65 protein-coding genes and 1 pseudogene (2 of these 66 cut by a window edge) are annotated in these 54,326 nt (G+C 61.3%); 13 read left to right on the top strand and 53 right to left on the bottom strand.

The features are described 5' to 3' along the window. The 4 genes from F506_RS03650 to petA form a co-directional block, all read right to left on the bottom strand. On the bottom strand, positions 1–609 hold the 5' portion of the coding sequence (locus F506_RS03650) for a glutathione S-transferase N-terminal domain-containing protein (RefSeq protein ID WP_053195382.1). It extends 3 nt beyond the left edge of the window; only the first 609 of its 612 coding nucleotides appear in the window; it begins with the start codon at positions 607–609; its stop codon lies off the left edge, out of view. Between the two features lie 249 nt (positions 610–858). After that, positions 859–1,623, bottom strand: coding sequence for a cytochrome c1 (locus F506_RS03645; RefSeq protein ID WP_053195381.1), 765 nt, complete (start codon positions 1,621–1,623; stop codon positions 859–861). 22 nt (positions 1,624–1,645) lie between these two features. After that, complete coding sequence (locus F506_RS03640; protein WP_053195380.1) at positions 1,646–3,052, bottom strand: cytochrome b; 1,407 nt, start codon at positions 3,050–3,052, stop codon at positions 1,646–1,648. A gap of 2 nt (positions 3,053–3,054) precedes the next feature. Further along, entirely contained in the window at positions 3,055–3,663 is a 609-nt protein-coding gene (petA, locus tag F506_RS03635; protein ID WP_053195379.1) for a ubiquinol-cytochrome c reductase iron-sulfur subunit, read from the bottom strand. A 255-nt stretch (positions 3,664–3,918) separates the two neighbouring features. Between petA and mscL the strand changes: the two genes are divergently transcribed. Continuing rightward, positions 3,919–4,350, top strand: a complete 432-nt coding sequence (mscL, locus tag F506_RS03630) for a large conductance mechanosensitive channel protein MscL (RefSeq protein ID WP_053195378.1) — start codon at positions 3,919–3,921, stop codon at positions 4,348–4,350. Between the two features lie 69 nt (positions 4,351–4,419). On the opposite strand, the gene F506_RS03625 is transcribed toward mscL, so the two are convergent. Next, positions 4,420–5,190, bottom strand: a complete 771-nt coding sequence (locus F506_RS03625; protein WP_053195377.1) for a Nif3-like dinuclear metal center hexameric protein — start codon at positions 5,188–5,190, stop codon at positions 4,420–4,422. A gap of 25 nt (positions 5,191–5,215) precedes the next feature. Here F506_RS03625 and F506_RS03620 point away from each other — a divergent pair, with 25 nt between their 5' ends. Beyond that, positions 5,216–6,388 (top strand): Do family serine endopeptidase, encoded by a 1,173-nt coding sequence (locus F506_RS03620; protein WP_053195376.1) that lies wholly within the window; start codon positions 5,216–5,218, stop codon positions 6,386–6,388. A gap of 14 nt (positions 6,389–6,402) precedes the next feature. Continuing rightward, positions 6,403–7,089: a DUF2461 domain-containing protein gene (locus F506_RS03615; protein WP_053195375.1), complete on the top strand. Its 687-nt coding sequence runs from the start codon at positions 6,403–6,405 to the stop codon at positions 7,087–7,089. A gap of 80 nt (positions 7,090–7,169) precedes the next feature. On the opposite strand, the gene tatC is transcribed toward F506_RS03615, so the two are convergent. The 24 genes from tatC to F506_RS03495 all read right to left on the bottom strand — a co-directional run bounded on the left by tatC (position 7,170) and on the right by F506_RS03495 (position 24,530). After that, positions 7,170–7,943 carry a twin-arginine translocase subunit TatC gene (tatC, locus tag F506_RS03610; protein WP_053195374.1) on the bottom strand — a complete coding sequence of 258 codons (774 nt, stop codon included), beginning with the start codon at positions 7,941–7,943 and terminating at the stop codon, positions 7,170–7,172. A 42-nt stretch (positions 7,944–7,985) separates the two neighbouring features. After that, on the bottom strand, positions 7,986–8,486 hold the full coding sequence (tatB, locus tag F506_RS03605) for a Sec-independent protein translocase protein TatB (RefSeq protein WP_053195373.1): 501 nt from the start codon (positions 8,484–8,486) through the stop codon (positions 7,986–7,988). Positions 8,487–8,625: 139 nt separating this feature from the next. Beyond that, the gene (gene tatA / locus F506_RS03600) at positions 8,626–8,847 is read right to left on the bottom strand and encodes a Sec-independent protein translocase subunit TatA (RefSeq protein WP_053195372.1); all 222 of its coding nucleotides are present in this window, start codon (positions 8,845–8,847) and stop codon (positions 8,626–8,628) included. A gap of 83 nt (positions 8,848–8,930) precedes the next feature. Beyond that, positions 8,931–9,314, bottom strand: coding sequence for a histidine triad nucleotide-binding protein (locus F506_RS03595; RefSeq protein ID WP_053195371.1), 384 nt, complete (start codon positions 9,312–9,314; stop codon positions 8,931–8,933). 78 nt (positions 9,315–9,392) lie between these two features. Next, complete coding sequence (locus F506_RS03590; RefSeq protein ID WP_053195370.1) at positions 9,393–9,737, bottom strand: phosphoribosyl-ATP diphosphatase; 345 nt, start codon at positions 9,735–9,737, stop codon at positions 9,393–9,395. Further along, positions 9,734–10,198, bottom strand: a complete 465-nt coding sequence (gene hisI / locus F506_RS03585) for a phosphoribosyl-AMP cyclohydrolase (protein ID WP_053195369.1) — start codon at positions 10,196–10,198, stop codon at positions 9,734–9,736. Before hisI ends, F506_RS03590 begins: the two co-directional genes overlap by 4 nt. Continuing rightward, positions 10,195–10,959, bottom strand: a complete 765-nt coding sequence (gene hisF, locus F506_RS03580; protein ID WP_053195368.1) for an imidazole glycerol phosphate synthase subunit HisF — start codon at positions 10,957–10,959, stop codon at positions 10,195–10,197. Before hisF ends, hisI begins: the two co-directional genes overlap by 4 nt. Beyond that, complete coding sequence (hisA, locus tag F506_RS03575; RefSeq protein WP_053195367.1) at positions 10,956–11,747, bottom strand: 1-(5-phosphoribosyl)-5-[(5-phosphoribosylamino)methylideneamino]imidazole-4-carboxamide isomerase; 792 nt, start codon at positions 11,745–11,747, stop codon at positions 10,956–10,958. The genes hisF and hisA overlap by 4 nt, the downstream gene beginning before the upstream one ends. 107 nt (positions 11,748–11,854) lie before the next feature. Continuing rightward, entirely contained in the window at positions 11,855–12,493 is a 639-nt protein-coding gene (gene hisH, locus F506_RS03570; RefSeq protein ID WP_083457561.1) for an imidazole glycerol phosphate synthase subunit HisH, read from the bottom strand. A 63-nt stretch (positions 12,494–12,556) separates the two neighbouring features. Continuing rightward, positions 12,557–13,153 carry an imidazoleglycerol-phosphate dehydratase HisB gene (hisB, locus tag F506_RS03565; RefSeq protein ID WP_053195365.1) on the bottom strand — a complete coding sequence of 199 codons (597 nt, stop codon included), beginning with the start codon at positions 13,151–13,153 and terminating at the stop codon, positions 12,557–12,559. Between the two features lie 34 nt (positions 13,154–13,187). Then, positions 13,188–14,276 (bottom strand): histidinol-phosphate transaminase, encoded by a 1,089-nt coding sequence (gene hisC / locus F506_RS03560; RefSeq protein WP_053195364.1) that lies wholly within the window; start codon positions 14,274–14,276, stop codon positions 13,188–13,190. After that, a complete protein-coding gene (locus F506_RS03555; RefSeq protein WP_407638210.1) occupies positions 14,257–15,147 on the bottom strand; it encodes a DNA-methyltransferase in 891 nt (296 codons plus the stop codon). Before F506_RS03555 ends, hisC begins: the two co-directional genes overlap by 20 nt. Beyond that, the gene (gene hisD / locus F506_RS03550; protein WP_053195362.1) at positions 15,095–16,408 is read right to left on the bottom strand and encodes a histidinol dehydrogenase; all 1,314 of its coding nucleotides are present in this window, start codon (positions 16,406–16,408) and stop codon (positions 15,095–15,097) included. Before hisD ends, F506_RS03555 begins: the two co-directional genes overlap by 53 nt. A gap of 20 nt (positions 16,409–16,428) precedes the next feature. After that, a complete protein-coding gene (gene hisG / locus F506_RS03545; protein ID WP_053195361.1) occupies positions 16,429–17,094 on the bottom strand; it encodes an ATP phosphoribosyltransferase in 666 nt (221 codons plus the stop codon). Between the two features lie 13 nt (positions 17,095–17,107). Beyond that, a complete protein-coding gene (gene murA / locus F506_RS03540; RefSeq protein ID WP_053195360.1) occupies positions 17,108–18,364 on the bottom strand; it encodes a UDP-N-acetylglucosamine 1-carboxyvinyltransferase in 1,257 nt (418 codons plus the stop codon). A 14-nt stretch (positions 18,365–18,378) separates the two neighbouring features. Next, positions 18,379–18,615 carry a BolA family protein gene (locus tag F506_RS03535; protein WP_029363541.1) on the bottom strand — a complete coding sequence of 79 codons (237 nt, stop codon included), beginning with the start codon at positions 18,613–18,615 and terminating at the stop codon, positions 18,379–18,381. Positions 18,616–18,669: 54 nt separating this feature from the next. Continuing rightward, positions 18,670–19,434, bottom strand: a complete 765-nt coding sequence (locus tag F506_RS03530; protein ID WP_053195359.1) for an ABC transporter permease — start codon at positions 19,432–19,434, stop codon at positions 18,670–18,672. After that, positions 19,431–20,342, bottom strand: a complete 912-nt coding sequence (locus tag F506_RS03525) for an ABC transporter ATP-binding protein (RefSeq protein WP_053195358.1) — start codon at positions 20,340–20,342, stop codon at positions 19,431–19,433. The genes F506_RS03530 and F506_RS03525 overlap by 4 nt, the downstream gene beginning before the upstream one ends. Before the next feature lie 177 nt (positions 20,343–20,519). Next, positions 20,520–20,804, bottom strand: a complete 285-nt coding sequence (locus F506_RS03520) for an STAS domain-containing protein (RefSeq protein ID WP_053195357.1) — start codon at positions 20,802–20,804, stop codon at positions 20,520–20,522. A 23-nt stretch (positions 20,805–20,827) separates the two neighbouring features. Continuing rightward, positions 20,828–21,460: an MlaC/ttg2D family ABC transporter substrate-binding protein gene (locus tag F506_RS03515; protein ID WP_053195356.1), complete on the bottom strand. Its 633-nt coding sequence runs from the start codon at positions 21,458–21,460 to the stop codon at positions 20,828–20,830. A 225-nt stretch (positions 21,461–21,685) separates the two neighbouring features. Next, the gene (locus F506_RS03510) at positions 21,686–22,396 is read right to left on the bottom strand and encodes an MlaA family lipoprotein (protein WP_053195355.1); all 711 of its coding nucleotides are present in this window, start codon (positions 22,394–22,396) and stop codon (positions 21,686–21,688) included. Further along, the gene (gene mlaD / locus F506_RS03505) at positions 22,393–22,869 is read right to left on the bottom strand and encodes an outer membrane lipid asymmetry maintenance protein MlaD (protein WP_053195354.1); all 477 of its coding nucleotides are present in this window, start codon (positions 22,867–22,869) and stop codon (positions 22,393–22,395) included. The genes F506_RS03510 and mlaD overlap by 4 nt, the downstream gene beginning before the upstream one ends. An 81-nt stretch (positions 22,870–22,950) precedes the next feature. Continuing rightward, complete coding sequence (gene mlaE, locus F506_RS03500) at positions 22,951–23,730, bottom strand: lipid asymmetry maintenance ABC transporter permease subunit MlaE (RefSeq protein WP_053195353.1); 780 nt, start codon at positions 23,728–23,730, stop codon at positions 22,951–22,953. Next, complete coding sequence (locus F506_RS03495; protein ID WP_083458206.1) at positions 23,727–24,530, bottom strand: ABC transporter ATP-binding protein; 804 nt, start codon at positions 24,528–24,530, stop codon at positions 23,727–23,729. The genes mlaE and F506_RS03495 overlap by 4 nt, the downstream gene beginning before the upstream one ends. A 290-nt stretch (positions 24,531–24,820) precedes the next feature. Here F506_RS03495 and ychF point away from each other — a divergent pair. From ychF to F506_RS03480, 3 genes and pseudogenes are all read left to right on the top strand, one after another. Next, positions 24,821–25,911 (top strand): annotated as a pseudogene (gene ychF / locus F506_RS03490) (redox-regulated ATPase YchF). A 15-nt stretch (positions 25,912–25,926) separates the two neighbouring features. After that, positions 25,927–26,820: a class I SAM-dependent methyltransferase gene (locus F506_RS03485; protein ID WP_053195352.1), complete on the top strand. Its 894-nt coding sequence runs from the start codon at positions 25,927–25,929 to the stop codon at positions 26,818–26,820. Between the two features lie 133 nt (positions 26,821–26,953). Further along, positions 26,954–28,048, top strand: a complete 1,095-nt coding sequence (locus tag F506_RS03480; protein WP_053195351.1) for a GGDEF domain-containing protein — start codon at positions 26,954–26,956, stop codon at positions 28,046–28,048. Positions 28,049–28,054: 6 nt separating this feature from the next. Here F506_RS03480 and F506_RS03475 read toward each other — a convergent pair whose 3' ends face one another. The 9 genes from F506_RS03475 to F506_RS03435 all read right to left on the bottom strand — a co-directional run bounded on the left by F506_RS03475 (position 28,055) and on the right by F506_RS03435 (position 36,473). Continuing rightward, positions 28,055–28,939, bottom strand: coding sequence for a DMT family transporter (locus F506_RS03475; protein WP_053195350.1), 885 nt, complete (start codon positions 28,937–28,939; stop codon positions 28,055–28,057). 77 nt (positions 28,940–29,016) lie between these two features. Further along, complete coding sequence (locus F506_RS03470; protein ID WP_053195349.1) at positions 29,017–30,645, bottom strand: rhodanese homology domain-containing protein; 1,629 nt, start codon at positions 30,643–30,645, stop codon at positions 29,017–29,019. After that, positions 30,642–31,259: a cysteine dioxygenase family protein gene (locus tag F506_RS03465; protein ID WP_053195348.1), complete on the bottom strand. Its 618-nt coding sequence runs from the start codon at positions 31,257–31,259 to the stop codon at positions 30,642–30,644. Before F506_RS03465 ends, F506_RS03470 begins: the two co-directional genes overlap by 4 nt. A 125-nt stretch (positions 31,260–31,384) precedes the next feature. Next, positions 31,385–31,642 carry a YfhL family 4Fe-4S dicluster ferredoxin gene (locus F506_RS03460; protein WP_016834711.1) on the bottom strand — a complete coding sequence of 86 codons (258 nt, stop codon included), beginning with the start codon at positions 31,640–31,642 and terminating at the stop codon, positions 31,385–31,387. 72 nt (positions 31,643–31,714) lie between these two features. Next, positions 31,715–32,203 carry a pantetheine-phosphate adenylyltransferase gene (gene coaD / locus F506_RS03455; RefSeq protein WP_029363547.1) on the bottom strand — a complete coding sequence of 163 codons (489 nt, stop codon included), beginning with the start codon at positions 32,201–32,203 and terminating at the stop codon, positions 31,715–31,717. Positions 32,204–32,253: 50 nt separating this feature from the next. Next, positions 32,254–32,922, bottom strand: coding sequence for a 16S rRNA (guanine(966)-N(2))-methyltransferase RsmD (rsmD, locus tag F506_RS03450; RefSeq protein ID WP_053195347.1), 669 nt, complete (start codon positions 32,920–32,922; stop codon positions 32,254–32,256). A gap of 4 nt (positions 32,923–32,926) precedes the next feature. After that, positions 32,927–34,243 (bottom strand): M16 family metallopeptidase, encoded by a 1,317-nt coding sequence (locus F506_RS03445; protein ID WP_053201223.1) that lies wholly within the window; start codon positions 34,241–34,243, stop codon positions 32,927–32,929. Positions 34,244–34,298: 55 nt separating this feature from the next. Then, on the bottom strand, positions 34,299–34,976 hold the full coding sequence (locus tag F506_RS03440; protein WP_053195346.1) for a ParA family protein: 678 nt from the start codon (positions 34,974–34,976) through the stop codon (positions 34,299–34,301). A gap of 84 nt (positions 34,977–35,060) precedes the next feature. Further along, complete coding sequence (locus tag F506_RS03435; RefSeq protein ID WP_053195345.1) at positions 35,061–36,473, bottom strand: M16 family metallopeptidase; 1,413 nt, start codon at positions 36,471–36,473, stop codon at positions 35,061–35,063. A gap of 173 nt (positions 36,474–36,646) precedes the next feature. Between F506_RS03435 and ftsY the strand changes: the two genes are divergently transcribed. The 4 genes from ftsY to rpoH all read left to right on the top strand — a co-directional run bounded on the left by ftsY (position 36,647) and on the right by rpoH (position 40,568). Further along, positions 36,647–37,702, top strand: coding sequence for a signal recognition particle-docking protein FtsY (gene ftsY / locus F506_RS03430; RefSeq protein WP_053195344.1), 1,056 nt, complete (start codon positions 36,647–36,649; stop codon positions 37,700–37,702). A 45-nt stretch (positions 37,703–37,747) separates the two neighbouring features. Then, positions 37,748–38,440: a cell division ATP-binding protein FtsE gene (locus F506_RS03425; protein WP_053195343.1), complete on the top strand. Its 693-nt coding sequence runs from the start codon at positions 37,748–37,750 to the stop codon at positions 38,438–38,440. Continuing rightward, the gene (ftsX, locus tag F506_RS03420) at positions 38,437–39,360 is read left to right on the top strand and encodes a permease-like cell division protein FtsX (protein WP_053195342.1); all 924 of its coding nucleotides are present in this window, start codon (positions 38,437–38,439) and stop codon (positions 39,358–39,360) included. Before F506_RS03425 ends, ftsX begins: the two co-directional genes overlap by 4 nt. Before the next feature lie 317 nt (positions 39,361–39,677). After that, positions 39,678–40,568 carry an RNA polymerase sigma factor RpoH gene (gene rpoH / locus F506_RS03415; RefSeq protein WP_053195341.1) on the top strand — a complete coding sequence of 297 codons (891 nt, stop codon included), beginning with the start codon at positions 39,678–39,680 and terminating at the stop codon, positions 40,566–40,568. Between the two features lie 102 nt (positions 40,569–40,670). Here rpoH and F506_RS03410 read toward each other — a convergent pair whose 3' ends face one another. The 5 genes from F506_RS03410 to F506_RS03390 all read right to left on the bottom strand — a co-directional run bounded on the left by F506_RS03410 (position 40,671) and on the right by F506_RS03390 (position 44,623). Further along, on the bottom strand, positions 40,671–41,267 hold the full coding sequence (locus tag F506_RS03410) for an SCO family protein (RefSeq protein ID WP_053195340.1): 597 nt from the start codon (positions 41,265–41,267) through the stop codon (positions 40,671–40,673). Next, on the bottom strand, positions 41,267–42,160 hold the full coding sequence (cyoE, locus tag F506_RS03405; RefSeq protein WP_053195339.1) for a heme o synthase: 894 nt from the start codon (positions 42,158–42,160) through the stop codon (positions 41,267–41,269). The genes F506_RS03410 and cyoE overlap by 1 nt, the downstream gene beginning before the upstream one ends. A 4-nt stretch (positions 42,161–42,164) precedes the next feature. Continuing rightward, positions 42,165–43,271, bottom strand: coding sequence for a COX15/CtaA family protein (locus F506_RS03400; RefSeq protein WP_053195338.1), 1,107 nt, complete (start codon positions 43,269–43,271; stop codon positions 42,165–42,167). 7 nt (positions 43,272–43,278) lie between these two features. After that, on the bottom strand, positions 43,279–43,809 hold the full coding sequence (locus F506_RS03395) for an SCO family protein (protein WP_407638237.1): 531 nt from the start codon (positions 43,807–43,809) through the stop codon (positions 43,279–43,281). Positions 43,810–43,885: 76 nt separating this feature from the next. After that, positions 43,886–44,623 (bottom strand): SURF1 family protein, encoded by a 738-nt coding sequence (locus F506_RS03390; RefSeq protein WP_053195336.1) that lies wholly within the window; start codon positions 44,621–44,623, stop codon positions 43,886–43,888. A 69-nt stretch (positions 44,624–44,692) separates the two neighbouring features. On the opposite strand from F506_RS03390, the gene F506_RS03385 reads away from it, so the two are divergent. Further along, on the top strand, positions 44,693–44,893 hold the full coding sequence (locus tag F506_RS03385; RefSeq protein ID WP_053195335.1) for a twin transmembrane helix small protein: 201 nt from the start codon (positions 44,693–44,695) through the stop codon (positions 44,891–44,893). A gap of 177 nt (positions 44,894–45,070) precedes the next feature. Here the strand turns inward: F506_RS03385 and F506_RS03380 are convergent, their stop codons facing one another. The 8 genes from F506_RS03380 to F506_RS03350 all read right to left on the bottom strand — a co-directional run bounded on the left by F506_RS03380 (position 45,071) and on the right by F506_RS03350 (position 51,557). Next, positions 45,071–45,931: a cytochrome c oxidase subunit 3 gene (locus F506_RS03380; protein WP_053201221.1), complete on the bottom strand. Its 861-nt coding sequence runs from the start codon at positions 45,929–45,931 to the stop codon at positions 45,071–45,073. Positions 45,932–46,028: 97 nt separating this feature from the next. Next, entirely contained in the window at positions 46,029–46,256 is a 228-nt protein-coding gene (locus F506_RS03375; RefSeq protein ID WP_053195334.1) for a DUF2970 domain-containing protein, read from the bottom strand. Between the two features lie 29 nt (positions 46,257–46,285). Next, positions 46,286–46,864 carry a cytochrome c oxidase assembly protein gene (locus tag F506_RS03370; protein ID WP_053195333.1) on the bottom strand — a complete coding sequence of 193 codons (579 nt, stop codon included), beginning with the start codon at positions 46,862–46,864 and terminating at the stop codon, positions 46,286–46,288. Then, positions 46,864–46,971, bottom strand: coding sequence for a cytochrome oxidase small assembly protein (locus tag F506_RS23605; protein ID WP_016834733.1), 108 nt, complete (start codon positions 46,969–46,971; stop codon positions 46,864–46,866). Before F506_RS23605 ends, F506_RS03370 begins: the two co-directional genes overlap by 1 nt. 33 nt (positions 46,972–47,004) lie before the next feature. Then, on the bottom strand, positions 47,005–48,633 hold the full coding sequence (ctaD, locus tag F506_RS03365; RefSeq protein ID WP_053195332.1) for a cytochrome c oxidase subunit I: 1,629 nt from the start codon (positions 48,631–48,633) through the stop codon (positions 47,005–47,007). 61 nt (positions 48,634–48,694) lie between these two features. Continuing rightward, positions 48,695–49,867: a cytochrome c oxidase subunit II gene (gene coxB / locus F506_RS03360; RefSeq protein WP_029363550.1), complete on the bottom strand. Its 1,173-nt coding sequence runs from the start codon at positions 49,865–49,867 to the stop codon at positions 48,695–48,697. A gap of 42 nt (positions 49,868–49,909) precedes the next feature. Continuing rightward, positions 49,910–50,368: a DUF2244 domain-containing protein gene (locus F506_RS03355; RefSeq protein WP_144423985.1), complete on the bottom strand. Its 459-nt coding sequence runs from the start codon at positions 50,366–50,368 to the stop codon at positions 49,910–49,912. Positions 50,369–50,621: 253 nt separating this feature from the next. Then, positions 50,622–51,557 carry a methyltransferase domain-containing protein gene (locus tag F506_RS03350; RefSeq protein ID WP_053195331.1) on the bottom strand — a complete coding sequence of 312 codons (936 nt, stop codon included), beginning with the start codon at positions 51,555–51,557 and terminating at the stop codon, positions 50,622–50,624. 155 nt (positions 51,558–51,712) lie between these two features. On the opposite strand from F506_RS03350, the gene F506_RS03345 reads away from it, so the two are divergent. After that, positions 51,713–52,456, top strand: coding sequence for a double zinc ribbon domain-containing protein (locus F506_RS03345; RefSeq protein ID WP_053195330.1), 744 nt, complete (start codon positions 51,713–51,715; stop codon positions 52,454–52,456). Positions 52,457–52,481: 25 nt separating this feature from the next. Further along, positions 52,482–52,964 (top strand): tRNA (uridine(34)/cytosine(34)/5-carboxymethylaminomethyluridine(34)-2'-O)-methyltransferase TrmL, encoded by a 483-nt coding sequence (gene trmL / locus F506_RS03340; RefSeq protein ID WP_053195329.1) that lies wholly within the window; start codon positions 52,482–52,484, stop codon positions 52,962–52,964. Between the two features lie 68 nt (positions 52,965–53,032). Here the strand turns inward: trmL and F506_RS03335 are convergent, their stop codons facing one another. Together F506_RS03335 and F506_RS03330 are read right to left on the bottom strand one after the other, a co-directional pair. Next, complete coding sequence (locus tag F506_RS03335) at positions 53,033–53,827, bottom strand: ABC transporter ATP-binding protein (RefSeq protein WP_053195328.1); 795 nt, start codon at positions 53,825–53,827, stop codon at positions 53,033–53,035. A gap of 1 nt (position 53,828) precedes the next feature. After that, positions 53,829–54,326 carry the 3' portion of an ABC transporter permease gene (locus F506_RS03330; RefSeq protein WP_053195327.1) on the bottom strand. The gene runs 396 nt beyond the window's last position, so only the last 498 of its 894 coding nucleotides appear in the window; the start codon falls outside the window, past its right edge; it ends in the stop codon at positions 53,829–53,831.

Below are 54,326 nucleotides of genomic sequence, written 5' to 3'. Positions count from 1 at the left end.
ACGACGCATGACCTTTTCGGAAGGCGTCAGCGCTTCGATGTAGGCCGGACGCGAGAAGATGCGTTCGGCGTACTTCATCAGCGGTGCTGCGGTCTTCGACAGTTCGATGCCGTAGTGGTCGAGACGCCAGAGCAACGGCGCCAGCGCGACGTCGAGCATGGAGAATTCGTCGCCGAGCATGTACTTGTTCTTCAGGAACAGCGGCGCCAGCGTGGTCAGGCGATCGCGGATTTCTGCGCGGGCCTTTTCGTGGGCTTTTTCTGCGCCCTTGGTCTTTTCGTTTTCCAGCGTGTGGACGTGGATGAACAATTCCTTTTCGAAATTGAACAGCATCAGGCGTGCACGCGCGCGCATCAGCGGATCGGCCGGCATCAGCTGCGGATGCGGGAAACGTTCGTCGATGTATTCGTTGATGATGTTGGATTCGTACAGCACCAAGTCGCGTTCGACCAGGATCGGCACTTGGCCGTAGGGGTTCATGACCGAAATATCTTCCGGCTTGTTGAACAGGTCGACGTCGCGAATTTCAAAGTCCATGCCCTTTTCGAACAGGACGAGGCGGCAACGTTGCGAGAATGGGCAAGTTGTGCCCGAGTAGAGAACCATCATTTTTGTAGTGCCTTAGAAACAAAGGGGTGAGACGCCGTACGCCTCACCCCGATACGTACACCCGCAGACTGCGCGGGCACGAAAAACTCTGCCTTGGAACCTGTTTACGATATGTAGCGAGAGGCCGTCAGCCGGTGTCGGACGGAGCGGAGCTCAGTTGGAACCCTTGGAATGTACTTGAGTACATGAGGATTCCGAGCACCGCCCGACGCCGGATCACGGCCTCGCAGTAAGATCGTGAACAGGTTCTTACTTGACTTCTTTCCAGAAGGAGGCGTTCAGACGCCATGCCAACACCAGGAACAAGCCCAGGAACAGCAAAACCCAGACGCCGAGGCGCTTACGCGTATTTTGCGCGGGTTCGCCCATCCATTGCAAGTAGCCGACCAGATCCCCCACCGCATTGTCGTATTCGACCGCGGATAACTTGCCTGGTTTCAACTGTTCAAAACCCACAAATTTATGGATGGTCTTGCCTTCATCATGCGGATCTTTCTCTTCTGCAAACTTCGGTGCCCGGATGCCTTGCAGTTCCCACAGGACGTGCGGCATGCCGACGTTCGGGAAAACCATGTTGTTCCAACCGGTCGGACGGGAGTCGTCCTTGTAGTAGGTGCGCAGGTAAGTGTAGATCCAGTCAGGGCCGGAACCGGCTTCGGAGGCCTTGGCGCGGGCGATCACGGACAAGTCCGGAGGAACTGCGCCGAACCATGCCTTGGCGTCTTGCGGCAGCATGGTGGTTTTCATCAGGTCGCCGACTTTTTCACCGGTGAACAACAGGTTGTTCTTGATCTGGTCTTCGGTCAGGCCGATATCGCGCAGGCGGTTGTAACGCATGGCCGATGCCGAGTGGCAGTTCAGGCAATAGTTGACGAACAGCTTGGCGCCGTTTTGCAGCGACGACACATCGGTGGTGCGATTCGGCGCCTTGTCCAGCGGATAGCCGCCTTCGTTGGCGTAAGCCAGCGCCGGCAGCAGCACGAGAGTCGCGATCAGTCTTTTCAGCAATGTCATTTTTATCCTCTTGGCGGCTGGCTTAGTGCGGATGATAGGTAACGCGGTCGGGAACCGGCTTGAACCGACCCAATGCGCTCCACCATGGCATCAACAGGAAGAAGCCGAAATAGATGAAGGTGCCGATCTGAGCGATCATGGTGCCGACGGCGGTCGGCGGTTGCACGCCGAGGTAGCCGAGAACCACGAAGGCGATACCGAAGACCAGGTAGACATATTTGTGCCAGCTTGGACGATAGCGGATCGACTTGACTTGCGAATGATCGAGCCACGGCAGGCCGCCGAGGATCATGACGGACACGCCCATCAGGACGACGCCCCAGAACTTGGCGTCGAAGATGGCCATGCCGGCAATCACGGCCACGCCGATGACGATCGCGGCGATCTTGAAGACGCCGCTGCGCTGGGAGCGGAACACCAGCAGCGCGACGTAAGCGGCGACACCGGCCATCAGGTAGGCCATGAAGTCGGAAGTCGTTGCACGCAGGATCGAGTAAAACGGCGTGAAATACCAGACCGGTGCGATGTGCGGTGGCGTCTTCAGCGAATCGGCCGGGACGAAGTTGTTGTATTCGAGGAAGTAGCCACCCATTTCCGGCGCGAAGAACACGACGGCGGTGAAGACGATCAGGAACACGGCAACCGCCATGACGTCATGCACGGAGTAGTAAGGATGGAACGGTACGCCGTCCAGCGGAACGCCGTTGGCGTCCAGCTTTTCCTTGATTTCAACGCCGTCCGGGTTGTTCGAGCCGACTTCGTGCAGCGCGATGATGTGCGCCACGACCAGGCCGATCAGCACCAGCGGAATGGCGATCACGTGGAACGAGAAGAAGCGGTTCAGCGTGGCGTCGGACACGACGTAGTCGCCGCGGATCCACAGCGACAGGTCAGGCCCGATGAAAGGAATCGCGCCGAACAGGTTGACGATCACCTGTGCGCCCCAGTACGACATCTGGCCCCATGGCAGCAGATAGCCCATGAAGGCTTCGCCCATCAGGCACAGGAAGATGGCGACGCCGAACAGCCAGACCAGTTCGCGCGGTTTGCGATAGGAACCGTACAGCAGTCCGCGCACCATGTGCAGGTAGACCACGATGAAGAACGCCGACGCGCCGGTCGAGTGCATGTAGCGCACCAGCCAGCCCCACGGGACGTCGCGCATGATGTATTCGACCGAAGCGAACGCCAGCGTGGCGTCGGGCTTGTAGTGCATCACCAGGAAAATCCCGGTCACGATCTGAATGACCAGCACCAGCAGCGCCAGCGAACCGAAGGCGTACCAGAAGTTGAAATTCTTGGGAGCGTAATACTCGGAAAGGTGTGCTTTCCAAGTGGAAGTCAGCGGGAAGCGGGAGTCAACCCAGTTCAATGCTTTGGCGGATACCGGAGCGTCTTTGGGCAATTGTTTTTCTTGGAATGCAGCCATGATTACGCCTCGCCTTTCTCATCTTTGCCGATGACCAGTTTGGTGTCACCTTCAAACATGTACCGTGGAACCTGGAGGTTGTCTGGGGACGGTTTGTTCTTGTAGACCCGGCCCGCCAGGTCGAACGTTGAACCGTGGCAAGGACACAGAAAACCGCCCTGCCAGTCGTCCGGCAGCGACGGTTGCGCGCCGGTCTGGAATTTGGAGCTGGGCGAGCAGCCGAGGTGCGGGCAGATGCCGACCACGACCAGCAGGTCCTTCTTGATTGAACGCCATTCGTTGAGGGCGTATTCGGGTGTGGTCGAGAATTCCGTGCGCTTGGATTCCGGGTCAGCCACCTGGGCATCGACCTTCTTGAGCGACTCGATCATTTCCGGCGTACGCTTGAGGATCCACACCGGCTTGCCGCGCCACTCCACGGTGCGCATTTCGCCCGGCGTCAACGTGGAAATATCTACTTCAACCGGTGCACCGGCGGCTTTGGCGCGCTCTGATGGTTGAAATGTGGAAACAAAAGCCCCCGCTGTAGCCAATCCAGCCACACCACCCGCCGCACAAGTCGCGACGAGCAATCCGCGTCGACTGGAGTCGACCTGTTTTTCGTTACTCATACCAACCCCAATTAGTGAAAATACGAAAACTGCACGGAACTTCCAGCAACCCTAGATTATAACTAACCTGGGATGCCTTTTAAAGCGAATAAAATTCGGGAAATGCAATTTATGGAACTTTTTTAATATTTCAAGTCTTCCATAGGGAAATGTCTCGTGCTTGGTATTGTGCAATAAATTGCCAGCAATTTACTTTTTAATCGAAGCACGATATAACCGACTGCATCGTTTTGCAACAATTTCTAGGAGAAAAAGATGAGCATGATGCAAGAATTCCGCACTTTCGCGCTAAAGGGAAACGTCGTCGACCTGGCAGTCGGTGTGATTATCGGCGGCGCGTTCGGCAAGATCGTCGAATCGCTGGTGCAGGACATCATCATGCCGGTGGTGGGCCGCATCTTCGGCGGACTGGATTTCGCCAACTATTACTTGCCGCTCAACGGCCAGGGTACGCAGCTGACGCTGGTGGAAGCGAAGAAAGCCGGCGCGGTCTTCGCCTACGGCAATTTCCTGACTATTCTGATCAATTTCCTGATCCTGGCCTTCATCATTTTTCAGATGGTGCGCATGATCAACAAGGCGCGCGACCTGGCCTCGCATGAAAAGGATGCAGAACCTGCTGCTCCCGCCGCGCCGCCGGAAGACATCGTGCTGCTGCGCGAAATCCGCGATTCGCTCAGGAAGTGAGCGCACGCTGATGCTGCTTCAACGAAAAAGCCCGCGCGATGCGGGCTTTTTTCATGGGTCGGGCGACAATCAGACCGGGTTGTCGACGTCGACGAACTGATGCCGGATGCCGAAACGGTCGGCCACGTGCGCACCCAGCGCCTGTACTCCGTAGCGCTCGGTCGCGTGATGGCCGGCGGCGATGTAGGCGACGCCGGTTTCGCGCGCCAGATGCACGGTCGGCTCGGAGATCTCGCCACTGATGTAGACCGAGGCGCCGGCGGCGATGGCGTCACCCAGGAAACCCTGCGCGGCGCCGGTGCACCAGGCGATCTTGCCGAGCGCCTGGCCGGGCTCGCCGATCAGCAACGGTGCGCGGCCGAGACGGCGCTCGATCAGGAGTGCCAGGTCGCCGACCGTCGCGATATTGGCGTCGGCTTCAGGCACCCCAAGCCAGCCCAGCTTCTCTTCGCCGAAACGATCGCTGCCGGCCAGACTCAACTGGCGCGCCAGTTGCGCGTTGTTGCCCAGTTCCGGATGGCCGTCCAAGGGCAAATGGTAGGCGAACAAGTTGACGTCGTTGGCCAGCAGCGCCTTGAGCCGCTTGTGCTTGGTGCCGATCACGCGCGCATCTTCACCACGCCAGAAATAGCCGTGATGCACCAGGATGGCGTCGGCCTTGAGATCAAGCGCCGCCTCGATCAGCGCCTGGCTGGCCGTGACGCCGCTGACGACCAGGCCGATTTCGGCGCGCCCTTCCACCTGTAGCCCATTTGGGCAATAATCGCGGTATTGTGCGATATTCAGCGTTTGCGCCAGGTAGTTGGCAAGTTCATCCCTAGTGACTGTGCGCAGGGTCATCTTTCATCCTCATCTTTATTTCAATATGCGACGTTTTTGGCTGTTGTTTGCGCAAACCGTGACTGTCGGTTTGGCGGTCTGGTTCATTGTAGCTACCTTGAAGCCCGATTGGGCGAGCGGTTCGCTCGGTTCCCGGGTCCGTTCCGCCTCCTCCACGGTGCAAATGCAGGAAGCCGCACCCGGTGCGCCGACGCCGAACTCCTATCGCGACGCCGCCCGCCAGGCCATGCCGTCGGTGGTCAACATTTTCACCACGACGGAAGCGCGGCCGCAAAAAAATCCGTTCATGGATGACCCGTTCTTCAAGAAATTCTTTGGCGATCAATTCGAAGACCAGCAGCAAGACGACAAGCAATCCAGCCTCGGCTCGGGCGTCATCGTCAGCCCGCAGGGCTATATCCTGACCAACAACCATGTGGTCGAAGCGGCCGATGAAATCGAAGTGGCGCTGGCCGACGGCCGCAAGGCGTCCGCCAAGGTTGTCGGCACCGATCCCGAGACCGATCTCGCCGTCATCAAGATCAATCTGCCGAACCTGCCGGCAATCACGCTGGCGCATGTCGAGCAGGCCACCGTCGGCGACATCGTGCTGGCCATCGGCAATCCCTTCGGCGTCGGCCAGACCGTGACCATGGGCATCATCTCGGCGCTGGGCCGCAATCACCTCGGCATCAACACCTTCGAGAATTTCATCCAGACCGATGCGGCCATCAATCCGGGCAACTCCGGCGGCGCGCTGGTCGATACCAACGGCAACCTGCTGGGCATCAACACGGCGATTTATTCGCGCACGGGCGGCAACCTCGGCATCGGCTTTGCCATTCCGGTGTCAACCGCGAAGACCGTGATGGAGGCCATCATCAATCACGGCCAGGTGGTGCGCGGCTGGATCGGCGTCGAGCCGCAGGACATCACGCCCGAGCTGGCCGAGAGCTTCGGCCTGACCAAGAAGACCGGCGCCATTATCGCCGGCGTGCTCAAGAACGGTCCTGCCGACAAGGCCGGCATGAAGCCGGGCGACATTCTCATCAGCGTGCAAGACAAGCCGGTCACCGACACCACCGAAATGCTGAACCTGATCGCCCAGCTGGTGCCGGGCCAGAAGGCGAAGATGACGGTATTGCGCAAGGCGCAGGAAACCACGCTGGAAATCGTCGTCGGCAAACGTCCGCCGCCAAAACGTGAAGAACGAGAGTAAGGAAAGAACGCAACATGCATATCCGTGACCTGACGCAATTTCTCGCCGAGCTGTCGGAGAACAACAACCGCGCGTGGTTCGTGATGAACAAGCCGCGCTACGACATCCTGCGCGCGGAGTTCCTCGAACTGGTGACGCAGCTGATCGCCGACATCAGCAAGTTCGATCCCATCATGGCCGGCTGCAATCCGAAGAAGGCGCTGTTCCGCATCAACCGCGACATGCGCTTCTCGCACGACAAGAGCCCCTACAAGACGCATTTCTCGGCATCGCTGACGGCAAGCGGATTGAAGAAGCCGAGTTCCGGCGGCGGTCCGGCTTACTACTTCCACATCGACGCCGACGGCCAGCTGCTGATCGCCGGCGGGGAATACATGCCGCCGTCGGACCGCCTGCGCGCGATTCGCCAGCGCGTGATCGAAGACGCCGCCGGCTTCAGCAAGGTGATCAGGAACAAGACCATCAAGGACAACTACGGCGGCTTGCAGGAAGAAGGCAAGCTGACGCGCCCGCCCAAGGGTTTCGACGCCGACAGCCCGCATCTCGAATACATCAAGCTCAAGAACTTCATTGTCTGGAAGGAATCGAGCCTGAAGAAAAAGATCCCGGCCGATATCGGCAAGGAAGTGCTGGCCGGATTCAAGGATGCCTATCCTCTGGTGAGCTGGCTGCGCCAGGTGCCACTGATCATTGCGGAGTGAGTCAACCCGCCGCAAGACAAAAAAAGGCCACTGCATGCAGTGGCCTTTTCAATTCTTTTCAATGCCGAGGTTGGCGCCGGTCAGCTGCCGACGGCGTCTTCGCGCTCTTCCGGCGCGCGCGTGGCCTTTTCGAAGATCGGCGCCACCAGCAGGCCGACTTCATACAGCAGGCACAGCGGCACGGCCAGCATCAGTTGGCTCATGATGTCCGGCGGCGTCACCACGGCGGCGATGACGAAGGCACCGACCACGACGTAGGGACGGATCTGCTTGAGTTTGGCCAGCGGCACCAGGCCCATGCGTACCAGCACGATGACGATGATCGGCACTTCGAAGGTGATGCCGAACGCCAGGAACATGGTCAGCACGAAATCGACATAGCTATCGATATCCGGCGCCACCGAGACCGACTTCGGCGCGAAGTTGTTGATGAACGGGAACACCACGCCGAACACGAAGAAGTAGCAGAACGCCACGCCCATGACGAACAGCAGCGAGGATGAAATCACCAGCGGCGCCACCAGGCGCTTCTCATGCGAATACAAACCCGGCGCGACGAAGGCCCACATCTGGTACAGCACCCACGGCAGCGCGATCATGAAGGCCATCAGCATGGTGACCTTCACCGGTATCAGGAACGGCGTGATGACGCCGGTGGCGATCATCTTGCTGCCGGCCGGCAGAGCGTGAATCATCGGCGCCGCCAGCAGATCGAAGATATGCGCGGACCACGGCATCATGCACAGGAAAATGATGAGCACCGCAGCCGACGCTTTCACCACGCGGCTGCGCAATTCGATCAGATGCGAAATGAAGGTATCTTCGCCACCTGACGTTTTCTGTTCTTCGGCCATGGAATTACTGCAGGAATAGGATGGAAAACAAGTCCATCGGGATTAGAAAAAACCGGCCGATTTGCCGGCGCCGATAGGACGATATTTGGCCACGCGCGCTGCGGCGGAAATCACGCGGGTGCGGCGGCCGCTCTGATTCTTGTACCAGGAAGGAACGCCCGAGGTGCGCGCCAGTTTCTTCTTGCGGAAATTCTTGGCCTTGATGACCAGCGCTTCCGGACTTGGCGTGGTGCTCCAACTGGTGCTGCTGCCGGAACTGCTCTCGCTCCAGGCGTCATGGATGGAATTCTCGGCGTCGGCGACGCTCTTGGAAATGCTGCTGTGGACGTCGCTGGCGGCGTCCTGCACATCCTTTTGCATCTTGCGCAGTTCTTCCAGCTCGATCTCGCGGCTGACTTCCGTCTTGACCTCGTTGATGTAGCGTTGTGCGCGTCCGAACAGCGAACCGGCCATGCGCGCCACCTTGGGCAGGCGCTCGGGACCGATCACGACCAGTGCGACGACACCGATGAGAGCCAGCTTGGAAAGACCAATATCAATCATTGCGAGGGTAACAATCGAAAGTGAATGCCGTAAAAAATCAGCGTGCGCGGGGGCGGCTGCAGGGCATCAGAAACAACGATAGCCCGCGCAACTTCACCAAGCCACAAGCAGCGAAGCAGTGCGGGCGTCGGCGGAAGACTCAGCTGCCGGATTTTTCTTTGTCTTTGGCTTGCACGTCGATGATGGTCTGATCCTTGGCGACGGGCTTTTCCTTGTCTTCTTCTTCGCCCTTGACGCCGTCCTTGAAACCCTTGACGGCTTTGCCGAGGTCGGAGCCCATGTTGCCCAGCTTCTTCGTGCCGAACACCACCATGACGATCACCAGAACAATCAACCAATGCCAGATACTGAACGAACCCATTTTTCTCTCCTAAGCGGACACGCGTGCCCTGTATTCAAATAAATCTTTGTTGCAATATTCCTGCCAGGCCGGATGCGCTGTCCTTATCCCTGCAGCACGGACTTGGTGCGCCATGGATGGGCGCCGCCAATGACATGCATGTGGAGATGGTACACCTCTTGGCCGCCGTCCGGGCCTGTATTGAAAAGCGTCTTGAAACCGCCGGTCTTGTTGCCGGTCGCGTCAAGCTGGTAGCCGCATCCCTGTTCCTGCGCCAGTTTCGGCGCAAGCAAGGCCATTTTACCCAATAGCGCCGCATGTTTCTCGCCGCAATCGGCCAAGGTGGCGACGTGCAGCTTGGGAATGATCAGGAAATGCACCGGCGCGGCCGGATTGATGTCGTGGAACGCCAGCACGTCTTCGTCTTCATAGACCTTCTTCGACGGGATCTCTCCGGCGGCGATCTTGCAAAAAATACAGTTGTCCAAAGCTGCTCCTCCTGGGGATGTTGCGGTCGTTTGCCGCTTTTTGCGGTCGTGAATTCTTATGCGTTGATACGATGCTGCTTATGCGTCTGCCGGACGGGCAGCCTTCTCTTCGAGGCCGGACAAGCCTTCGCGGCGCGCCAGTTCGTTGAGCACGTCTTGCGGCTTGAGGCCGAAATGCGCCAGCATGACCATCGAGTGGAACCACAGGTCGGCGCACTCGTAGAGCACCTTCGAAGAGTCGCCGCTGACGCGCGCATCCTTGGCGGCCATGATGGTTTCAGCGGCTTCTTCGCCGATCTTTTTCAGGATGGCGTCGTCGCCCTTGGAAAACAGCTTGGCGACATAGGACGTGGCGGGGTCGCCGCCGTTGGCCAGCTTGCGCGACTCGATCACGTCGGCAAGGCGGCGCAGTGTTTCACTCATGGCGTTACCTTGGGGGCTGTCTTGGCAATTGTCTTGCGCACGCGCTTCGGCTTTTCTTTTTCCGGCGCCGCTTCGTTGCCCGTCAGCACCGGTTCGACGGTCTGCCATTCGCCCGTCTCGGCGTTGCCTTCGAACTTCTGGAAGAAGCAGGAATGGCGGCCGGTGTGGCAGGCGATGCCGGCGACCTGCTCGACCTTGAGCAGGACCACATCCTCGTCGCAATCGAGGCGGATCTCGTGCACCTTCTGGAAATGACCTGATTCTTCACCCTTGTGCCACAGTTTCTTGCGCGAGCGGCTCCAGTACACCGCTTCGCCGGTCTGCACGGTACGGGCCAGCGCTTCGCGGTTCATCCAGGCGAACATCAGCACGTCGTTGGAGCCGACTTCCTGGGCGATCACCGGCACCAGGCCGACTTCGTCCCATTTCACCTTGTTCAGCCACTTTGCACTGATGCTCATGCCAGCCTCATCGGAATATTTTGATCCGCCATAAAACGTTTCGCTTCCTGCACGGTGTGTTGGCCATAATGGAAAATACTCGCCGCCAGCACGGCATCGGCCTTGCCCTGCTTGATGCCGTCGGCCAGATCCTGCAGGCCGCCGACGCCGCCCGAGGCGATCACGGGAATCGCCACCGCATCCGACACCGCGCGCGTAAGCGCCAGGTCAAAGCCGCTGCGAGTGCCGTCGCGGTCCATGCTGGTCAGCAGAATTTCACCGGCGCCGAGTTGCGCCATCTTGCGCGCCCATTCGACTGCGTCCAGCCCGGTGGCGTTGCGGCCGCCGTGCGTGAACACTTCCCACTTGCCTTCGCCGGTACGCTTGGCGTCGATCGCCACCACGATGCATTGCGAGCCGTATTTGCCCGCGGCATCCTCCACCAGCTGCGGATTGGTTACCGCGGAGGTGTTGATGCCGACCTTGTCGGCACCCGCATTGAGCAAGCGCCGCACATCGTCAACTGCACGCACGCCACCGCCGACGGTCAGCGGGATGAAGACCTGCGACGCCACCGCTTCGATGATGTCGAGGAGCAGGCCGCGGCCGTCCGAGGAAGCGGTGATGTCGAGGAAGGTGATTTCGTCCGCGCCCTGTTCGTCGTACCGGCGCGCGATCTCAACCGGGTCGCCGGCATCGCGCAACTCGAGGAAATTGACGCCCTTGACGACCCGTCCGGCCGTCACGTCGAGACAGGGGATGATGCGTTTTGCGAGTGTCATGATGGTTCGCTGCCGGCCCCTTCGGACTCCGTCAATTGGTCGGCGCGATCCTGCGCCGAGCTCAGGTCCAGCGTGCCTTCGTAGATCGAACGGCCGCAGATGACCGCTTCGATGCCTTCGTCCTGCACGCCGCACAAGGCTTCCACGTCCTTGATGTTGTGCACGCCGCCGGAGGCGATGATCGGGATCGAGACCGCCTGCGCCAGGCGCACGGTGGCTTCGATGTTGACGCCGCCCATCATGCCGTCGCGGCCGATGTCGGTGTAGACGATGGCTTCGCAGCCGTAGCCTTCGAACTTCTGCGCCAGGTCGATCACTTCATGTCCGGACAGTTTGCTCCAGCCGTCGGTGGCGACCTTGCCGTCCTTGGCATCGAGGCCGACGATGATCTGGCCCGGGAATGCGCTGCAGGCGTCGTGCAGGAAGCCCGGATTCTTCACCGCGGCGGTGCCGATGATGATGTAGGACAGGCCGTCGTCGAGATAGCGCTCGATGGTGTCGAGATCGCGGATGCCGCCGCCCAGCTGCACGGGGATTTCCTCGACGTCGTTCTCGACGGCGAAATCACGCACCGCCTTGAGGATGGCCTTGACGGCCGATTCGTTCTTCGGCTTGCCGGCGAAGGCGCCGTTGAGGTCGACCAGATGCAGGCGACGCGCGCCTTGCAGCAGCCAGTGCCGCGCCATTTCGGCAGGGTCCTGGGAGAATACGGTGGCTTGGTCCATATCGCCTTGCTTCAGGCGAACGCAATGACCGTCTTTCAGGTCGATGGCAGGTATCAGCAGCATGGCTACGGTAATGACGTTGAGTAAGTGAAGGACAGGTCAGCGCAATATGTTCGATACGCACATGGCTTGCCGGTTGGAAAAAGAACTGGGCGAAAATTAAGCAAAAATCAAGGTTTCCAGTGTACGAAATTCCGGTACAGCTGCAAACCCGCAGCGGCACTTTTTTCCGGATGGAATTGTGTTGCAAAAATATTATCGCGGGCCACGGCGCAAGCGAACGGCGCACCGTACACCGTCTCGCCGACGGTATGGGCGCTCTCTCCCGGTTGCGCGTAATAGCTATGCACGAAATAAAAGTAAGCCTGTTCATCAACGCCCTGCCAGAGCGGATGCGCGACTTTCTGATGCACGCGGTTCCAGCCCATTTGCGGCACCTTGAAACGCGAACCGTCTTCCTGGATCTGGCCATCGAGCTGGAAGCGGACCACCTTCCCGGGTAGCAAGCCGAGGCCGGGCGTATCGCCTTCTTCGCTCCAGTCGAACAGCATCTGCTCGCCGACGCACACACCGAACAGCGGCTTGCTGCGCGAGGCCGCAAGCACCGCATCCTGCACGCCGGACTCGCGCAGACTGCGCATGCAGTCCGGCATCGCTCCCTGGCCGGGCAGCACCACGCGGTCGGCGGCTTCGATGTCGGCGACTTCGCCGGAGATGCGTACGTCGGCTTCAGGCGCGACATGGCGCAGGGCTTGCGCGACCGAGCGCAGGTTGCCCATTCCGTAATCCACTACAACAATTTTATTCATATCGAAAAATGCAAAAGCACGGAAAGCGCCGATGGCGGAACGGACTGTCCCGCCCGACTCACATTACAGGCTGCCTTTGGTGGAAGGAATCGTTCCCGCCGAACGCGGATCGAGTTCAATCGCCATGCGCAGGGCGCGGCCAAAAGCCTTGAATACGGTTTCGCATTGATGGTGCGCGTTGATGCCGCGCAGATTGTCCACATGCAGCGTGACTTGCGCATGATTGACAAAACCATGGAAGAACTCGCTGGTCAGGTCGACGTCGAAGCCGCCGATCATGGAGCGGGTAAAGGGGATGTGATATTCCAGGCCTGGACGGCCGGAGAAGTCGATCACCACGCGCGACAGCGCTTCATCCAGCGGCACGTAGGCATGGCCGTAGCGGCGGATGCCCTTCTTGTCGCCGATGGCCTTGGCGAAGGCCTGGCCCAGCGTGATGCCGACGTCTTCCACGGTGTGGTGCGCATCGATGTGCAGGTCGCCCTTGGCCTCGATGTCGAGGTCGATCAAACCGTGGCGTGCGATCTGGTCCAGCATGTGATCGAGGAAGGGCACGCCGGTATCCAGCTTTTGCTGGCCGGTGCCATCCAGGTTGATCGCGACGCGGATTTGCGTCTCGTTGGTGTTGCGGACGACTTCTGCAGTTCGTGGAGTTGACATGATCAGGGTAAAACAGACATTACAAAAGTGATTCCTAGATGCGCTCTTGAAGCGATTCTTTCAAGGCGATCAGGAACAGGGAATTCTCTTCGGGCGTACTGACATTGACTCTGAGGCAATTTTGCAGCGATGGATGCATTTTACCGGCATTTTTGACTAATACCTTACGTTGCAACAGTCCGGCGAATACTTTATCCGCATTTGCCAGCCGGATCAGCAGGAAATTGGCGGCGGACGGGAACACTTCAATACCGTCAAGCTCCACCAGCGCCGCAGCCAGAGCGGTACGCGCATTGCGCAGGGCCGCCGCCTGACGGTCCAGTTCCGCCGTGTGATCAAGCACGAACTCGGCCGCCGCCTGCGTCAGCACGTTGATGTTATAAGGCGGCCGCACCTTGTCGAATTCCTGCAACAAAGCCGCCCCGGCGGCCATATAGCCGAGCCGGATGCCGGCCAGGCCGAGCTTGGAGACGGTACGCATGACCACCAGATTGTTGAATTCCGGCAAGCGCGGCATGAAGCTTTCCTGCGCGAACGGCTGGTAGGCTTCATCGACCACCACGATGCCGTCGTCGCCGACGGCGCGGATCACCGCCTCGATATCGGCGGCGTCATACAGCGTGCCGGTCGGGTTGTTCGGATAGGCCAGATAGGTAATCGCCGGCCGATGTTCGGCGATCGCCGCCAGCATGGCGTCCCTGTCGAGCGTGAAGTCGGCCTTGAGCGGCACGCCGATGTACTCGAGCCCGGCGAATCTCGCCGACACGCCGTACATCACGAAGCCCGGCTCCGGCGCCAGCACTTTGGCGCCGGCCTGGGCGCACGCCACCGAGACAATGGAAATCAGTTCATCCGAACCATTGCCCAGCAGCACGTCGAAGCCTGCCGGCACGCCCATGTGGCGGCACAGCTGTTCCTTTAGCCGCGTGTAGGACGGCACCGGATAGCGGTTCAGCGCCACTGCGGCCAGCCGTTGTCCGAGTTCGTCGCGCAAGGCCTGCGACAAGGTGTACGGATTTTCCATGGCGTCGAGTTTGACGAAGCCGGCGGCGTCCGGCACCGGATAGGCGGACAGCGCGCGCACATCGGCACGGATAATGCGTTCAACCAGTGACTTGCTCATCGGATGTCTGTGTCGAAATGGGATCGAGATCTGCCACGCGCTGTTCGATCAGCGCGCAATAAGCCGGGTTCAGTTCAAAGCCGACAAACTGGCGGCCGCAACGCCTTGCCGCCACCGCCGTGGTGCCGCTGCCCATGAAGGGATCGAGCACCACGCCGCCGGCCGGGCACGACGCCTTGATCATGCGCTCGACGATTTCGAGCGGCTTCTGGGTCGGATGGTCGGCCCGCTCCTTGTGCTCGCGATGCAGGCGCGACACGCTCCAGACGTCTTTCGGGTTGTAGCCCATCTCCAGCCACTTGGCGCCGACGAAGATCGAGCGCGAGCGCGCCTTCTTGGTCTGGGCGTCATAAGGGATACGGATGGCGTCGAGGTCGAAATAGTAGTCCTTTGCCCGCGCGAAAAAACCGATGGTGTCGTGCACCGAGGAATACTTGCGCGTGCTGCCGCCCATCGACGGCACGCGGCGGTCCCAGACGATTTCGTTGAGCATGGTCATGCGCCGCTTGAGCATGACGAAAATCTCCGGCGAATAGCGCCAGGTCAGGAAAATGTAAAGACTGCCGTTCGGCTTGAGCTTGGGAAGCGCGGCATCGATCCACTGCTCGGTCCAGGCCAGGTAAGCGTCGTTATCGAGCTTGTCGGAATCGTTGCCGTAATCCTTGCCAAGACCGTAAGGCGGATCGGCGATCAGCAGGTCGATCTCACCATCGGGAATGCGCGCCAGGCCCTCCAGCGCATCTTCGCAAAAAACACGGTCGCGCCAGCTCATCGCCGACCCGGCAGGGCTGGCTGAGTTGACTGAGCGCGCAGCGTCGTCATTTGAGGCGCAACTCGGCGGAGCGGGCGTGCGCCTGCAAGCCTTCGCCATAAGCCAGCTCGGCGGCGACCTTGCCCAAGGTCTGGGCGCCGGCTTCGCTGACCTGGATGATGCTGGAGCGCTTCTGGAAATCATAGACGCCCAGCGGCGACGAGAAACGCGCGGTGCGCGAGGTCGGCAGCACGTGGTTCGGACCGGCGCAATAGTCGCCCAGCGCCTCGGACGAAAACCGTCCGAGGAACATGGCGCCGGCATGGCGGATCTTGTCGGCCCATTGCTGCGGCTGCTCGGCGGAGATTTCCAGATGCTCGGCAGCGATCGCATTGGCGATCTCGCAGGCTTCGTCCATGTCGCGCACTTTCACCAGCGCGCCGCGATCGGTCAGCGAGGTGCGGATCACGTCCTTGCGCGGCATGGCGTCGAGTTGCTTGTTGATGCTGGCTTCGACCCTGGCGATGTAATCGGCGTCCGGACACAGCAGGATGGATTGCGCCAGTTCGTCATGCTCGGCTTGCGAGAATAAATCCATGGCGATCCAGTCGGGATCGGTGCTGCCGTCGCAAATCACGAGGATCTCGGAGGGACCGGCGATCATGTCGATGCCAACCGTACCGAACACGCGGCGCTTGGCGGCGGCAACATAGGCATTGCCGGGGCCGACGATCTTGTCGACTTGCGGAATCGTGTCGGTGCCGTAGGCCAGCGCACCGACGGCTTGCGCGCCGCCGATGGTGAACACGCGATCGACGCCGGCGATGGCCGCAGCGGCCAGCACCAGTTCATTCTTCACGCCGTCCGGAGTCGGCACCACCATGATGACTTCCTGCACGCCGGCGACCTTGGCCGGGATGGCGTTCATCAATACCGACGACGGATAGGCAGCCTTGCCGCCCGGCACGTAAATGCCGACACGGTCGAGCGGCGTGACCTTCTGGCCCAGCACGGTGCCGTCGGCTTCGGTATAGAGGAAACCGTCGGAGCCGCATTCCTTCTTCTGGCGCTCATGGTAGGCGCGCACGCGGTCGGCGGCGGTCTGCAAGGCGGCGCGGCGCGCGGCGGGCAAACCGTCCAGCGCTTTTTTCAACTCGTCCTGGCCGATTTCCAGTGCGGAAACGGCGGTCGCGGACAGGCGATCGAAACGGTTGGTGTATTCCAGCACAGCAGCATCGCCGCGCGCCTTGACGTCGGCCAGGATGCCGGCGGCGGCGCGATCGATGGCCTCGTCTTCGCCGGCTTCAAATGCCAGCACGGACGACAGCTTCTGCCTGAAGCCGGCGTCGGTGGAATCGAGTTTTCGGATTGCTATGCCCATGATGTCGCCTTCGATGCTTGCTATGCGTTTGCCTGCGATGCTTTTTCGAATGCTTCCAGGATCGGCTGGAGACGTTCGCGTTTCAGTTTCAGCGCGGCCTGGTTCACGACCAGACGCGACGAAATTTCCATGATGTGCTCAACTTCAACCAGCTTGTTGGCGCGCAGCGTACCGCCGGTGCTGACGAGGTCGACGATGGCGTCGGACAGGCCGACCAGCGGACCCAGTTCCATCGAGCCGTACAGCTTGATCAGGTCGACGTGCACGCCCTTGGCAGCGAAGTGTTCACGCGCGGTCTTGACGTACTTGGTGACCACGCGCAGGCGCGCGCCCTGGCGCACCGCGCTGGCGTAGTCGAAACCGTCCTGCACGGCGACCGACAGGCGGCACTTGGCGATGTTCAGGTCGATCGGCTGGTACAGGCCTTCGCCGCCATGCTCGAGCAACACGTCCTTGCCGGCCACGCCGAAATCTGCCGCGCCGTATTGCACGTAGGTCGGCACGTCGGAAGCGCGCACGATGATCACGCGCACGGCCGGGTCATTGGTCGGCAGGATCAGTTTGCGCGAGGTCTCGGGATCTTCGGTAACTTCGATGCCGGCGGCCTTGAGCAGCGGCAGCGTTTCTTCGAAGATGCGTCCCTTGGACAGGGCCAGGGTGAGTTGCGGCGTGAGTTGCTGGGTCATTGTGTGCTAGCGATTATTTAACGCGTTCGATCTGGGCGCCGATCGACGACAGTTTGTTTTCCATGCGATCGTAGCCGCGGTCGAGATGATAGATGCGTTCGATCAGCGTCTCGCCCTGTGCGGCCAGACCGGCAATCACCAGCGATGCCGATGCGCGCAGATCCGTCGCCATCACCGGCGCGCCGATGAATTTTTCCACGCCCTTGACGATCGCGGTATTGCCTTCGATGTCGATGGCGGCGCCGAGGCGGTTCATTTCCTGCACGTGCATGAAGCGATTTTCAAAAATCGTTTCGGTGACGTGGCTGGTGCCTTCGGCGATGCAGTTCAACGCCATGAACTGGGCCTGCATGTCGGTTGGGAAACCAGGATATTCGGTGGTGCGGAAGCTGACCGCCTTGGGACGACGCGCCATCTGCACGCGGATCCAGTCCTCGCCGGTGGTCAGAATGGCGCCGGCTTCGCGCAGTTTGTCGAGTGCGGCGTCGAGCAGGTTGCTGCGGGTGTTCCTCAGCGTAACGTCGCCGCCCACGGCCGCCACGGCGCACAGGAAGGTGCCGGTTTCGATGCGGTCGGCAATGACGGTGTGCGACGCGCCGTGCAGCTTGTCGACGCCCTGGATCACCAGGCGGTCGGTGCCGATACCTTCGATCTTCGCGCCCATCGCCACCAGCAGCTGCGCCAGGTCGCTGACTTCAGGTTCGCGTGCGGCGTTTTCCAGCACGGTCTCGCCGTCAGCCAGCACGGCCGCCATCAGCAGGTTTTCAGTGCCGGTGACGGTGATCATGTCAGTCACGATGCGCGTACCCTTGAGGCGCTTGGCCTTGGCGTAGATGTAGCCGGCGTCGATGGTGATTTCCGCACCCATCGCCTGCAAGCCCTTGATGTGCTGGTCGACCGGACGCGAGCCGATGGCGCAGCCGCCCGGCAGCGATACCTTGGCTTCGCCGAAGCGCGCCAGCAGCGGACCGAGCACCAGGATCGAAGCGCGCATGGTCTTCACCAGTTCATACGGCGCTTCCAGCTTGGTGATGTCGCCGCCATTAAGCGTGACCTTGTTGCTGCCGGCTTCCTGTTCGATACGCAAACCCATCTGGCGCATCAGCTTGAGCATCGTGCTGACATCCTGCAGGTTCGGAATGTTCGACAGGTGCAGATTGTCGGCGGTCAGCAGGCCTGCACACAAAATAGGCAGCGCTGCATTCTTGGCGCCGGAAATGACGACGTCGCCGGAAAGGCGGTTACCGCCGCGGATTAAGAGCTTGTCCATAGGGAAACCTGGCCTTATTTCTGAAATTCTTCGGGAGTGAGGGTCTTCATCGACAGGGCGTGAATTTCCTCGCGCATGCGGTCGCCGAGCGCCGCGTAGACCAGCTGGTGGCGCTGGATCAGGCGTTTGCCGGCGAAGGAGTCGGACACGATGACGGCGGTAAAGTGCTGGCCGTCGCCCTCGACTTCGAGGTGCGAGCAGGCCAGGCCGGCAGCGATGTAGTTCTTAACGAGTTCAGGTGTGGGTAGCATGATGCGGCTCTTCACTAGGTGATCAAGGTAAATGGCGAACGGTGAACGTCGCCATCAATGTGCGCCCGCGCGCAGTTTGTAACCGCTCTTCAGCATCCGTACCGCCAGCGTCGAGAGCGCGATGAAGAACACCGAGACAATCGCCAGGCTGATCACGGGGTTGATGTCGGACTGCCCGAAAAAGCCGTAGCGGAAACCGTCAATCATATAAAAGAACGGGTTGAAATGCGAGACCGTTTGCCAGAATGGCGGCAGCGAGTGGATCGAATAGAACACGCCGGCCAGGAAGGTCAGCGGCACGATCAGGAAATTCTGGAACGCCGCCAGCTGGTCGAACTTTTCCGCCCAGATGCCGGCGACCAATCCCATGGTGCCGAGGATGGCCGCGCCCAGCAGGGCGAAGATCACGATCCACCATGGCGCCACGAAACTCAGGTGGCCGAACCACGCCGTCACCACGAACACGCCCGCACCGACGATCAGGCCGCGCACGACCGCCGCCAGCACGTAGCCGCCGAACATTTCCCAATGCGAAAGTGGAGTAAGGAGAACGAACACCAGGTTGCCGGTGATCTTGGACTGGATCAGCGACGACGAGCTGTTGGCGAAGGCGTTCTGCAGCACGCTCATCATGACCAGCCCGGGCACCAGGAAACCGGTGTATTGCACGCCCGGATAGACCTGCACGCGGTCTTGCAGCACGTGGCCAAAGATCAGCAGGTACAGCATGGCGGTCATGACCGGCGCCGTCACGGTTTGCGTGGCGACCTTCCAGAAACGCAGCACTTCCTTGTAAAACAGTGTTTGAAAACCGGTCATTTGACGTCTCCCATGATCTGGATGAAGACATCTTCCAGATCGGCCTGTTGCAACTGCATGTCGTCAATCACCGCGCCACCCTGGCGCAGCGCCGACAAGATCGGCTCGACGTCGTTGTAGTCGTTCACGCGCAGCGTGTATTTCAGGCCCGACAACAATTCTTCGGGATGCGTCACCAGCGGACGCAGGCTGTCGGGCAAGCCGCCCGACTTCAGGCGCAACACCAGTTGCGAACCCGAAATGCGCTTGATCAGCGCGTCCGTCGAATCGAGCGCCACCACCTTGCCGAATTTCAGCATGGCGATGCGGTTGCACAGCGCCTGGGCTTCTTCCAGATAATGCGTGGTCAGCACGATGGTGTGACCTTCGCGGTTGAGGCGACCGATGAATTTCCACAAGGTCTGGCGCAACTCGACGTCGACGCCCGCGGTCGGCTCGTCGAGCACGATCACCGGCGGCTTGTGCACCAGCGCCTGGGCGACCAGCACGCGCCGCTTCATGCCGCCGGACAACGCGCGCATGTTGGTGTCGGCCTTGTTGGTCAGGTCCAGGTTGTCCATCACCTCGTCGATCCAGCGATCGTTGTTCTTCAGGCCAAAATAACCGGATTGCATGCGCAGCGTTTCGCGCACGGTGAAGAACGGATCGAACACCAGTTCCTGCGGCACCACGCCGAGCTTGGTGCGCGCCGCCCGGTAATCGGTGACGACGTCATGGCCGTGGATGGTGACCGAACCGGAGTCGGCGCGATTGAGTCCGGCCACGATCGATATCAGTGTGGTTTTGCCGGCGCCGTTGGGGCCCAGCAAGCCGAAAAATTCACCCTCTTCTATCGAGAGCGAAACACCGCCCAGCGCTTGCAGCGACTGATAGCGTTTTTCGACATTATTGATCTGTAGAGCTGCCATTATTTGGTCCGCATTCGGGACGCGTCAGAGTGAGCAAAAAAGGAATGAATCAGGCTGCCGGCCTTTTGCATCAAGGCAACAAGCGGTGCAGCGAAACGTTGGATTATAGGGGATTTCCGCTCTTGCAGCCGGAATGGGGGGAAGCGGCTGCCGGCATGGCCGGCGGCCTTGTGGAGATCAGTGGTGTCGGTCGGATGCGGAAGTCGGTGCACCCAGCAGCGACGCGGCGCCGTACAGGTCGACCAGGCTTTGCAAATTGGCCGGCAGGACGCCGAACTGCAGCGCCAGGCCCTTTTTCTGCGCGGCGCGTTGCCACGCCAGCAAGGTGGCGACGGCGGAAGAATCCACGGTTGCCACGCCGCTCAGGTCAATCGACGACTGGCCGCCGGCAATTGCCTGCAGGCCGGCCGCCAGCGTGGTGCTGGCGTTGTCGGCGGTAAGGGTGGCGTCGGGTTTGAACATGTCAGGCTTCCTGTCGGTCCTGGTTACTTCTTGCCCGAACGCGCAGCCAGCTGCTTGTTCTTGTCGGACAGGCTCTTGATCAGGCCGTCGATGCCGCCCTTGGTGATTTCGCTGTTGAAGGTGCCCTTGTAGGCTTCCACCAGCCACGCGCCCATCACGTTGACGTCATACATTTTCCAGCCCGACGACAATTTCTCGAGACGATAGCTCAGCTGGATCGGTTCGCCGCGCGACTGGATCACTTGCGAACGCACTTCCACTTCGGTGTCGGCCGGGTCGGCGCGCAACGGCTTGTATTCGATCTTCTGATCGCGGATCTGCGACAGCGCGCCGGAGTAGGTGTAGATCAGCAGGCTGCGGAATTCGGTGATCAGCTGTTTTTGCTGTTCCGGTGTCGCCTGGCGCCAGTAACGGCCGGCCGCCAGCGCGGTCATGCGCTCGGAGTCGACGTAAGGAAGGATTTTTTCTTCCACCAGCGCAACGATGCGATTGATGTTGCCGGCCTGGATTTCCTTGTCGCTCTTGGCGGTGTTGATCACGTCGTCGCTGATGCGCTTGACCAGCGCATCAGGCGCTTCCTGCGCCGAGGCGGCGGACGCGAACGTCAGCGCCGAAACAGAGAGGGCAATCGCCAGGAATTTGGTAAGCATGTTCATAATCTACGATCCATTCATAAATAAGGCGCCATCGCCCGCTACGCCGCTACAGCCGCGCCGGACATGATCCGGTGCACCGCTGATCCACTTTGCCACAAAAATGCGGCGCGTGTCCGGCAGGTTCCAAACGGCTACCGGATATACAACGTGGTTGCATTCTCCGGATTTTCAAGTGAGGCCGGGCGCGATGATCGCGCCCGGCCGGATTCACCTGTGATGCGTCGGTTAAGGCTTGACGACTTCTTCCTTGCCGCGCTGCTCATCCTTGGTGCCGTCGATCTGCGACTGGCGGCTCTGCAGGTAGGTGTCGCGCACGAAGTCATACTTGTCGAGCGCGGCGTCTTCCAGCAGGTTGGAAGCGTCCAGCAACTGCGCACGCTTGTCGATCACGCGCACCACCGAACCGACGTTGCGCCAGCGCACCGGCTTCTTGTACGTCCACAGGTCGCCGTAGAAATCGGCCGGCAACGCCGCAGTATCACGAATCGTCGATGGTCCCAGCAGCGGCAGCACGACGTACGGGCCGGATCCTACGCCCCATTTGCCCAGCGTCTGGCCGAAATCGGACTTCTGCTTCGGCAGACGTGCTTCGGTACTGACGTCGAGCACGCCGCCCAGACCGAAGGTGGTGTTGACCGCCACGCGCATGAAGCTGGTGACGCCGGTTTCGACACGGCCTTGCAAGATCTGGTTCACCGCCGACCACAGGTCGCCGATGTTGCCGAAGAAGTTGCCGATGCCGGTCTGCACGAAATTGGGCAGGACGAACTGATAAGCCTGCGCGGCCGGTTTCAGCGCCACCTTGTCGACGGTGTCGTTGAAGCTGAACATCGCGCGGTTGAAGCCTTCAAGCGGGTCGTTCGGGTTTTGCGATGTGGCGCAACCACTGAGCGCGGCAACCATGGCCAGCGCTGCGATACGAGCTGTTATTTTCATTTTGGACTATCCTTTCCCTCTGCTGCCTTGCTATATAAGAACTGGCTGATCAGGTTCTCCAGCACGATCGCCGACTGCGTCATCTTGATCGTGTCGCCTGCCGCCAGATTTTTTACATCACCCCCCGGTTCGATACCGATGTATTGCTCGCCAAGCAGACCTGAAGTCAGGATCTTGGCGGAACTATCCTTTGGAAACTGGTAGCGCTCGTCCATGTTGAGCGTCACCGATGCCTGAAATGTCTTGTCGTCGAACCGGATCGCATCGACGCGACCGACCACCACGCCGGCGCTCTTGACCGCAGCGCGCGGCTTGAGGCCGCCGATGTTGTCGAACTTGGTGGTGATCGAATAGGTCTTCTGGTTGAACGAGAACGAGCTCATGTTGCCCGCCTTGAGCGCGAGGAAAACCAGCGCGGCCGCTCCCAGCAAGACAAACAAGCCCACCCACACGTCTAATGTTTTACGTTGCATACACTGCCATCCTAAAAATCAATCCGAAGTCCGCGATGAAGTTCGTTGCGGACTTGCCTTCGTTATTCCCGGCCGTCCTGCTCAGCTGAACATCAGCGCCGTCAGCAGGAAGTCCAATCCCAACACCATCAGTGAAGCGATTACCACCGTGCGCGTGGTGGCGCGCGAGACGCCTTCGGGGGTCGGCTTGGCTTCGTAGCCTTGATACAGGGCAACGAAGGTTACCGCAATACCGAAAACGATGCTCTTGAGCACGCCGTTGGCGATGTCGTTCCAGACGTCGACGCCGCCTTGCATCTGCGACCAGAATGCGCCTTCGTCGACGCCGATCATCAGTACACCCACAATATAACCACCGATCACGCCGACGGCACTAAAAATCGCCGCCAGCACTGGCATGGCAACAACGCCGGCCCAGAAGCGCGGCGCGACCACGCGCTGCAGCGGATCGACGGCCATCATTTCCATTGCCGATAGTTGCTCGCCGGCTTTCATCAGACCGATCTCCGCAGTCAGCGAGGTGCCGGCGCGGCCGGCGAACAGCAAGGCGGTCACGACCGGCCCCAGCTCGCGCGTCAGCGACAAGGCCACCAGCAGGCCCAGCGCCTGTTCGGAACCGTACTTATTAAGCGTGTAGTAGCCCTGCAGGCCGAGCACGAAACCGACGAACAGGCCCGACACGGCGATGATGACCAGCGAATAATTGCCAATGAAGTGGATCTGATCGGTGATCAGGCGCGGACGGCGCCACAGGCCGCCCGAGGAGCGGATCACGGTCCAGAACATGCGTGCGGCGAAACCGAGGCCGAACACGAATTCGCGCAGGGAGCGGCCGATGCCGCCCAGGAAACCAGCGATCATTGACGCCCTCCCAAGCCAACGTCCTCTGCCAGCGAGCGGCCCGGATAATGGAACGGCACCGGGCCGTCGGCCTCGGCGTGCACGAATTGCTTCACGTAAGGGTCCTGCGAGGCGCGCATTTCGTCGGGAGTGCCTTGTGCGACGATCTTGCCTTCCGACAGGAAGTAGACATAGTCGGCGATGCCGAACGATTCGTTGACGTCATGCGACACCAGGATCGATGTCGAACCGAGCGCATCATTGAGCTTGCGGATCAGATTGGCGGTCACGCCCATGGAAATCGGATCAAGGCCGGCGAACGGCTCGTCATACATGATCAGCGCGGGATCCAGCGCGATCGCGCGCGCCAGCGCTACGCGGCGCGCCATGCCGCCGGAAATCTCGGCCGGCTTCAGCGGTGCGGCGTTGCGCAGGCCGACCGCGTTGAGCTTGAGCAGCACCAGGTCGCGGATCAACTCTTCCGGCAGGTCGGTGTGTTCGTGCAACGGAAACGCGACGTTGTCGAACACCGTCATGTCGGTAAACAGCGCGCCGTTCTGGAACAGCATGCCCATCTTGCGGCGCAGGCGATACAGGTCGCCGGTGTCGAGCGACGGCACGTTCTCGCCGTCGACCGTCAGCGTGCCCGATTGCGGGCGCAACTGGCCGCCGATCAGGCGCAGGATGGTGGTCTTGCCGGAGCCGGATCCGCCCATGACGGCAATCACTTTTCCACGTGGGAAGTCCATGCGGAGGCCCGACAGGATCGGGCGGTCCCCATAACCAAAGTGCAAGTCGCGGATTTCTACGATGTTAGGCAAGACGGATACCAAGAATTCTCCAAAGGCGACATTGTAGAGCAAAAACAGCAATTGCTTCCGGCATGGCAATAGGCAGTGTAAATACAATCCAACGGCTCACCGGCCAATTAACGTATTGAAACAAATTGACAACACTTCAACTGACCAATCTCGGCGAGTTGGGATGCGCTTCTTATGTTTCCGCGTCGCAGCACGATGCTTGCGGCGCAAGCCGCGCAAGCCTCAGCAAAGCTGCGGGTCGGCCGCCTGACTTGATACAATACCGCTTTTGATTAAGAAAGAATTTTGTCATGAGCCTCAAATGCGGCATCGTCGGCCTGCCCAACGTCGGTAAATCGACCCTGTTCAATGCCTTGACCAAGGCGGGCATTCCCGCTGAAAACTATCCGTTCTGCACCATCGAACCGAACGTCGGCATGGTCGAAGTACCCGATCCGCGCCTGCAGGCGCTGGCAGAAATCGTCAGCCGGAGCGCATTCTTTCGGCAACCGTGGAATTCGTGGACATCGCCGGCCTGGTGGCGGGCGCTTCCAAAGGTGAAGGCCTGGGCAACCAGTTCCTGTCGCACATCCGCGAAACGGACGCCATCGTCAACGTGGTGCGCTGCTTCGAAGACCCGAACGTGATCCACGTGGCCGGCAAGGTCAGCCCGCTGGATGACATCGCCGTGATCCAGACCGAACTGGCGCTGGCCGACATGGGCACCGTCGAGAAGGCGATCCACCGCGAACAGAAAAAAGCCCGCTCGGGCGACAAGGACGCCGCCAAGCTGGTGGCGCTGCTGGAACGCATCATGCCGGCGCTGGACGACGCCCAGCCGGTGCGCGCGCTCGGACTCGACGCTGAAGAAATAGCGCTGATCAAGCCGCTGTGCCTGATCACGGCCAAGCCAGCCATGTACGTGGCCAATGTGTCCGACAACGGCTTCACCAACAACCCGCTGCTGGACCAGCTGACCAAATACGCCGCCGACCAGGGCGCGCCGATTGTCGCCATCTGCGCCGCCATCGAATCGGAAATCGCCGACCTCGACGACGCCGACAAGGCCGACTTCCTGGCCGACATGGGCATGGAAGAGCCGGGCCTCGACCGTCTGATCCGCGCGGGCTTCAAGCTGCTCGGCCTGCAGACCTACTTCACCGCAGGCGTGAAGGAAGTACGCGCCTGGACCGTACCGGTCGGCGCCACCGGCCCGCAGGCGGCCGGCGTGATCCACACCGACTTTGAGCGCGGCTTCATCCGCGCGCAGACCATCGCCTATGAGGACTTCATCGCCTACAAGGGTGAAAACGGCGCCAAGGAAGCGGGCAAGATGCGCGCCGAAGGCAAGGAATACGTGGTCAAGGACGGCGACGTGATGAACTTCCTGTTCAACGTCTGAGCCAGCGACATTCTTATGAGCAGCAAGAAGCACAACAAACCTGCGGCGGCCGGCGTTGCCGCAGGTGCCGCCGGCGCCGGCGCGGCGATTCCGGAAATCCGCCCGGGCCAGTCGATAGAGCTGCTCAAGGAATTGCACATCCTGACGCGCGACGGCAAGCTCAACCAGGACAGCCGCCGCAAGCTCAAGCAGGTCTATCACCTGTACCAGTTCATCGAACCACTGCTGCAGGAAATCCGCAACGCGCATCCCGACGTCAGCGTGGTCGATCACGGCGCCGGCAAGTCGTATCTCGGCTTCATCCTGTATGACCTGTTCTTCAAGGCGCTGGAAGGCAATTCGCGCATCTACGGCATTGAAACGCGCGAAGAACTGGTGCAGAAATCGACCGAGCTGGCAAAACGCCTCGGCTTCCCCGGCATGTCCTTCCTCAACTTGTCGGTGGCCGACTCGATCGTCTCGCCCGCCCTGCCGGAACAGATCGACGTCGTCACCGCGCTGCACGCCTGCGATACGGCAACCGACGACGCCATCCATTTCGCGCTGAAAAAGCATGCGCAATTCATCGTGCTGGTGCCGTGCTGCCAGGCCGAAGTCGCCTCCGTGCTCAACCGCAACAAGGGCGCCTCGCTGGGCCGCACGTCGCTGACCGAGCTGTGGCGCCATCCGCTGCACACGCGCGAATTCGGCAGCCAGGTCACCAACGTGCTGCGCTGCCTGCAACTGGAAGCGCACGGCTACCAGGTCAGCGTGACCGAACTGGTCGGCTGGGAACACTCGATGAAGAACGAACTGATCATCGCCCGCTACAAGGACCTGCCGCGCAAGCGGCCGACCGAACGCCTGCAGGACGTATTGCAGTCGCTCGGCCTGGAAGAAATGGGCGAGCGTTTTTTCGCCACGCTGTAAAGCAATCACGGCGCGCCGGTGGTAAGCTTGTGCGTCCGCAGCAAATCGCTTGCCGGGCAAGGGGGACGCGGCTCAGGCCAGCGTTGATGGTATCAAGGGAAATAAGCAAAAACGGCCAAAAGACCGGACCACGATGAATAGCGCTGTCGACACCCAGGCACTGTTGGAAGAAAACCAGCAGCTGCACGCCGAGTTGCAGGACCTGCTGGAGCAGGCCCGCATCAATCAACAAATCATGCAGCGCCACCAGGCTTTCGACCTGCGCCTGATCGGCTCGAGCGAATTCCGCGACCTGATCGAAACGGCGTCGCTGTTGATGCCCAACACCTTCAACCTGGAAATCGTCACGCTCGCGCTGGTCGACTACGCCTTCGACGTGCGCCGCATCCTGCATGACCTGCAAATCGGCCTCGACGAATATCCCAACCTGCTGTTCCTGGCTGAAAACGGCCCCGCCCTGCCGCTGGAAAAGCCCACGCTCGGCCCTTACCAGCATGAATTGCATCAATCGCTGTTTCCGACGTACCGGCCCGCCAGTGTGGCGATCCTGCCATTGACGCGCCATCAGAAACTGATCGGTTACCTGGCCCTGGGCAGCGCCCATGAAGGCCGCTTCACCGGCAACCTGGCTACCGACTTCATCGAGCGGCTGGCGTCGGTGGTGGCGATCTGCCTTGAAAACGTCATCAACAACGAACGCCTCAAGCACATCGGCCTGACCGATCCGCTCACCGGCGTCAACAACCGCCGTTACATCGAACAGCGCATGCAGGAAGAAATTGGCCGCGCCCAGCGCGAGCGCTCAGCACTGTCCTGCCTGTTCATCGACATCGATCACTTCAAGCGCGTCAACGACAAGTTCGGCCACCAGAGCGGCGACGACGTGCTGCGTGAAGTAGCGACACGCATCAAGAAGGAATTGCGCCTGAGCGATTCGCTGGGACGATACGGCGGCGAGGAATTCATCGTGCTGCTGACCCAGGCGACATTGCGCGACGCCGAACGCATCGCCGAACGGATCCGCGCCAGCGTGGCCCAGCAGGCCATCGAGATTGCCGGCGCGGATGAAGCGCTGCAGGTGACCGTCTCCATCGGCGCCGCCTCGCAAACCCCGCCCGACCGCAGCATGTCGGCCGACCAGGCGCGCCAGAAACTGATCGCCAGCGCCGACGAGGCGCTCTACCGCGCCAAAGAAGGCGGCCGCAATCGCGTGATGCTGGCCGGCTGAACCTGCTCAGGCGGGCGCAGCCACACGCCGGTCGCGCACCAGCCAAGGTGCGGCGATGATCAAGGCGCCGCCGATCAGATCCTGGGCACGCAATTCCGCCGCGCCGAACAGCCATGCCGACACCGCGGCGATGATGATTTCCACCAGCATGACCACCGCCGTGATGTTCGCGGGCAGCCGCGCCACGCCGTATTGCAGGCACAGGTTGGACACCATGAACAGCACCGACCATAGCGCCAGCGTCGGCACCGACGGCGTGCCGATGGCGCCGGGCCAGGCGATCGCTCCGGATGCCGCCAGTGCTACACCGAGAATCGTCGACAGCAGCGCGCCGCCGCTCAGCATGGCGACCGCCCGGGCGCCGTCGGCGACGCCGTGCAGGCGGCGCAGCATGATGTTGTTGACGGCAAAAAAGAACCCGCCGGCCAGCGCCACCCAGTCGGCCATGTCGTGTGGCAAGGGCACGCCGATCGCCGGCTGATACAGCACGATGACGGCGCCGCAAAGCCCCAATGCAATCCGCAGCAACGCACGCTGCGTGATCGGCTCATGCAGCACCAGCCGCGCCAGGATCACGGCCCAGATCGGCATCAGGTAAAACAGCAGCACCACGCGCACCACATCGCCGAACGCCACCGCGCCGTTGAAGGCGGTGTTGGTCAGGCCGGAGGCAACCGCAACGTAAATCAGCTCGGGATGATTGCCGATCTCGCGCAGCGATTTACGCTTGAGCAGCAGCATCCAGAGCGTGCAGCAGGAAAAAATGATGGCGGTCGCCCACAGCGGGTGGATGCCCTGCTGCTGCAGGGATTTGAAGGCGATCCAGGACAAGCCCCAGATCGTGGTGTTGACGAGCAGTGCGCCCACTGCGCGCGGCGGGATATGTTGCATGGGAACCGTTTCAAAAGAAAACGCGACCGTCATTGTAATCGGGTCGCGTGTTTCTTCGCCTGGCGGTCAGCAATAGTTCATATGACTTGAAACCCATGAGTGCCGTCGCGGCCGAGCTGCTCGACCAGGCCGAACTCCCAGTCGAGATAGGCCTGCATGGCGGAAGCGGGATTGTCGGTGCCCTCGTACGGACGGCGGTAGCGGTCGATGCGCGGCGAGGCCAGCGAGGTCGCGCCGGTCTCAAGCGGCAGACCGGCGGCCTTCCAGCCGCCGTTGCCGCCTTCGAGCAGGAACACCGGCCTGTCGGTCAGCGCGGCCAGGTCGCCGATGACGAATGCCGCCAGCAGGCTGCTGCCGCAGGTGACCACGTAACGTTCGGCCGCCGGCACGTTCTGCAGGACTTGCGCCAGCTGCGAGCGCAAGGCGAACCAGGCGCCGGGAACATGCTGTTTGACGTAGTTCGCACTGGTGGAGAAATCCAGCACCACGGTGCCCTTGCCCGCGTTGGCGTTGACCTTGGCTTTGGCCTGATCTTGCTCCAGCCAGCCGGCCAATGTCTGCGGCGAAATTCTTTCCGATGGCGGCGCCGGCGGCAATTCACGCGGCGCCGGACCTTGCTCGCTGAACTGCTGCGCGGTCGCACCGTCAAGCACGTAGACTTCCCACGCCATCTGCGCCAGCCACGACGCCGTCATGTTGGCACGCACGCCGTCGTCGTCGACCAGCACGATGCGCGCGCCGCGCACGGTGGCGTTGGATTCGGTCTCCTGCACCAGCTGGCCGCCGGGTGCGCCGAGGAAACCTGGCAGGTGACCGGCTTCATATTCCTGCGGCGTGCGCACGTCGAAGCGATAGGTAGTGCGTGCCGTGTCGGCGCGCAGCGTCTGCAAGCCCTTGGCATCCAGGCGTTTGACGCCGGCGCGGTCGGCCACGGCGCGGGCATCGCCGGCCGCCTGGGCGCGCGTTGCCGCCGTCAGCGCGGCCGGGAACTGGCGGCTGTTGCCGTGTTCGAGTTGTTGCCCGGCCAGCGTCCAGCCGATGGTGCCGTTGCGCAGCGCGTGGACCTGGTTGGGAATGCCGGCGTTGAGCAGCGATTGCGTGCCGATGATGCTGCGCGTGCGGCCGGCGCAGTTGACGATCACACGCGTGTTCGGATCCGGCGCCAGCTCACGCACGCGCAAGACCAGCTCGGCGCCGGGCACGCTGATCGAGGTCGGTATGTTCATGTTCTGGTATTCGTCGAAGCGGCGCGCATCGAGCACCACCACGTCTTCTTTCGCGTCGAGCAGGGCCTTGACTTCGGGGGCTGACAACGACGGCGTGTGACGCTTGCTTTCGACCAGTTCGCCGAAGGATTTGCTGGGCACGTTGACGTCCTGGAACAACTCCCCGCCGCCGGCCTTCCATCCCGTCACGCCGCCCTCGAGCACGCTGACGTTGCTGTAGCCCAGCGCGATGAAGCGCTCCGCTGCCTTCTGCGCCAGACCCTCGCCATCGTCCAGCACGACAATGGCGGTGTCGCGCCGCGGGATGCGTGCGTAAGCCAGCAGCTCCAGATGCGAAAACGACAGGTTGGCGGCGAACAGCGGATGCGCTTCGGCGTGCGGCGCTTCCTCGCGCACGTCGAGCAGCGCGATCTCACGGCGCGCCAGAAGATCGTCGCGGACTTGCTGATAGCTTCTTGTGCCGATGCGGATGCTGCTCATGTCGTTTTCGTCTCCTTGGATAAATCCCAGATGTTGGGCAGCGTGGTGTTCGAATAGCCCGAGATAAAGGCCTTGCGCGTGCCGTCCGGCTGATACACCGAACGATGCACCGCACCGATGTTGGCGCCGTAGACATGCACGCTGATCGACACCTGGTCCGCATATGCATTGCGGACGCGGTGGATGTCATCGAGGCCTTCGAGGTTGGGTGAAATCGGCTCCACCATGCCGGGCGTCAATTGTATCGGTTCTCCGTGCGGCGCGAGCGCGCCCTTGCCGTCGCCGCCCTCCCGGCGATAGGACTGCGAATATTCCGAGCCGCGCAACATGCCGATCAGTCCCCACACGGTGTGGTCGTGCACCGGCGTTTGCTGGCCCGGCCCCCAGACGAAACTGACCACTGAAAAGCGCTGCGCCGAATCGACATGCAGCAGGTATTGGCGATAGCGTTCCGGATCCGGCTCGGCATAGGCTTCCGGCAGCCAGTCATCGACCGCAACCAGGTCGCCCAGCAACACGGCGCCTTCGCGAAGGATGGCTTCTTCGGCTCTTTCACGCGCGAGCAAGGCGGAGAAGGAAGTGATGAAATGACGCAGACGCTGATGATTGGGCATGGCGTTTTCCCGAGGAAGGAAATATCGAGCGACGATCATACCGCGCGAGGAGCGCGCAGCAGAAATACGAACTGCCTATATGCAAGCAGGTTTTTCTTATGATACGGGAGGAAGGAAAAGAGCGTTCAGCTCTTGGCCGCGGCCTGCAGCGTTTCGTACTTGAGCATCAGTTGCTCTTTGGATTCGCGCCAGGCGGGGTCGAACGGGATGCAGGCGACCGGACAGACTTGCTGGCATTGCGGCTCATCGAAATGGCCGACGCATTCGGTGCACTTGTTGTGGTCGATTTCATAGATCTGCGGCCCCATGTAAATCGCCTCGTTCGGGCACTCGGGCTCGCAGACGTCGCAGTTAATGCAATCATCGGTGATCATCAGTGCCATACAAACGCTTCCTTTACATGCTGCATGCCGCGGGACTGCCGGCCGGTTTCATTCCGGCGGGCAATGCGGACATTACAAATCCATCTTGGCCATCTTTTCCTTCAGCCATTTTTCGACCGAGGGAAATACGAACTTCGAGACATCCCCGCCCAGCAGGGCGATTTCGCGCACGATGGTGCCCGATATGAATTGATATTGGTCTGACGGCGTCAGAAACAAGGTTTCCACGTCGGGCAGCAGATAACGATTCATGCCGGCCATCTGGAATTCGTATTCGAAATCCGATACCGCGCGCAGGCCGCGCACGATCACGCGGGCATTGTTTTGCCGCACGAAATCCTTGAGCAGGCCGGAAAAACTTTCCACCTGGACATTCGGGTAGTGCCCGAGTATTTCATTTGCTATCGACAGGCGCTCCTCGAGGGAGAAAAACGGCTTCTTGTTTTTGCTGTCCGCTACGCCTACGACCAACTTGTCAAACAATCCCGATGCGCGTCTTACCAGATCTTCATGGCCACGTGTCAAGGGATCGAATGTTCCCGGATAAACAGCTGTCACCATCAGGGTCTCTCCTCACCAGCTAAGCAATCAGAACGCGCATTATGCCTTAATTAGCCGATGTTTTTGCGCCGCAATAAATGATAAAACACCATGCCCGCCTTATCGGCCCTGACAACCTCCCAGGGCGCCATCCAGGCGGGCAACTCTTCGCCTTCCAGCGGGTACTCCGATTCGACATACACCAGGCCGCCGTCAGCCAGCACTTGCTCGCATACGGGCATGATTTTGGCAAGCCAGTCCTGATGATACGGCGGATCGGCGAAGATGAGGTTGAATCCCGCATTTGCGTTCGCCGGCGCCGGCGCCGGTGCAGGCGTCTTGTATCCCTGCAGCAGCGCCAGCGCGTCGCCGCGCCGCACTTCGACCTGCGCGGCTTTCAGCTTGTCCTTGCTGGCGTCGAGCTGGCGTGCGGCGGGACCGTGGTTCTCCACCATAACCACGCGCTGCGCGCCGCGGCTGGCGGCTTCGAAACCGAGCGCGCCGGTGCCGGCGAACAGGTCGAGGCAGCGCACGCCTGTCCAGTCGGCGTCGATCAGGTGCGTGATCCAGTTGAACACCGTCTCGCGCACACGGTCCGGCGTCGGGCGCAGGCCTTCGGCCTCGAGCACCGGCAGCGGCGTGCGTTTCCACAGTCCGCCGATGATGCGCACCTGATGCGAAGCGCGATTGCCGTGGTGGCCGCCGGTGGCCACGCCATGTTTTCTTGCTGTCTTGCTCATGTTTTTATTTTGCCTCGCCGACCACAACGGTGCTGAGTTGGCCGAGGGCGATTTTACGTGTGAAAGCGGCACGAATTTGCGCCACGGTGACTTTGCCGATATTGGCGGTCCAGCTGTCGAGATAGTCCAGCGGCAGGCCGTAATAGCCGATCACTGCGAGGTTGTCGAGGATCTTGCGGTTATTGTCGATGCGCAGCGCGAAGCCGCCGATCAGGTTGTCCTTGGCCGCCTTGAGCTCTGCCGCGGTCGGTCCGTCGCGCAGGTAATCGGCCAGCGTGCGGCGCACCACGTCCAGCGCTTGTGCGGTCTGCTCCTGCTTGGTCTGCAGACCGATCTGGAACGGCCCCTTCTGCGCCAGCGGCGAGAAGTAGCTATAGACGCTGTACGTCAGTGCGCGCTTTTCCCGCACTTCATTGGTCAGGCGCGAGACGAAACCGCCGCCGCCGAGGATGTAGTTGCCAACCGTCAGTGCAAAGAAATCCGGGTCGCCGCGCACCAGCGCCGGCATGCCGATCAGGATGTGCGATTGCGAAGCGGGATGGCTGATGCGCAGGTCCTGCGGCGCGGCAGAGGCGATTTCCGGCAAGGCCGGCAGCGGCGCGCCTTGCGGCAACTGCTGCGTCAGCGTTTGCGCGATCCGGTCGGCCTGCGCGCGCGTGACGTCGCCGATCAGCGCGATGACGGCGCGGTTGGCGACATAGTGTGTGCGATGGAAGGCCAGCAGATCGTCGCGCGTGATGGCGGCGACGCTGTCTTCGCTTTCCCGGCGCGCATACGGATGCGTTCCGTAGAGCGCGGCCCAGAATGCCTTGGCAGCGATGTCTTCGGCCTTGGTTTGCGACTCGCGCACGTCGGCGATGGTGCGCGCCTTGTCGCGTGCAAACGGCGCTTCCGGGAAACTCGGCTGCGCCAGCGTGCGCGCCAGCAGGCCGATCGCAGCGTCGCGCTCGGCGGCGCTCGACAACATGCGCACGGTCACGCCGGCGCGATCCATGCTGGCGCCGCCGCCGCGCTGCGCAGCGACATCGGCGAGGCCGTCGAGAATCTGCGCTTCGGTCAGTGCAGGGGCGTCGCCAGACGCGGCCACACCGCGTGTGAGCTGGGCGTTGGTCAGCGAGGCCAGTCCTGACTTTCCGTCGGGATCACGGCGCGCGCCGGCGTCGAATTCCACGCTCAGATCGAGCATCGGAATCGCGTGGTTTTCCACGAACAGTACGCGCGCGCCGTTGGGCAGCGACCATGACTGGATCTGCAGGGCCGCTTGCGCCTGCGCTGCAAAGCCGCCGAGAACAAGGGCGCACACCAACAAGTATTTTTTCATCTTGATACTGGACCAATCAACTTCAAAGTAAAACGGCAACCGCCTGCATCCAACCTCATCCGCCCTGCCCCGCCGGATCGGCATCTGTCGCAGCGAGAGCGGTGGCATTCTTGCCGTCCACCCAGGCAATGATCGGCTGCCACTGCTCGATGTCGCGCTGCACGCGCGACGGCGCGATGTCCCACAGGGTCAGGCCGTGCGCCGCCAGTTGCACGTAGTTCTGCGTGTCGCGCAGATAGCTCAGCACCGGCAGGTTGAGGCCTTCGATGAAGCGATGCAGCTGGTCGGCCGAGCGCGTACGCGCGTCGACGCGCATGCCGACGATGCCGACGTCGATGTCGCCCTGGCGCACGGCTTTCTCTTCGGCCAGCCGGCGCAGGAAATCCTGCGTCGCCAGGATGTCGAAGATGGACGGCTGCAGCGGCACCACGACCTTGTCGGCCAGCTTGAGCACGTCGTTCAGGCGCCAGCCGTGCAAGCCCGCCGGCGTATCCAGCACCACATGCGTGGTGCCTTTGGGCGGCTTGGCGATGTAGTCTTCGCTGATCTCCCAGGTGGCGATCGGCGGCGCTGCCGGCGGCCGGATGTTGAGCCACGCGCGCGCCGACTGCTGGCGGTCGGTGTCGCCCAGCAGCACGCCGTGGCCGCGGCTGGCGAAGTAGCCCGCGAGGTTGGTCGAGAGAGTGCTTTTACCTACGCCGCCTTTGGGGTTCGCAACGACGATCACTGGCATGCTATTCCTCCGTAAGAGTGCAACTGAAGATCAATCGGCAGATCAGGGGTTCGTACAATACAGCTCAACTGAAATCAACCAGGCTCAGCGCAGCGGGCCCGGCGGCGGACCGGCCTTCTTGCCGGACAGCGGCAAGGGTTCCAGCGTCGCCACGGTCAGCTTGTCGTCGCTGAAATACTTCTGCGCCACCGCCTGCACCTGCTGCGGCGTCACCGACTTGAGCCGCTCGACGATGCGGTCGATGTTCTTGTGCGACAGGCCGGACATTTCCATCACGCCGATTTCCATGGCCTGGCCGAAAATGGAGTCGCGCTTGTAGATCTGCGACGCGATCAGCTGCGTTTTCACGCGCTGCAGCTCCTGCTCCGACACACCGTCGCTGGCGATGCGCCCGACTTCGGCGCGCAGCAGGGTTTCCAGCTGGGCGGTGGTGGTGCCGGCTGCCGGGCTGCCTTCCAGCGTGAACAGGGTCGGGCCGCGCGCGATGTCGTCGTAGCTGGCGCCGACGCTGTTGGCGACCTTGTCGGTGCGCACCAGCTTGTCGTTCAGGCGCGCGTTGTCGTAGCCGTCGAGCACCGCCGAGAGCACGTCGAGCGCATACACATCCTGATCCTGTTCGACGTCGCGCAGCGTCGGCGCCTTGAAGGCCAGAATCACGTAGGGATTTTCCGCCGGCGCCTTGACGGTCACGCGGCGCAGGCCGTTCTGTTCCGGTTCGTTCTGCGGCTTGCCGCGCAGGATGGTTTTGGCGGGAATCGGACCGAAGTATTTCTCCGCCAACGCCGCCACCTTCTGCGCGCTGACGTCGCCGCTGACCACCAGCGTGGCGTTGTTGGGCGCGTACCAGCGGCGATACCAGTCTTCGATGTCGCCGATGTTCATGTGCTGCAGGTCATCCATCCAGCCGACCACCGGATGATGGTAGGGATGGGCGACGAAGGCGGCGGCGTGCAGCGCTTCGTTCATCAGGCCTTGCGGCTGGTCGTCGGTGCGCCAGCGGCGCTCTTCCATGACGACACGGATCTCCTTGGCGAACTCGTTCCGGTCGAACTGCAGGTTGCGCATGCGGTCGGCTTCCAGCGCCATGACTGCTTCGAGGCGGCCGTGCTCGACCTGCTGGAAGTAGGCGGTGTAATCGCGATTGGTGAAGGCATTTTCGCGGCCGCCGAGTTCGGCGACCAGGCGGCTGAACTCGCCGGTCTTGTGTTTGCGGGTGCCCTTGAACATCATGTGTTCCAGCGCGTGGGCGATGCCGGTGGCGCCGTTGGTCTCGTCAATCGAGCCGACCTTGTACCAGACCATCTGGACTGCCGTGGGCGCGCGATGGTCCTCTTTGACGATCACTTTCATGCCGTTTTTCAGCGTGAATTCACTTGCCTGCGCCGCTGCCCTGGCAGTTGCCGGATCGGAAGACTGAGCCCGGACCGCCTGACCATGGCCCGCCAGAGACGCAAATACCAAACCGGTCGACAGGATTGCTCTGATCTTCAATTTCATGCGCTGTGCTCTGATAGAATGCGGGGGCTGGCCAAGGACCGCCCGGACGGCAATATCCGGGCATGAGGCTGGCCAATTGTACCTTGTTCATTGCGAATTCCCGCCTGGAAACGGCCGGAAACGCCCTCCATCAGACACCGCAGCCACTTTCAACAGAGCCAGCCCAGCATCCGATGTTTAGTTTCTTCAAGAAAAAACCCCAGCCTGAACCCGCCGTTGCCAAGGAAGCATCTCCTCAGGCCGCCCCCGTCCCGGCTGCTCCTTCTGCGATCCCTGCAATTGCTCCTGCCGCCGAAGAGATCGTCGAAGCCGCGCCGCAATCGGGCGAGGCCAAGCGCTCCTGGCTGGCGCGCCTCAAGAGCGGCCTGTCCAAGACCTCCAGCAACCTGACCACGCTGTTCGTCGGCGCCAAGATCGGCGACGAACTCTATGAAGAGCTGGAATCGGCCCTGCTGGTGTCCGATGCCGGCGTCGACGCCACCCAATCCCTGCTCGATGCGCTCAAGAAAAAAGTCCGGGACGAGAAGCTGACCGAAGCCGACCAGGTGCGCCAGGCCTTGCGCACGCTGCTCATCGAAATGCTGCGCCCGCTGCAGAAACCGCTGGTGCTGGGTCGCCATCAGCCGCTGGTGATGATGATCGCGGGCGTCAACGGCGCCGGCAAGACCACCACCATCGGCAAGCTGGCCAAGCATTTGCAGGCGCACGATCAATCGGTGCTGCTGGCCGCGGGCGACACCTTCCGCGCCGCTGCGCGCGAGCAATTGACGATCTGGGGCGAACGCAACAACATCACCGTGATTTCGCAGGAATCGGGCGATCCGGCGGCAGTGGCCTATGACGCCGTGCAGTCGGCCACGGCGCGCGGCACCAATGTGGTGATGGTTGACACGGCGGGACGCCTGCCGACCCAGCTGCACCTGATGGACGAACTCAAGAAGATCAAGCGCGTCATCGGCAAGAGCATGGACACCGCGCCGCATGAAGTACTGCTGGTCATCGACGGCAATACCGGCCAGAATGCGCTGGCGCAGGTCAAGGCCTTCGACGATGCGCTGAACCTGACCGGCCTGGTCGTGACCAAGCTGGACGGTACCGCCAAGGGCGGCATTCTGGCCGCGATCGCCAAGACCCGTCCGGTGCCGCTGTATTTCATCGGCGTGGGCGAGTCGATCGACGACTTGCAGGCTTTCGACGCTGAAGAATTCGTAGATGCCCTGCTCAGCTAAAACAAATTTGAACCGCGCCCAGGAAAAACAAATCCATCACCGACGATGATCGAATTCGCCAAGGTCTCCAAACAATACTCGCGCGACGTCTTTGCGCTGCGCGACATCACGCTCTCGGTCAGGAAGGGCGAGCTGCTGTTCCTGGCCGGCCCGTCCGGCGCCGGCAAGTCGACCCTGCTCAAGATGATCGCCGCCATGGAACGCCCCAGCGCCGGCACCCTCAGCGTCAACGGCCAGAGCATCAATACCATCAAGCCTTCGGGCATGCCTTACCTGCGCCGCAATCTCGGCCTGATTTTCCAGCAACAGCGGCTGCTGCATGACCGCAGCATCCTGGCCAACGTGATGCTGCCCCTGATCGTCACCGGCGCGCCGCGTTCGGATGCCGAAAAACGCGCCCGCGCCGCGCTGGACAAGGTCGACCTGCTCGACAAGGCGACCTCCGGACCGCAGGAACTGTCCGGCGGGGAACAGCAACGCGTGGCGATTGCGCGCGCCATCGTCAACCGCCCGCAGATCATCCTGGCCGACGAGCCGACCGCCAATCTCGACCGCGACAACGCCAACAAGGTGCTGGCTGCACTCAAGTCCTTCCACGGCGTCGGCGTGACCTGCCTGATCTCGACCCACGACGAGCAATACCTGACCGGCGCGGACCGCATCATCTATCTTGACCGCGGCCGCATCGTCGACGGCTGGCACAACGGCGTCAGCAACCCGGTGGAGATTTCGCAATGAACTGGCTGCGCCAACATTTCTTCGCGTTCTCGGACGCCTTCAGCCACTTGCTGCGCTCGCCCGGCAATTTCATCCTCAACGTGCTGGTGGTGTCCATCGCGCTGGCGCTGCCGTTTGCCGGCCTGACCGTACTGGAAAACGTGCGCCCGGTCTCGGAGCAGCTCGCCGTCGAGCCGGAAATCAGCATCTTCCTGAAAATGGATGTCTCGCGCGACAAGGCCACTGCGCTGGCCGGCAACATCCGCGCAATCCTGGCCGACAGCGGCAGCGCCGCGCGCGTCGATTTCACGCCGCGCGAGAAGGCCTTCGACACGCTCAAGAGCAAGACCGGCCTCAACGATGTGCTGGCGACACTGGGCGCCAATCCTCTGCCGGACAGTTATGTATTGAAGATGTCCGGCTTCCAGGACGCCATGGACGCCACCCGCGTCGACGACATCGCGCAAAAGCTCAAGGCCATGCCGGGCGTCGACACGGTGCAGATCGATTCGGCCTGGGTCAAGCGGCTGGCCGCGCTGCTGCGCATCTTGCGGCTGGTGCTGCTGTTCCTCGGCATCACGCTCGGCGCGGTGGTGGTGGCCGTAGTGTTCAACACCATCCGCCTGCAAGTCATGACGCAGTATGAAGAGATTGAAGTCTCGCGCCTGCTGGGCGCCACCAACGCCTTCATCCACCGGCCGTTTTACTACACCGGCGCCCTGCTCGGCGTATGCGCGGGCGGCTTGGCGCTGGGCCTGGTAGTGCTGGCGCTGCAACCGCTTAACCTGGCGATCACCGACTTCGCCCGCCTGTACGCTTCCGAATTCCGCCTGGCGCCGCCCAGCATTGCCGCCATCGGTTTCCTGCTCGGCGTCAGCGCGCTGCTCGGCTTGATCGGCGCCATGCTGTCGGTCAAGCGGCACCTGTCGCGCCTGGCCTGACGCTCTTCCTGAAAATTTCTTGAGTGGCAGCAATTTCCCCTGGCGGGAATTGTTGCCATTTTTCAATGTTGCTTTGCAAAATTTGTTACAGGTTTATGCTTGAAACAAGCAACTTTGGCCCCCAGATTTCCTCTAATTCTTGCGATGAAAAGCCAATTGCCTAAAAAACAGTCATAGAGAATACCTATTTCTTCCTTCCAGATTCGTTATTAGCACTCTCAATTAAGGAGTGCTAGAATACTTGATAGAAATACTGCGGCTTTAAGGCAACTGCCAACATTTACGCATCGCTTCCTCTTAGGAACCAAGGAGAATCAATGAAATCAGCTACTGCACTCATGCCCGTCGAGACCAATGCGCTTGCGCTCGGCTTCTCCGGCAGCCTGGGCAACATTGACGCCTATATCTCGGCCGTCAATCGTCTGCCGATGCTGACGCAAGCTGAAGAAGTCTCGCTGGCCCGCGCCCTGCGCGAAAAGAATGACCTCGGCGCCGCACAAAAGCTGGTGCTGTCCCATTTGCGCCTGGTGGTGTCGATCGCCCGCGGCTATCTCGGCTACGGCCTGCCGCACGCCGACCTGATCCAGGAAGGCAATATCGGCCTGATGAAGGCCGTCAAGCGTTTCGACCCGGACCAGAACGTCCGCCTGGTGTCGTACGCCATGCACTGGATCAAGGCCGAGATGCACGAGTACATCCTGAAGAACTGGCGTCTGGTCAAGGTGGCGACCACCAAGGCGCAGCGCAAGTTGTTCTTCAACCTGCGCAGCCACAAGTCGGGTCTGGACGCCATGACACCGGCGCAAGTCGACGCATTGGCCAAGACGCTGGACGTCAAGCGTGAAGAAGTCATCGAGATGGAAACCCGCCTGTCGGGCCGCGATGTTGCGCTGGAAGCACCGACCGACGATGAAGACGACAAGTTCGCGCCGATCGCCTATCTGTCTTCGGACAGCAGCGAGCCGACCCGCGTGATGGAAGCCAAGCAATACGACCGCCTGCAATCGGAAGGTCTGGAAGCTGCCCTGAGCAAGCTCGACGACCGTTCGCGCCGCATCGTGGAAGCACGCTGGCTGGCCAATGACGACGGCAGCGGCGCGACGCTGCACGAACTGGCCGACGAATTCGGCGTATCCGCCGAGCGTATCCGCCAGATCGAAGCGGTAGCGCTGAAGAAGATGAAGGGTTCGCTGCAGGCTTTTGCATAATCGGCATAATCGGCAGAATCGGCAAACACGCAGCCCCGGCAATCCCGCAGCAATGAAAAAGGCGCTCAACTGAGCGCCTTTTCTTTTGTCCGCAACGTCCGGTCAGGACAGCAGCAATTTCAGATCATGCACGATGGGCTCCGCGCCCTGGCCGTGCCGCACGAACAGACGGATATGCCCCTGCGGATCGAACACGTAGCTGCCGGCGGTGTGGTCCATCGTATAGCTGCCTGCGGTCTTGCCCGGCACCTTCTGGTAGAACACCTTGAATTCCTTGGCGACCTTGGCGGTTGCGGCCTCGTCGCCGTACAGGCCGAGGAAGCGCTTGTCGAAGGCCGGCACATACTGCGACAGGATCTGCGGCGTGTCGCGCGCGGGATCGACGGTCACGAACAATACCTGCACCTTGTCGGCTTGCGGGCCGAGCTCCTTCATCACGTTCGCCATCTCGGCCATGGTGGTCGGACAGACGTCCGGGCATTGGGTATAGCCGAAGAACATCACCACCGCCTTGCCCTTGAAATCGGCCAGCGTGCGCGGCTTGCCGTTGTGGTCGGTGAGCGCGAAATCCTTGGCGTATTCCAGCCCGGTGACGTCGGTGTTGACGAATTTTTCGGAGCCGCCCTTCTGGCAGCCGGCCAGCGTCAGAGCACCCAAGGCCAGCAGCGCCGCCGGCAGGAAAGACAGCAAACGTTTCATCAGAAAGTCCTGAACAGCAGGTAGTGATCGACCAGCAGCGCAGCAAACAGGATCGACAGGTAAATGATCGAAAACGTGAACGCCTTGCGCGCGATCAGATCGGTGTAATGGCGGTAGATCTGCCACGAATAATGGAAGAAGATCAATCCCAGCACGATTGCCATACCCAGGTAGATCAGGCCGCTCATGCCGACCGCGAACGGCAGCACGCTGGTGGCGATCAGCGCGATCGTGTACAGCAGGATGTGGAATTGCGTCAGCTTCATGCCGTGCGTGATCGGCAGCATCGGCAGGCCGGATTTGGCGTAGTCGTCGCGGCGATACATCGCCAGCGCCCAGAAGTGCGGCGGCGTCCAGATGAAGATGATCAGCACCAGGATCCAGGCCTGCATCGGCACGTCGTTGGCGATCGCGGCCCAGCCCAGCGCCGGCGGCATCGCGCCCGACAGGCCGCCGATGACGATGTTCTGCGGTGTCGACGGTTTGAGGATGATCGTGTAGATGATGGCGTAGCCGACGAAGGTGGCGAGCGTCAGCCACATGGTCAACGGGTTGACGAGGCTGTACAGCACCCACATGCCCATGCCGCCGATCACGCCGGAAAACATCAGCGTCTGCGCCACGGTGATTTCGCCGCGCGCCATCGGCCGGCGTGCGGTGCGCGCCATGCGTGAATCGATTTCACGCTCCACCAGGCAATTGATGGCGAAGGCAGCGCCGGCCAGCAGCCAGATGCCGATCGTGGCGAACACGACCCTGCGCCAGTCGGGCAACTCAGGCGTCGCCAGGAACATCCCGATGACGGCGCAGAACACCGCCAGCTGCGTCACGCGCGGCTTGGTCAAGGCCCAGTACTGGGCGATGCGATTGGGTTGTACGGTCAATGTGGTCATGTCTTCAAAACGGTGCGGGAGCGGCGCGCGCTGCCTCGGCGGCAGGGGCGTGTCTGGTCTTGTAGTTTAACATGACCAGCAAAAGCAGCAGCAGCGCCGCACCGCCGTTGTGCACGACGGCGATGGCCAGCGGCCAGTTCAGATAAATCGTGGCCAGACCGGTGACCAGCTGCAGCGCCATCACGGTCAGCAGCCAGCGCCCGGTCTTGCGCAAGCCGCCGTCCTGGAACGCCTTGCGCCCCAGCCAGGCGAGATAGGCGATCACCACGAAGGCGAACGTGCGGTGCACCCAATGGATTGCAGTGAGCGCGGGGAACGGCAGGTATTCGCCGTCGGCGGTCTTGCCCAGATGGCGCCACAGCGTGAAGCCGTTGTCGAAATCCATCTGCGGCACCAGCGCGCCGTGGCACAAGGGGAAATCGTTGCACGCCAGCGCCGCATAGTTGGTGCTGACCCAGCCTCCCAGCGCCACCTGCACGATCAGCAACGCCAGCCCGATCAGCGCCGGCGTGGCCAGCGCACGCCCAGCCGGCGACACCGGCGCATGCGCATTCTGGCGCGCCCCTAGCCAGGTCAGCATGGCCAGCAGCGTCAGGCCGAGCAGCAGATGGATCGTAACGATCACCGGCTGCAGCTTCATCGTCACGGTCCAGGCGCCGAACGCCCCCTGCAGGCAGACAAACAGGAACAGCAAGGTCGGAAACCAGGGCCGGAACCTGAGCTCCGTGCGTCCCGACTTGATCCAGCGCCGCCATGCAATCACCATCAGCGTGATGATCAGCACGCCGACTGCCATTGCCAGATAGCGATGGATCATTTCTATCCACGCCTTGGCGACCGTCACCGGTCCGGTCGGCATGGCTTCCTGTGCGGCGCTGATGTGTTCATGCGCCAACAGCGGATTGGAATGGCCGTAGCAACCCGGCCAGTCGGGGCAACCCAGGCCGGAATCGGTCAGCCGCGTGAAGGCGCCGAACATGATCAGGTCGAAGGTCAGGAACACCGTGATCCAGACCAGCTTGCGGTATTTGTCGGCGTCATTCGACACCCAGGTCAGCGTCAGCGGAATCAGCGCGACCAGCAGGCCCATGACGGCAAGTTGAATCAGCATGGCGGCCTTATCCTATGCTCGATGCGCGCAGCAGCTTGCTGATGTCCTTCTTGACCTTGTTGGGGTCGGCATCCTTGGGGAAGCGCATCATCAGGTTGCCGAGCGGATCGATCATGTAGAGATGATCTTCCACAACGGTACCGGTACCGGCGCCGGCGTCGACCGGCAGCCAGGCCTTGAGCAGTTTCGGATCCACGCGCAGCATGTCGGTGCCGTCGTATTCGCGCATGAGCATGGTATCGAGCGGCTTGGCATCGGTAATCAGCCAGACGCGTTCGATGCGTTCCATTTCCTTGCCCTGCATCAGGCGCAGCTGGCGCATGGCGAACAGACGCGTCTTGCAGGCGTCGTCGCAATCGCCGCCGGCCACTTGCAGCAGGACCCACTTGCCCTTGTAGTCTTCCAGCTTGGCCGGCTTGCCGTCAAGTGTTGCGCTGCCGAGCGGCGGAATCGGATATTCACGCGGATCGAGCAGCGTGCCGTAGTTGGTGCGGCTCTCCGGCTTGATCACGTAATAGGTGAAATACGACGCGATCATCGGCGCGGCGCACACCGCCACCACCAGCAGCAGCTTCCAGCGGCCGCTCTTGCGTTGTTGATCCTTAGGTTGATCCTTACTCGGACCCAGTTCTTTGCTTTTTTCCACTTCGGAATCCTGTGACGACGAAAAAAATCACGGCCATCAAGGCCAGTGCATACCATTGCACGGCATAGCCGCGATGGCGTTCTATTCCCAATGACGGCGCCGGCCAGTCGCGCACCAGGCCATCCTTCATCTCACCCGACTGCTCCACCACGAACGGCGCCAGCGGCAACTGGCTGGCGCGCGCGTAGGCGGCGATGTCGAGGTTCTGCATGATCGCGCCGGGACGCGGCGCCTCGGCCGCACCGAGCTGCAGCAGGTGGCCGGCATTGATGCGGATCACGCCTTCAATTTCAACTTCATCGGCCGGCGTCGGGACCGCCGGCACGCGTGTGCGGTCATTTGCGTCGCGCGGCGCCCAGCCACGTTCGATCAATACCGCCGATGCTGCGGAGCCGGTTATTTTAAACGGCATCAGCACATAGAATCCGGGCACACCATTGTAGGGGCGATTTTCCAGATAGGTTGTCCACTCGGGAACGAAGCGGCCACGCAGTCTGACGTGGCGGAATTCGACTTGCGCGGCGTCGACCTGAGCGGCATTTTCCAGCGTCATGGCCGGGGCCGACTGACGCACCGCCATCTTCGCCTGGATCGCTTCCTTCTCGTCGCCGCGCCTGGTCTGCCACTGCCCCAGCGACACGCCGATGCCCGCCACGATCAAGGTGGCCAGCAGCGGAATCCATCGAATACGGAATCTGATTGGCATTACAATGTCACTTTATTCAAGCCGCCCCGCACGCTGCGGCGCCGTCCCTTTTACCCACCTGCACACGCCATGAAAATCATTGTCGCCATCGCTTTCGTGCTCATCATCGGCAGCCTCGCGTCCGCCCTGCTGTTCATGATGCGCGACAAGGGCAAGAGCAATCGCACGGTATATGCGCTGACGATGCGCGTGGGATTTTCGGTGCTGCTGTTCATCCTGCTGCTAATCGCTTATCGCCTGGGCTGGATACAGCCGACCGGCATTCACTGACCTGCTGTTGGCTTGCAGTCGCATCTGCGCGAGCCGCCACAGCTTACACGATGCGGCGCAGGCTTTCCGGATTTTTCGATGAATCGATGGATATTCGGATGGATGTTCGGATGAATATCCGGCCCGTAAAAAAGCCGCACCGAAGTGCGGCTTTTTCATTGCCGGAGCGGGTCGCCATTACATCCAGTAGACCACGACGTACAGACCCAGCCAGACCACGTCCACAAAGTGCCAGTACCAGGCGGCGCCTTCGAAGGCGAAGTGGTGTTCCGGCGTGAAGTGGCCGCGCAGCACGCGGTACAGCACCACCGACAACATGATCGCGCCCATGGTCACGTGGAAACCGTGGAAGCCGGTCAGCATGAAGAAGGTCGAACCGTAGATGCCGGAAGTGAGCTTGAGGTTCAGCTCGCTGTAGGCATGCATGTATTCGTAAGCCTGGAAGCCCATGAAGATCGCACCCAGCAGCACGGTGGCGAACAGCCAGATCGCGGTTTGCGCACGATGGCCGGCGCGCAGCGCATGGTGCGAAATCGTCAGCGTCACGCCCGAAGTCAGCAGCAGCGCAGTGTTGATGGTGGGGATCGGGAACGGACCCATGGTCTGGAACGATTCGATCGTGCGGGCCGGACCGATGTTGCCCCAGTGCGCAGCGAAGTCGGGCCAGATCACCTTGTGATCCAGATCGGCCAGCCATGGCATGGTGATGCTGCGTGCATAGAACAATGCACCGAAGAATGCCGCGAAGAACATCACTTCGGAGAAGATGAACCAGCCCATGCTCCAGCGGAACGAGGCATCGATACGCGCGCTGTACTGACCGGATTCGGATTCGCCGATGGCCTGGCCGAACCATTTGTACAGCACCACCAGCACGGCGACGATGCCGATCAGGTTGAGCGGCATGCCCCAGGAATAGCCGTTGACCCATGCCGACGCGCCGGCCATGGTGGCCAGCATTGCAGTACCCGCCAGCACCGGCCACTGCGAGGGACCAGGTACAAAATAGTACGGCGCTTTAGCGTGTTGAGAACTCATCTCCATCTCCCAATACAAAATTCGGATCTTTTATAAATGACTGCTTCTGACTTGCACTGCCACATCCGTCATGTCTTGCTGCCGGACTGCCGCCGCTTCACGAAGAAACCGCCGAGCCCACCACCATTTTCACGATCAATACCAAGACCGTCACAAAAATCGCTGCGCCGATGACGCCGGCGATGATGACGTGCAGCGGATTCAGTTTGGCCGCGTCGTTTTCGTAATCGCTGCGCTTGCGCACACCGAAGAACGACCAGAACACCGCCTTCATCGTCGACGCAAATGACGCCTTGCGCTGTGTTGCATCCTTCAAGTCGCTCATGTCCCGTTTCCTTCCTGTTGCCTGCGACTTCAGCTGGCCTTCTTGGCCTGCCCGCCGATCTCGAAGAACGTATAAGACAGCGTGATCGTCGTTACATCCTTGGGCAGCGCCGGATCGATGTAGAACACCACCGGCATTTGCTTGGCCTGGTTCGGACCCAGCGTCTGCTGCGTGAAACAGAAACATTCCACCTTCTTGAAGAAGGCTGCCGACTGTTGCGGCGCGTAACTCGGGATCGCCTGGGCGTCAACGCTGCGCGCCTGGGTATTGACCACCTCGTACACCACCTGCGTCATCTCGCCCGGATGTACCTTCATGCTCGCCACGGTCGGGCGGAAGCGCCACGGTCCCTGCGAATTGCCGTCGAACTCGATCGTCACGGTGCGGCTCTTGTCGATCTGGCTGTTGCTCGGCGCTTCGACCGTCACATCCTTGGGCGTCAGGAAATTGACGCCGGTCACTTCGCAAATCTTTTTATACACCGGGATCAGTGCATAGCCGAAACCGAACATCAGCACGGCAATCACCAGCAGCTTGCCGAGCATGCGGCGGTTCAGGCTGCGTTCGGGGCGTTCGGGCGATACGTCGCTCTTGTCGGAATCGCTCATCAGCGGAACCAGATGCGGTTGATGAAGATGCCCGCAAAGAACACAAACGCCACCAGCGCCAGCAACAAACCCGTGCGCAGATTATTCGGCTTTTTACGATCTGTCATACAAAGTGGGCGGGACCAGCCCGCCGCTCCTTTTTACTTAACTGTCGGTGGCGTTTCGAATGTGTGGAACGGCGCCGGGCTCGGCACGGTCCACTCCAGACCTTCGGCGCCTTCCCATGGCTTGGCTTCGGCTTTGACGCCGCCCTTGATCGACGGGATCACCACGAAGAACAGGAAGTACACCTGCGACAAACCGAAACCGAGCGCGCCGATCGAGGCCACCATGTTGAAATCGGTGAACTGCGCCGGATAGTCGGCGTAGCGGCGCGGCATGCCGGCCAGACCCAGGAAGTGCATCGGGAAGAAGGTCACGTTGAAGGTGATCAGCGAAGCCCAGAAATGGATCTTGCCGCGGGTTTCGTTGTACATGAAACCAGTCCACTTCGGACCCCAGTAGTAGAAACCGGCGAACAGCGCAAACAGCGAACCGGCCACCAGCACGTAGTGGAAATGCGCCACCACGTAGTAGGTATCCTGCATCTGGATGTCGATCGGGGTAACGGCCAAGATCAGGCCGGTGAAGCCGCCCATGGTGAACACGAAGATGAAGCCGACCGAGAACAGCATCGGCGTTTCAAAGGTCATCGAACCGCGCCACATGGTGGCGATCCAGTTGAAGATCTTCACGCCGGTCGGCACGGCGATGAGCATCGTGGCGTACATGAAGAACAGCTGCGCAGTCACCGGCATGCCGGTGGTGAACATGTGGTGGGCCCAGACGATGAACGACAGGATCGCGATCGACGCAGTCGCGTAGACCATCGAAGCATATCCAAATAATTGCTTGCGGGCGAAGGCCGGGATGATCTGCGACACGATGCCGAAGGCCGGCAGAATCATGATGTAGACCTCGGGGTGGCCGAAGAACCAGAAGATGTGCTGGTACATCACCGGATCGCCGCCGCCGGCGGCGTTGAAGAAGGAAGTACCGAAGTGGCGGTCAGTGAGCGTCATGGTGATCGCGCCTGCCAGCACCGGCATCACGGCGATCAGCAGGTAGGCGGTGATCAGCCAGGTCCAGCAGAACATCGGCATCTTCATCAGCGTCATGCCGGGAGCGCGCATGTTGAGGATGGTGACGATGATGTTGATCGAACCCATGATCGACGATGCGCCCATGATGTGCATCGCGAAAATACCCATGTCCATGCCGGGGCCCATTTGCGTCGACAGCGGCGCATACAGGGTCCAGCCGGCGGCAGTCGCACCGCCCGGCACCAGGAAGGAACCGGCCAGCAGCAGGGCCGCAGGCGGCAGCAGCCAGAACGAGAAGTTGTTCATCCGCGCAAACGCCATGTCGGAGGCGCCGATCTGCAGCGGGATCATCCAGTTGGCGAAGCCGACGAAGGCCGGCATGATCGCGCCGAACACCATCACCAGGCCGTGCATCGTGGTCAGCTGGTTGAAGAATTCAGGACGGAAGAATTGCAGGCCGGGCTGGAACAGTTCGGCGCGGATCAGCAATGCCAGCACGCCACCGGACAGCAGCATGGTGAACGAGAACCACAGGTACAGCGTACCAATGTCCTTGTGGTTGGTTGCAAAGATCCAGCGGCGCCAGCCGTGCGGATGATCGTGATGTCCGTGGTCATCATGGCCGTGTGCGCCATGATCATGTGCATGCGAATGATCGTGGCCGTGATCGACTACTGTTGTGCTCATTTCAGTCTCCCAATTCGATACGTGCGCGCCTTCCCGGCGAGCAGGTTCTCACTTAGTTCAGTTACTTGCGCGCAGCCAGGACCTCGGCCGGTTGGACGATGTTTTCTTGTGCTTTGTTGGACCAGCTGTTGCGTGTATAGGTGATCACGGCAGCAATTTCGGTGTCGTTCAATACCGATTTCCATGCCGGCATGGCGTTCTTGCCGTTCAGCACGACCGCGATCTGCGCAGCCTTCGGTCCGTTCACGACCGGGTCGCCGTCCAGCGCAGGGAATGCGCCCGGCACGCCCTTGCCGTTGGCCTGGTGGCAGACCACGCAATTGGCGGTGTAGACTTTTTCGCCGCGTTGCTTGAGTTCGTCGATGGTCCAGACCTTGCTCGGATCATCGGCCTTGGCGGCCATTTCCTTCTTCTTGCCGTCGACCCAGGTTTTGTAGTCGGCGTCGCTGACGACGTTGACCACGATAGGCATGAAGGCGTGGTCCTTGCCGCACAACTCAACGCACTGACCGCGGTAGGTGCCGATCTTTTCAGCCTTGAACCAGGTGTCGCGCACGAAACCGGGAATCGCATCCTGCTTCACGCCGAAGGCCGGAATGGTCCACGAGTGGATCACGTCGTTGGCGGTGGTGATGATGCGGACTTTCTTGTTGACCGGCACGACGACAGGGTTGTCGACCTCGATCAGGTAGTTGTCGTTTTTCTTCAGCGAAGCGTCGGTGATCTGTTCACGCGGCGTAGCCAGGTTGGACAGGAAGGAAATGCCTTCGCCTTCGCCCTTGAGGTAGTCGTAGCCCCACTTCCACTGCATGCCGGTGGCCTTGATGGTCAAATCGGCGTTGGAGGTGTCTTTCATCGCGACCACGGTCTTGGTGGCGGGCAGCGCCATGCCGATCACGATCAGGAACGGAACCACGGTCCAGGCGATTTCAACGGTGGTGCTTTCGTGGAAACTGGCCGACTTGTGGCCGAGGGACTTGCGGTGCTTGAGGATGGAGTAAAACATGACGCCGAACACGGCGACGAAAATCACCAGGCAGATAATCAGCATCAGATGATGCAGATCGTAGATCTGTTCGGCGATCTGCGTGACCGGCGGCTGGAAATTGGTCTGCAACACGGCCGGACCGCCCTGGCTGTCGACGACTTTATCACCCCATGCCCATGACGGCACGGAAGCCGCCAGGAGCGATGCACCAAGTAGCAAAGAGTGAAGGCGCTTCGCAATTATCATGATTTCCTCAAAAGCCCAAAATAATTATAAGAATTGTGCCGACTACCTGACGTTACTGCTTGCTGATAACTCGCGCTCCAGCTCCAGTGCGAATTCGCGTCTCTTCCATTCCGTCAGGTGCCGACCTACATCGACTCGTATTCCAGAGGACTCCAGCCTCACCAGTTTCCCAGCTGGATGAGGCCCTGCCGGACCGATGCGCACATGCTGCGGATCGAGCCTGTAACGGCTCGTTTTTCCTGCCTGTACGAATTCGACCAGCAAACAATCTTCGACCAGCGCGATATATTCGCGATCAGTCGCATGACGTGCATAAATCAGAAAAGCAAAACCGACTGCGGACAACTCAAGTACGGAAAAACCCAATATGTACCAGGCTCCACGCAAAGTGAAAACAAACGCTACTGTCAGCGAAACCGCGCATAGGATCGCGAAAACCTGCCCCAATTGGTGCGGCGCAATCGAACAGTTGCGCTTCAACATCCACTCCCGCTTCACCACCGGACTTTCTCCAACCTGCTCTCCAGGCCCTTGGGCCGAGGACGTCCGCACAAGCTAAAACCCTCGGAGTATAAGGGGTAACCACAAATGTTATCAAGCGGAATAAAGTCGCTTTTTCGCTCTTGACACAATGTCTTTTCAGGCCCTGAAACATCAGCTTCCGCACCCCAAAAACCACCCCCGGCGCGCATGGCAACGACTCGGCTGTTCGGTTTCGCGGGATTCATCGGCGGCTCCTTCGGCGGCGGTCCGGCTACTTTCTGGGCAAATCGAAGCGGATGATGGCTTCGCCGCCGGCTGTGGTCTTGGGTACGGGCCGGAAGGCGTGGCCGTAAATCACTTCGAAGCTCAGCGGTATCTTGCCGTCGGCGCCGCGCTGCCCGTCGAGCGCCTTCAGCAGGCGCGCATGGGCGCTGCGGCCAAGCAGGCCGCGTCGCCGGCTTTCCAACGGATTGCCGCCCCAGGCGCGCAGGTCGGCCAGCAGGCGTTGCGGCGTGTCATACGTGACCGTGATGGCTTCCATGTCCATGACCGGCGTCGAAAAGCCGGCATTGACCAGCATGTCGCCAAAATCGTGCATGTCGACGAAGGGCAGGCTGTGCGGATCGGCGTCGACCGCCTCGAAGGCCGTGCGCAGTTCCTTGAAGGTGTCCGGTCCGAAGCACGAGAACATCAGCAAACCCTCGACCCTCAAGACCCGGCGCCACTCGGCGAAGACCCGGTCCGGCTGCGGATGCCAGTGCAGCGCCAGGTTGGACCAGACCATGTCGAGGGCGTTGGGTGCGAACGGCAGCTGCGCGAAGTCGGCGCAGGCCAGGCTGGCGCCGCCGCCGGAACCGGCCGCTGGGAGCCATTTGTTGAGCAGGCGATTGACGGCCGATTGCGCGGCGAGCTGGTGCTCGCGCGCCAGGGCGACCATGTTGAAGGCGCCGTCCAGTCCGACGATCTGGGCATCCGAAAAGCGCTTTTGCAGCGCGGCGATGTCGGCGCCCTCGCCGCAGCCCGCGTCCAGTACGCGCTGCGGCTCGATCTTGATCAGCAGCAGGCGCTCCAGCATGCGCGCCGACACCTCCCGGCGCAGGAAATCGGATTCCGCCACGCGCGACGGCGTCGAGAACAGGCGGCGCACCAGGGGTAAATCGATGGGCGCGCTTAATTTGGCGCTGGCGTTGGGCGGTGGCAAAGACATGAAAAATTCGGACGGACAAGATGAGATAATCGGCGCTAGTTTAGTCCAATTCCTCTTTTCGGGTGCAGGCGCAGGTGCATCTGCGCCCGGACGAGGCCTGAATCGGAATAGCGAAGACGGACCGGTTTTCACGCACCCAAGCCACTTAATAACCCATGCTCTCGCGCCTGCTGACGATTCCCCGCTGCCTGCTCCCCTTCGGGCGCTTGCTGCCGTCGTCCTGCGTGCTGTGCGGGCAGACCGACCGTGAAGCGCTATGCCAATCGTGCCGGACGCACTATTTTTCGGTCCGGCCACGGCGCTGCGTGCAGTGCGCGACGCCCATCCCGACCACCGCCAAGGAAATCCGCTGCGGCGACTGCCTCAAGCACAAGCCTGCCTTCGACGCCACGGTGGTCGCCGGCGACTACGCTGCGCCGGCCGACCAACTGGTGCTGGCGCTGAAGTTCGGTGCAACATTGCCGCTGGCGCCGCTGCTGGCCGACATGCTGCGCGAGGCGCTCGGCCATTACGCCGAACGCGTCCTGCCGCTGCCGAAGCTGATGGCGGCCGTGCCGCTGGGCCCGGCGCGTCTGCAGGAGCGCGGTTTCAACCAGTCGCTGGAAATCGCCCGGCCGCTGGCGCGCGCCATGGATATCCGGCTGGAGCCCCAATTGCTGGTGCGCCTGCGCGACACCCAGGCGCAGGCGACGCTGCCCCACGACGAACGCAAACGCAACATGCGGCGCGCCTTCGTGGTACCCACCGCGGCCATGAACCACGTGCGCGGCGCACACATCGGCGTGGTCGACGACGTCATCACTACCGGCGAGACGCTCAATGAAATTGCCGAAACCCTCAAGCGCTTCGGTGCGCGGCGCGTGACCAATATCGTGTTCGCCCGCACCGTGGCCAAGTAGCCACAACATTATCAAGGAGAGTTATTTGTTCCACGTCGTCCTGGTCGAACCGGAAATTCCGCCCAACACCGGCAACATCATCCGCCTGTGCGCCAATACCGGCGCGCAACTGCATCTGATCGAGCCGCTCGGCTTCCCGCTTGACGACGCCAAGATGCGGCGCGCCGGACTGGATTACCACGACTACGCCAGCATGCAGGTGCACCCGGACTGGAAGGCCTTCATCGACAAGCGCCGCGCCGACCCGCAATTCGATGAGGCGCGCATGTTCGCCCTCACGACGCATGGCTCGACGCCGTTTGCGAGCGTGGCGTTCCGGCCCGGCGACGTGTTCGTGTTCGGCGCCGAAACGCGCGGCCTGGCGCCGGAGCTGCGCGAATCCTTCCCGACCGCGCAGCGCATCCGCTTGCCGATGCGACCCGACAACCGCAGCCTCAACCTGTCCAACACGGTGGCCGTGGTGGTCTATGAAGCATGGCGACAGAACGGCTTTGCCGGCGGCGCCTGAGATGTGAACGCGAAGCCCCATGGAAAAAGGCCGCGATTGCGGCCTTTTTCACGTTGCAGTGACCCGGCTCAGCCGAGCAGCAAGGCGTCGTCGGACAAGACTTCGCCGCGCGTACGCTCGAACATCTTGAGCAAGTCCGGCACATCCAGGCCGGCACGCTCTTCGCCCGACACATCCAGCACCACTTGCCCCTGATGCAGCATCACGGTGCGGTCGCCGTAGTCGAGCGCCTGGCGCATGCTGTGGGTCACCATCATCGTGGTCAGCTTGCTTTCGGAAACGATCTTGGCGGTCAGCTCCAGCACGAACGCGGCGGTCTTCGGGTCGAGCGCGGCGGTGTGTTCGTCCAGCAGCAGGATGCGCGACGGTTGCAGCGACGCCATCAGCAGGCTGACGGCCTGGCGCTGGCCGCCGGACAGCAGGCCGATGCGGTCGGTCAGGCGCTTTTCCAGACCAAGGTTCAGAATCGACAGCTTTTCGCGGAACAGTTCGCGCATGTTGCGCCTGATCGCGAAGCCGAAGCCGCGGCGCTTGCCGCGCGCCATCGCCAGCGCCATGTTTTCTTCGATGGTCAGCGCTTCGCAGGTGCCGGCCATCGGATCCTGGAACACGCGCGCCACCATGCCGGCGCGATCCCAGGCTTGCTTCTTCGTGACGTCGACACCGTCGATTTCAACGCTGCCGGCATCCACCAGCAGATCGCCGGAAATCGCATTGAGGAAGGTCGACTTGCCGGCGCCGTTGGAACCGATCACGGCGACGAACTGGCCGGTCGGGATTTCCAGGTTGAGGCCGCGCAGGGCGGGATTTTCAATCGGGGTACCCGGATTGAAGGTAATTTTGAGTTCTTTGGCCTTCAGCATGTCAGCCTCCCTTGCGCAGCAGTTTCAGCTTGCGCTTGCCCATCGGCAGCACCAGCGCCAGCATCACCAGCACGGCAGTGACCAGGTTCAGGTCTTGCGCCTGCAGGCCGATGAAATCGCTGTTGAGCGCCAGCGCGATGAAGAAACGATACAGAATCGCACCGAGGATTACGGCCAGCGTGGTCAGCACCAGGCGTCGCGCCGGCAGGATGTTTTCACCGATGATCACGGCAGCCAGGCCGATCACGATGGTGCCGATGCCCATGGAGATGTCGGCGCCCCCCTGGGTCTGCGCAAACAGCGCACCGCCCAATGCGACCAGCGCATTGGCCAGCGCCATGCCGGCCAGCGTGGCGCGGCCGGTGGCGATGCCCTGGGCGCGCGCCATGCGGGCGTTGGCGCCGGTGGCGCGCAGCGCCAGGCCGATTTCGGAAGAAAAGAACCAGTCCAGCAGCAGCTTGGCCACGATCACCACGACCAGCAACACCAGCGGACGCTC

The organism is Herbaspirillum hiltneri N3 (assembly GCF_001267925.1).
GTDB lineage: Bacteria > Pseudomonadota > Gammaproteobacteria > Burkholderiales > Burkholderiaceae_D > Herbaspirillum > Herbaspirillum hiltneri.
Note: the sequence above shows the minus strand (reverse complement) of the source record. Positions and strands in the feature narration are given on the sequence as shown.

Coding starts and splice junctions, on each gene's coding strand:
- tatC (WP_053195374.1), bottom strand. CDS start 7,943: ATGGCCGAAGAACAGAAAACGTCAGGTGGCGAAGATACCTTCATTTCG.
- hisD (WP_053195362.1), bottom strand. CDS start 16,408: ATGGGCATAGCAATCCGAAAACTCGATTCCACCGACGCCGGCTTCAGG.
- coxB (WP_029363550.1), bottom strand. CDS start 49,867: ATGATAATTGCGAAGCGCCTTCACTCTTTGCTACTTGGTGCATCGCTC.
- ftsX (WP_053195342.1), top strand. CDS start 38,437: ATGAACTGGCTGCGCCAACATTTCTTCGCGTTCTCGGACGCCTTCAGC.
- F506_RS03390 (WP_053195336.1), bottom strand. CDS start 44,623: ATGCCAATCAGATTCCGTATTCGATGGATTCCGCTGCTGGCCACCTTG.
- F506_RS03555 (WP_407638210.1), bottom strand. CDS start 15,147: ATGGCGAAGGCTTGCAGGCGCACGCCCGCTCCGCCGAGTTGCGCCTCA.
- F506_RS03400 (WP_053195338.1), bottom strand. CDS start 43,271: ATGCTGATTCAACTTGCCGTCATGGGCCTGCTGGTCGCGCTGATTCCG.
- F506_RS03645 (WP_053195381.1), bottom strand. CDS start 1,623: ATGACATTGCTGAAAAGACTGATCGCGACTCTCGTGCTGCTGCCGGCG.
- F506_RS03370 (WP_053195333.1), bottom strand. CDS start 46,864: ATGAGCGATTCCGACAAGAGCGACGTATCGCCCGAACGCCCCGAACGC.
- F506_RS03640 (WP_053195380.1), bottom strand. CDS start 3,052: ATGGCTGCATTCCAAGAAAAACAATTGCCCAAAGACGCTCCGGTATCC.
- F506_RS03590 (WP_053195370.1), bottom strand. CDS start 9,737: ATGAGTGAAACACTGCGCCGCCTTGCCGACGTGATCGAGTCGCGCAAG.
- coaD (WP_029363547.1), bottom strand. CDS start 32,203: ATGGTGACAGCTGTTTATCCGGGAACATTCGATCCCTTGACACGTGGC.
- hisG (WP_053195361.1), bottom strand. CDS start 17,094: ATGACCCAGCAACTCACGCCGCAACTCACCCTGGCCCTGTCCAAGGGA.
- hisH (WP_083457561.1), bottom strand. CDS start 12,493: ATGAATAAAATTGTTGTAGTGGATTACGGAATGGGCAACCTGCGCTCG.
- hisA (WP_053195367.1), bottom strand. CDS start 11,747: ATGCTGCTGATACCTGCCATCGACCTGAAAGACGGTCATTGCGTTCGC.
- ftsY (WP_053195344.1), top strand. CDS start 36,647: ATGTTTAGTTTCTTCAAGAAAAAACCCCAGCCTGAACCCGCCGTTGCC.
- tatA (WP_053195372.1), bottom strand. CDS start 8,847: ATGGGTTCGTTCAGTATCTGGCATTGGTTGATTGTTCTGGTGATCGTC.
- hisC (WP_053195364.1), bottom strand. CDS start 14,276: ATGAGCAAGTCACTGGTTGAACGCATTATCCGTGCCGATGTGCGCGCG.
- F506_RS03485 (WP_053195352.1), top strand. CDS start 25,927: ATGAGCAGCAAGAAGCACAACAAACCTGCGGCGGCCGGCGTTGCCGCA.
- F506_RS03460 (WP_016834711.1), bottom strand. CDS start 31,642: ATGGCACTGATGATCACCGATGATTGCATTAACTGCGACGTCTGCGAG.
- F506_RS03465 (WP_053195348.1), bottom strand. CDS start 31,259: ATGCCCAATCATCAGCGTCTGCGTCATTTCATCACTTCCTTCTCCGCC.
- ctaD (WP_053195332.1), bottom strand. CDS start 48,633: ATGAGCACAACAGTAGTCGATCACGGCCACGATCATTCGCATGCACAT.
- F506_RS03620 (WP_053195376.1), top strand. CDS start 5,216: ATGCGACGTTTTTGGCTGTTGTTTGCGCAAACCGTGACTGTCGGTTTG.
- tatB (WP_053195373.1), bottom strand. CDS start 8,486: ATGATTGATATTGGTCTTTCCAAGCTGGCTCTCATCGGTGTCGTCGCA.
- mlaE (WP_053195353.1), bottom strand. CDS start 23,730: ATGATCGCTGGTTTCCTGGGCGGCATCGGCCGCTCCCTGCGCGAATTC.
- F506_RS03350 (WP_053195331.1), bottom strand. CDS start 51,557: ATGTCTTTGCCACCGCCCAACGCCAGCGCCAAATTAAGCGCGCCCATC.
- F506_RS03435 (WP_053195345.1), bottom strand. CDS start 36,473: ATGAAATTGAAGATCAGAGCAATCCTGTCGACCGGTTTGGTATTTGCG.
- F506_RS03510 (WP_053195355.1), bottom strand. CDS start 22,396: ATGAAAATAACAGCTCGTATCGCAGCGCTGGCCATGGTTGCCGCGCTC.
- F506_RS03515 (WP_053195356.1), bottom strand. CDS start 21,460: ATGAACATGCTTACCAAATTCCTGGCGATTGCCCTCTCTGTTTCGGCG.
- hisB (WP_053195365.1), bottom strand. CDS start 13,153: ATGTCAACTCCACGAACTGCAGAAGTCGTCCGCAACACCAACGAGACG.
- petA (WP_053195379.1), bottom strand. CDS start 3,663: ATGAGTAACGAAAAACAGGTCGACTCCAGTCGACGCGGATTGCTCGTC.
- F506_RS03345 (WP_053195330.1), top strand. CDS start 51,713: ATGCTCTCGCGCCTGCTGACGATTCCCCGCTGCCTGCTCCCCTTCGGG.
- F506_RS03445 (WP_053201223.1), bottom strand. CDS start 34,243: ATGAAAAAATACTTGTTGGTGTGCGCCCTTGTTCTCGGCGGCTTTGCA.
- F506_RS03530 (WP_053195359.1), bottom strand. CDS start 19,434: ATGACCGGTTTTCAAACACTGTTTTACAAGGAAGTGCTGCGTTTCTGG.
- rpoH (WP_053195341.1), top strand. CDS start 39,678: ATGAAATCAGCTACTGCACTCATGCCCGTCGAGACCAATGCGCTTGCG.
- F506_RS03440 (WP_053195346.1), bottom strand. CDS start 34,976: ATGCCAGTGATCGTCGTTGCGAACCCCAAAGGCGGCGTAGGTAAAAGC.
- F506_RS03470 (WP_053195349.1), bottom strand. CDS start 30,645: ATGAGCAGCATCCGCATCGGCACAAGAAGCTATCAGCAAGTCCGCGAC.
- F506_RS23605 (WP_016834733.1), bottom strand. CDS start 46,971: ATGACAGATCGTAAAAAGCCGAATAATCTGCGCACGGGTTTGTTGCTG.
- F506_RS03535 (WP_029363541.1), bottom strand. CDS start 18,615: ATGCTACCCACACCTGAACTCGTTAAGAACTACATCGCTGCCGGCCTG.
- F506_RS03525 (WP_053195358.1), bottom strand. CDS start 20,342: ATGGCAGCTCTACAGATCAATAATGTCGAAAAACGCTATCAGTCGCTG.
- F506_RS03475 (WP_053195350.1), bottom strand. CDS start 28,939: ATGCAACATATCCCGCCGCGCGCAGTGGGCGCACTGCTCGTCAACACC.
- mlaD (WP_053195354.1), bottom strand. CDS start 22,869: ATGCAACGTAAAACATTAGACGTGTGGGTGGGCTTGTTTGTCTTGCTG.
- F506_RS03625 (WP_053195377.1), bottom strand. CDS start 5,190: ATGACCCTGCGCACAGTCACTAGGGATGAACTTGCCAACTACCTGGCG.
- F506_RS03335 (WP_053195328.1), bottom strand. CDS start 53,827: ATGCTGAAGGCCAAAGAACTCAAAATTACCTTCAATCCGGGTACCCCG.
- F506_RS03520 (WP_053195357.1), bottom strand. CDS start 20,804: ATGTTCAAACCCGACGCCACCCTTACCGCCGACAACGCCAGCACCACG.
- cyoE (WP_053195339.1), bottom strand. CDS start 42,160: ATGACCACATTGACCGTACAACCCAATCGCATCGCCCAGTACTGGGCC.
- F506_RS03480 (WP_053195351.1), top strand. CDS start 26,954: ATGAATAGCGCTGTCGACACCCAGGCACTGTTGGAAGAAAACCAGCAG.
- F506_RS03425 (WP_053195343.1), top strand. CDS start 37,748: ATGATCGAATTCGCCAAGGTCTCCAAACAATACTCGCGCGACGTCTTT.
- F506_RS03615 (WP_053195375.1), top strand. CDS start 6,403: ATGCATATCCGTGACCTGACGCAATTTCTCGCCGAGCTGTCGGAGAAC.
- F506_RS03375 (WP_053195334.1), bottom strand. CDS start 46,256: ATGAGCGACTTGAAGGATGCAACACAGCGCAAGGCGTCATTTGCGTCG.
- murA (WP_053195360.1), bottom strand. CDS start 18,364: ATGGACAAGCTCTTAATCCGCGGCGGTAACCGCCTTTCCGGCGACGTC.
- F506_RS03380 (WP_053201221.1), bottom strand. CDS start 45,931: ATGAGTTCTCAACACGCTAAAGCGCCGTACTATTTTGTACCTGGTCCC.
- mscL (WP_053195378.1), top strand. CDS start 3,919: ATGAGCATGATGCAAGAATTCCGCACTTTCGCGCTAAAGGGAAACGTC.
- F506_RS03395 (WP_407638237.1), bottom strand. CDS start 43,809: ATGATCGCGTCGTATTTCACCTATTACGTGATCAAGCCGGAGAGCCGC.
- hisF (WP_053195368.1), bottom strand. CDS start 10,959: ATGACACTCGCAAAACGCATCATCCCCTGTCTCGACGTGACGGCCGGA.
- F506_RS03385 (WP_053195335.1), top strand. CDS start 44,693: ATGAAAATCATTGTCGCCATCGCTTTCGTGCTCATCATCGGCAGCCTC.
- hisI (WP_053195369.1), bottom strand. CDS start 10,198: ATGAGCATCAGTGCAAAGTGGCTGAACAAGGTGAAATGGGACGAAGTC.
- rsmD (WP_053195347.1), bottom strand. CDS start 32,922: ATGAGCAAGACAGCAAGAAAACATGGCGTGGCCACCGGCGGCCACCAC.
- F506_RS03410 (WP_053195340.1), bottom strand. CDS start 41,267: ATGAAACGTTTGCTGTCTTTCCTGCCGGCGGCGCTGCTGGCCTTGGGT.